Annotated in this window: 54 protein-coding genes (2 of these 54 only partly in view); 36 read left to right on the top strand and 18 right to left on the bottom strand. The window is 33.5% G+C overall.

The window, feature by feature from the left end; all coding sequences use genetic code 11:
• The 4 genes from IL45_RS13475 to IL45_RS13460 all read left to right on the top strand — a co-directional run.
• Nucleotides 1-265: the 3' portion of an alpha/beta hydrolase gene (locus IL45_RS13475; protein ID WP_036584847.1), read on the top strand. 380 nt of this gene lie to the left of the window's left edge; only the last 265 of its 645 coding nucleotides appear in the window; its start codon lies off the left edge, out of view; its stop codon occupies nucleotides 263-265.
• A gap of 2 nt (nucleotides 266-267) precedes the next feature.
• Complete coding sequence (locus IL45_RS13470; protein ID WP_036584845.1) at nucleotides 268-837, top strand: non-canonical purine NTP diphosphatase; 570 nt, start codon at nucleotides 268-270, stop codon at nucleotides 835-837.
• Between the two features lie 63 nt (nucleotides 838-900).
• Complete coding sequence (locus IL45_RS13465; protein ID WP_036584843.1) at nucleotides 901-1,695, top strand: carboxypeptidase-like regulatory domain-containing protein; 795 nt, start codon at nucleotides 901-903, stop codon at nucleotides 1,693-1,695.
• A gap of 27 nt (nucleotides 1,696-1,722) precedes the next feature.
• Nucleotides 1,723-2,766, top strand: coding sequence for a M28 family metallopeptidase (locus IL45_RS13460; RefSeq protein ID WP_409365912.1), 1,044 nt, complete (start codon nucleotides 1,723-1,725; stop codon nucleotides 2,764-2,766).
• A gap of 98 nt (nucleotides 2,767-2,864) precedes the next feature.
• Here the strand turns inward: IL45_RS13460 and IL45_RS13455 are convergent, their stop codons facing one another.
• Entirely contained in the window at nucleotides 2,865-4,379 is a 1,515-nt protein-coding gene (locus IL45_RS13455; RefSeq protein ID WP_036584841.1) for a DEAD/DEAH box helicase, read from the bottom strand.
• 158 nt (nucleotides 4,380-4,537) lie between these two features.
• Between IL45_RS13455 and IL45_RS13450 the strand changes: the two genes are divergently transcribed.
• Nucleotides 4,538-5,158: a YqaA family protein gene (locus tag IL45_RS13450; RefSeq protein ID WP_036584839.1), complete on the top strand. Its 621-nt coding sequence runs from the start codon at nucleotides 4,538-4,540 to the stop codon at nucleotides 5,156-5,158.
• 162 nt (nucleotides 5,159-5,320) lie between these two features.
• Here the strand turns inward: IL45_RS13450 and IL45_RS13445 are convergent, their stop codons facing one another.
• The 3 genes from IL45_RS13445 to IL45_RS13435 all read right to left on the bottom strand — a co-directional run bounded on the left by IL45_RS13445 (nucleotide 5,321) and on the right by IL45_RS13435 (nucleotide 7,715).
• Nucleotides 5,321-6,190 carry an OmpA family protein gene (locus IL45_RS13445; protein WP_036584837.1) on the bottom strand — a complete coding sequence of 290 codons (870 nt, stop codon included), beginning with the start codon at nucleotides 6,188-6,190 and terminating at the stop codon, nucleotides 5,321-5,323.
• Between the two features lie 77 nt (nucleotides 6,191-6,267).
• Nucleotides 6,268-7,275: a glycosyltransferase family 2 protein gene (locus IL45_RS13440; RefSeq protein ID WP_036584835.1), complete on the bottom strand. Its 1,008-nt coding sequence runs from the start codon at nucleotides 7,273-7,275 to the stop codon at nucleotides 6,268-6,270.
• Nucleotides 7,272-7,715, bottom strand: coding sequence for a type I restriction enzyme HsdR N-terminal domain-containing protein (locus IL45_RS13435; RefSeq protein ID WP_036584833.1), 444 nt, complete (start codon nucleotides 7,713-7,715; stop codon nucleotides 7,272-7,274). The genes IL45_RS13440 and IL45_RS13435 overlap by 4 nt, the downstream gene beginning before the upstream one ends.
• 33 nt (nucleotides 7,716-7,748) lie before the next feature.
• Here IL45_RS13435 and holA point away from each other — a divergent pair, with 33 nt between their 5' ends.
• The 14 genes from holA (at nucleotide 7,749) to IL45_RS13365 (ending at nucleotide 20,041) form a co-directional block, all read left to right on the top strand.
• On the top strand, nucleotides 7,749-8,756 hold the full coding sequence (gene holA, locus IL45_RS13430; RefSeq protein WP_006795436.1) for a DNA polymerase III subunit delta: 1,008 nt from the start codon (nucleotides 7,749-7,751) through the stop codon (nucleotides 8,754-8,756).
• Nucleotides 8,756-9,772: a 1,4-dihydroxy-2-naphthoate octaprenyltransferase gene (gene menA / locus IL45_RS13425; protein ID WP_036584831.1), complete on the top strand. Its 1,017-nt coding sequence runs from the start codon at nucleotides 8,756-8,758 to the stop codon at nucleotides 9,770-9,772. Before holA ends, menA begins: the two co-directional genes overlap by 1 nt.
• Nucleotides 9,773-9,961: 189 nt before the next feature.
• The gene (locus IL45_RS13420) at nucleotides 9,962-10,159 is read left to right on the top strand and encodes a hypothetical protein (protein ID WP_036584829.1); all 198 of its coding nucleotides are present in this window, start codon (nucleotides 9,962-9,964) and stop codon (nucleotides 10,157-10,159) included.
• Nucleotides 10,160-10,354: 195 nt separating this feature from the next.
• Nucleotides 10,355-11,596, top strand: a complete 1,242-nt coding sequence (locus tag IL45_RS13415) for a Swt1 family HEPN domain-containing protein (RefSeq protein WP_036584827.1) — start codon at nucleotides 10,355-10,357, stop codon at nucleotides 11,594-11,596.
• A gap of 226 nt (nucleotides 11,597-11,822) precedes the next feature.
• Nucleotides 11,823-12,134 (top strand): hypothetical protein, encoded by a 312-nt coding sequence (locus tag IL45_RS14850; RefSeq protein WP_051788738.1) that lies wholly within the window; start codon nucleotides 11,823-11,825, stop codon nucleotides 12,132-12,134.
• Nucleotides 12,131-12,628: a hypothetical protein gene (locus IL45_RS13405; protein ID WP_036584825.1), complete on the top strand. Its 498-nt coding sequence runs from the start codon at nucleotides 12,131-12,133 to the stop codon at nucleotides 12,626-12,628. The genes IL45_RS14850 and IL45_RS13405 overlap by 4 nt, the downstream gene beginning before the upstream one ends.
• Nucleotides 12,629-12,700: 72 nt before the next feature.
• Nucleotides 12,701-13,363 carry a hypothetical protein gene (locus IL45_RS13400; protein WP_036584822.1) on the top strand — a complete coding sequence of 221 codons (663 nt, stop codon included), beginning with the start codon at nucleotides 12,701-12,703 and terminating at the stop codon, nucleotides 13,361-13,363.
• A 207-nt stretch (nucleotides 13,364-13,570) separates the two neighbouring features.
• Nucleotides 13,571-14,179: a hypothetical protein gene (locus tag IL45_RS13395; RefSeq protein WP_036584820.1), complete on the top strand. Its 609-nt coding sequence runs from the start codon at nucleotides 13,571-13,573 to the stop codon at nucleotides 14,177-14,179.
• Nucleotides 14,180-14,287: 108 nt separating this feature from the next.
• Nucleotides 14,288-14,680, top strand: a complete 393-nt coding sequence (locus IL45_RS13390; protein ID WP_036584818.1) for a hypothetical protein — start codon at nucleotides 14,288-14,290, stop codon at nucleotides 14,678-14,680.
• A gap of 26 nt (nucleotides 14,681-14,706) precedes the next feature.
• Nucleotides 14,707-15,306, top strand: coding sequence for a DUF6624 domain-containing protein (locus IL45_RS13385; RefSeq protein ID WP_036584816.1), 600 nt, complete (start codon nucleotides 14,707-14,709; stop codon nucleotides 15,304-15,306).
• A gap of 135 nt (nucleotides 15,307-15,441) precedes the next feature.
• A complete protein-coding gene (locus IL45_RS13380; RefSeq protein ID WP_036584814.1) occupies nucleotides 15,442-17,574 on the top strand; it encodes a tetratricopeptide repeat-containing hybrid sensor histidine kinase/response regulator in 2,133 nt (710 codons plus the stop codon).
• A gap of 145 nt (nucleotides 17,575-17,719) precedes the next feature.
• Entirely contained in the window at nucleotides 17,720-18,442 is a 723-nt protein-coding gene (locus IL45_RS13375) for a tRNA-uridine aminocarboxypropyltransferase (protein ID WP_081866620.1), read from the top strand.
• Nucleotides 18,443-18,563: 121 nt separating this feature from the next.
• On the top strand, nucleotides 18,564-18,989 hold the full coding sequence (locus IL45_RS13370) for a S1 RNA-binding domain-containing protein (protein WP_036584813.1): 426 nt from the start codon (nucleotides 18,564-18,566) through the stop codon (nucleotides 18,987-18,989).
• A 230-nt stretch (nucleotides 18,990-19,219) separates the two neighbouring features.
• On the top strand, nucleotides 19,220-20,041 hold the full coding sequence (locus tag IL45_RS13365) for a PLP-dependent aminotransferase family protein (protein ID WP_036584811.1): 822 nt from the start codon (nucleotides 19,220-19,222) through the stop codon (nucleotides 20,039-20,041).
• Nucleotides 20,042-20,147: 106 nt separating this feature from the next.
• Here the strand turns inward: IL45_RS13365 and IL45_RS13360 are convergent, their stop codons facing one another.
• Nucleotides 20,148-21,086 carry a LysR substrate-binding domain-containing protein gene (locus tag IL45_RS13360; RefSeq protein WP_036584809.1) on the bottom strand — a complete coding sequence of 313 codons (939 nt, stop codon included), beginning with the start codon at nucleotides 21,084-21,086 and terminating at the stop codon, nucleotides 20,148-20,150.
• Nucleotides 21,087-21,289: 203 nt separating this feature from the next.
• Between IL45_RS13360 and IL45_RS13355 the strand changes: the two genes are divergently transcribed.
• The 17 genes from IL45_RS13355 (at nucleotide 21,290) to IL45_RS13275 (ending at nucleotide 37,836) form a co-directional block, all read left to right on the top strand.
• Nucleotides 21,290-21,739, top strand: a complete 450-nt coding sequence (locus IL45_RS13355; RefSeq protein WP_235183356.1) for a c-type cytochrome — start codon at nucleotides 21,290-21,292, stop codon at nucleotides 21,737-21,739.
• The gene (locus IL45_RS13350; RefSeq protein ID WP_036584807.1) at nucleotides 21,739-22,398 is read left to right on the top strand and encodes a hypothetical protein; all 660 of its coding nucleotides are present in this window, start codon (nucleotides 21,739-21,741) and stop codon (nucleotides 22,396-22,398) included. The genes IL45_RS13355 and IL45_RS13350 overlap by 1 nt, the downstream gene beginning before the upstream one ends.
• 102 nt (nucleotides 22,399-22,500) lie before the next feature.
• Nucleotides 22,501-23,040: an NADPH-dependent FMN reductase gene (locus IL45_RS13345; RefSeq protein WP_036584805.1), complete on the top strand. Its 540-nt coding sequence runs from the start codon at nucleotides 22,501-22,503 to the stop codon at nucleotides 23,038-23,040.
• A 4-nt stretch (nucleotides 23,041-23,044) separates the two neighbouring features.
• Nucleotides 23,045-23,545, top strand: coding sequence for a thiol peroxidase (gene tpx, locus IL45_RS13340; protein WP_036584803.1), 501 nt, complete (start codon nucleotides 23,045-23,047; stop codon nucleotides 23,543-23,545).
• Nucleotides 23,546-23,926 carry a diacylglycerol kinase gene (locus IL45_RS13335; RefSeq protein ID WP_036584801.1) on the top strand — a complete coding sequence of 127 codons (381 nt, stop codon included), beginning with the start codon at nucleotides 23,546-23,548 and terminating at the stop codon, nucleotides 23,924-23,926.
• Nucleotides 23,927-24,060: 134 nt separating this feature from the next.
• Nucleotides 24,061-26,490: an FtsK/SpoIIIE family DNA translocase gene (locus tag IL45_RS13330; protein ID WP_036584800.1), complete on the top strand. Its 2,430-nt coding sequence runs from the start codon at nucleotides 24,061-24,063 to the stop codon at nucleotides 26,488-26,490.
• Nucleotides 26,491-26,494: 4 nt separating this feature from the next.
• A complete protein-coding gene (locus IL45_RS13325; protein ID WP_036584798.1) occupies nucleotides 26,495-27,133 on the top strand; it encodes a LolA family protein in 639 nt (212 codons plus the stop codon).
• A gap of 1 nt (nucleotide 27,134) precedes the next feature.
• Entirely contained in the window at nucleotides 27,135-28,580 is a 1,446-nt protein-coding gene (locus IL45_RS13320) for an LptF/LptG family permease (protein WP_051788736.1), read from the top strand.
• Nucleotides 28,581-28,610: 30 nt separating this feature from the next.
• Nucleotides 28,611-29,765 carry a 3,4-dihydroxy-2-butanone-4-phosphate synthase gene (gene ribB / locus IL45_RS13315; protein ID WP_036584793.1) on the top strand — a complete coding sequence of 385 codons (1,155 nt, stop codon included), beginning with the start codon at nucleotides 28,611-28,613 and terminating at the stop codon, nucleotides 29,763-29,765.
• Nucleotides 29,766-29,768: 3 nt separating this feature from the next.
• A complete protein-coding gene (gene murQ, locus IL45_RS13310; RefSeq protein WP_036584791.1) occupies nucleotides 29,769-30,581 on the top strand; it encodes an N-acetylmuramic acid 6-phosphate etherase in 813 nt (270 codons plus the stop codon).
• Entirely contained in the window at nucleotides 30,581-30,820 is a 240-nt protein-coding gene (locus IL45_RS13305; RefSeq protein ID WP_036584789.1) for a DUF6095 family protein, read from the top strand. The genes murQ and IL45_RS13305 overlap by 1 nt, the downstream gene beginning before the upstream one ends.
• A gap of 75 nt (nucleotides 30,821-30,895) precedes the next feature.
• Complete coding sequence (locus IL45_RS13300; RefSeq protein ID WP_036584787.1) at nucleotides 30,896-31,660, top strand: hypothetical protein; 765 nt, start codon at nucleotides 30,896-30,898, stop codon at nucleotides 31,658-31,660.
• Between the two features lie 186 nt (nucleotides 31,661-31,846).
• Nucleotides 31,847-32,569 carry a hypothetical protein gene (locus IL45_RS13295; protein WP_036584785.1) on the top strand — a complete coding sequence of 241 codons (723 nt, stop codon included), beginning with the start codon at nucleotides 31,847-31,849 and terminating at the stop codon, nucleotides 32,567-32,569.
• Nucleotides 32,570-32,708: 139 nt separating this feature from the next.
• Nucleotides 32,709-34,421: an OstA-like protein gene (locus IL45_RS13290; protein WP_235183355.1), complete on the top strand. Its 1,713-nt coding sequence runs from the start codon at nucleotides 32,709-32,711 to the stop codon at nucleotides 34,419-34,421.
• Nucleotides 34,422-34,423: 2 nt separating this feature from the next.
• The gene (locus tag IL45_RS13285) at nucleotides 34,424-35,605 is read left to right on the top strand and encodes an aspartate aminotransferase family protein (protein WP_036584783.1); all 1,182 of its coding nucleotides are present in this window, start codon (nucleotides 34,424-34,426) and stop codon (nucleotides 35,603-35,605) included.
• Between the two features lie 110 nt (nucleotides 35,606-35,715).
• Nucleotides 35,716-37,095 (top strand): tetratricopeptide repeat protein, encoded by a 1,380-nt coding sequence (locus IL45_RS13280; RefSeq protein WP_036584781.1) that lies wholly within the window; start codon nucleotides 35,716-35,718, stop codon nucleotides 37,093-37,095.
• A gap of 9 nt (nucleotides 37,096-37,104) precedes the next feature.
• Nucleotides 37,105-37,836, top strand: a complete 732-nt coding sequence (locus IL45_RS13275) for a tyrosine-protein phosphatase (protein ID WP_036584780.1) — start codon at nucleotides 37,105-37,107, stop codon at nucleotides 37,834-37,836.
• Between the two features lie 3 nt (nucleotides 37,837-37,839).
• Here IL45_RS13275 and IL45_RS13270 read toward each other — a convergent pair whose 3' ends face one another.
• The 13 genes from IL45_RS13270 to IL45_RS13210 all read right to left on the bottom strand — a co-directional run.
• A complete protein-coding gene (locus IL45_RS13270; protein ID WP_036584779.1) occupies nucleotides 37,840-40,215 on the bottom strand; it encodes a GumC family protein in 2,376 nt (791 codons plus the stop codon).
• 3 nt (nucleotides 40,216-40,218) lie between these two features.
• Nucleotides 40,219-41,010: a polysaccharide biosynthesis/export family protein gene (locus tag IL45_RS13265; RefSeq protein ID WP_036584778.1), complete on the bottom strand. Its 792-nt coding sequence runs from the start codon at nucleotides 41,008-41,010 to the stop codon at nucleotides 40,219-40,221.
• Between the two features lie 17 nt (nucleotides 41,011-41,027).
• Nucleotides 41,028-43,025: a polysaccharide biosynthesis protein gene (locus IL45_RS13260; protein WP_235183354.1), complete on the bottom strand. Its 1,998-nt coding sequence runs from the start codon at nucleotides 43,023-43,025 to the stop codon at nucleotides 41,028-41,030.
• A 79-nt stretch (nucleotides 43,026-43,104) separates the two neighbouring features.
• Nucleotides 43,105-47,073 carry a T9SS type A sorting domain-containing protein gene (locus IL45_RS13255; protein ID WP_036584776.1) on the bottom strand — a complete coding sequence of 1,323 codons (3,969 nt, stop codon included), beginning with the start codon at nucleotides 47,071-47,073 and terminating at the stop codon, nucleotides 43,105-43,107.
• Nucleotides 47,074-47,385: 312 nt separating this feature from the next.
• Entirely contained in the window at nucleotides 47,386-48,507 is a 1,122-nt protein-coding gene (locus tag IL45_RS15030) for a hypothetical protein (RefSeq protein ID WP_106200891.1), read from the bottom strand.
• 4 nt (nucleotides 48,508-48,511) lie between these two features.
• Entirely contained in the window at nucleotides 48,512-49,477 is a 966-nt protein-coding gene (locus IL45_RS13245) for an MraY family glycosyltransferase (protein WP_036585386.1), read from the bottom strand.
• Between the two features lie 21 nt (nucleotides 49,478-49,498).
• The gene (locus tag IL45_RS13240) at nucleotides 49,499-50,260 is read right to left on the bottom strand and encodes a glycosyltransferase family 2 protein (RefSeq protein ID WP_036584772.1); all 762 of its coding nucleotides are present in this window, start codon (nucleotides 50,258-50,260) and stop codon (nucleotides 49,499-49,501) included.
• Nucleotides 50,244-51,401, bottom strand: coding sequence for a hypothetical protein (locus IL45_RS13235; protein WP_036584770.1), 1,158 nt, complete (start codon nucleotides 51,399-51,401; stop codon nucleotides 50,244-50,246). Before IL45_RS13235 ends, IL45_RS13240 begins: the two co-directional genes overlap by 17 nt.
• A gap of 165 nt (nucleotides 51,402-51,566) precedes the next feature.
• Nucleotides 51,567-53,390, bottom strand: a complete 1,824-nt coding sequence (locus IL45_RS13230) for an HAD-IIIC family phosphatase (RefSeq protein ID WP_051788734.1) — start codon at nucleotides 53,388-53,390, stop codon at nucleotides 51,567-51,569.
• A gap of 54 nt (nucleotides 53,391-53,444) precedes the next feature.
• On the bottom strand, nucleotides 53,445-54,665 hold the full coding sequence (locus IL45_RS13225) for a lipopolysaccharide biosynthesis protein (protein ID WP_036584768.1): 1,221 nt from the start codon (nucleotides 54,663-54,665) through the stop codon (nucleotides 53,445-53,447).
• A gap of 58 nt (nucleotides 54,666-54,723) precedes the next feature.
• Nucleotides 54,724-56,091 carry a hypothetical protein gene (locus IL45_RS13220; RefSeq protein ID WP_036584766.1) on the bottom strand — a complete coding sequence of 456 codons (1,368 nt, stop codon included), beginning with the start codon at nucleotides 56,089-56,091 and terminating at the stop codon, nucleotides 54,724-54,726.
• Nucleotides 56,088-57,377 (bottom strand): BNR-4 repeat-containing protein, encoded by a 1,290-nt coding sequence (locus IL45_RS13215; protein WP_036584764.1) that lies wholly within the window; start codon nucleotides 57,375-57,377, stop codon nucleotides 56,088-56,090. The genes IL45_RS13220 and IL45_RS13215 overlap by 4 nt, the downstream gene beginning before the upstream one ends.
• A gap of 94 nt (nucleotides 57,378-57,471) precedes the next feature.
• Nucleotides 57,472-57,671, bottom strand: the 3' portion of a protein-coding gene (locus IL45_RS13210; protein ID WP_036584762.1) for an oxidoreductase. Its footprint extends 562 nt past the window's final position; 200 of the gene's 762 nt are visible here — the last part of the coding sequence; the start codon falls outside the window, past its right edge; its stop codon occupies nucleotides 57,472-57,474.

The following is a 57,671-nucleotide window of genomic DNA, read 5'->3' as shown; positions in this document are numbered from 1 at the left end:
CAATTCACCAGTTAAAGCTTTAGTAATGCACAGTGGCTCTATACCTAACGAATTCAACGAATTAGATAGTGTAAAATTCAAATCGTTATCCACTAGAAACATTCATATATCTGGAACCAAAGATGAATATGTCACTGCTGATTTAATACAACGAGAAAATAAAAAAATCCAGATGCTTTTCGGCACGGAATGTGAATTACACAGACCAGATATAAAACATGAAGTTGACACTCAATTACTAGTCGACATCTCAAACACACTTTAAAAATGGAAATCATATTTGCTACTCATAATAAGAATAAGCTCAAAGAAGTTCAAATCATGATGCCAGAAAACATCAAACTATTAAGTCTTGATGATATAGGAATGCACGAAGATATTCCAGAGACCTCAACAACTATTTCTGGTAACGCAGCACAAAAAGTTCAATTTATCAGACAGCGTTATGACCTACCTGTTTTTGCTGATGATACAGGATTAGAAGTCTTTGCCCTTAATAATGAACCTGGCGTTTATAGTGCTAGATATGCTGGAGAGCATAAAAGTAGTGAAGACAACATGGAACTTTTACTCAAAAACCTAGAAGACAAACGAGATCGTAGTGCCCGATTTGTAACTGTATTTGCACTAGATATGGATCGATGTCAGACGCTTTTTGAAGGTGTTTGTGATGGTGTAATAACTAAGTCCTATCATGGCGATAAAGGTTTTGGGTACGACCCTATTTTTATGCCTAATGGTTATGAAAAAACCTTTGCTCAAATGAGTTTAGTCGAGAAAGGTGAAATAAGTCATCGTGGTATTGCGTTGAAAAAGCTAATTGCTTATTTAACTTAAGGTAGTTAATTAATTAATAAACCTCATTAAAACCCAACTCGTTACATTATTTTAGCTCACAGAATGAAAGCATTACAACAACTTACCCTACTATTAATTCTCTTGATTACAAGCATAGGTCTTGCACAGGAGAATACGACTAGCACTGAAACATCTAAAAGCACGTCTGTTTTTGGTAAAATACTCAATGCCAAAAATGATAGCATCATCAGCAATGTGAATATCGTTAACCTTAATCAAGTAAAAGGTACGATCTCTACAGAATCTGGAGCTTTTAAAATTCCAGCTCGTGTTAACGATACGCTATTCTTCTCATATATAGGCTTTGAGACCATCACAGTTAAAGTAACAGAAGACTGGCTCAAATTTGGAGATGTCACTATTTCTATGACCGAAAAAGGAATCGCATTAGAAGAAATCGATATTAAAGTGGTGGCGCTTACAGGATTTTTAGAGATCGATGCGCGCAAAGCTCCTATCTATAATAATAGACGCTACAGCATTAGCGGTTTACCTAAAGCTTATGAAGCTGGTAATGATGAACCAGGCGCTGTAACTAAGGTACTGGGCTCTATATTTAATCCAGCAGATTTCCTCTATAATGTATTTGGTAAGAAAGGTACTTCCATGCGCAAATTAAGGCAGATTAAAGAACAAGATGAGATACGTAACTTACTACAAAGTAAGTATGACCGAGAGACCTTAATGAACTTACTTCAAATGGATAAAGTAAGTATTGATGCTATCTTACGCAATTGCCAGTACTCTAAATCCTTTATTGATACCGCAAATGATCTTCAAATACTAGACGCTATAAGCGAGTGTTATGAAGAATACAAGGTTCTTAAACGCAATTAAATTAAACCAACACTAAACTATATTATCTTGAATTTTAAACACACCATACTAGCCATAAGCGCTGTTGCCCTTATCGCTTCTTGTTCTAGCAAGAAAAAATCCAACGAAGAAAAGGATAAAAAAGAAATGGTATCTACAAACGCATATGCAGATGTAGACGCTATGAAGTATGCTAATACAATTACTTTAGACGAACTTAGAGACCAACTATATTACTATGCTAGTGATGAAATGGAAGGTCGCTACACAGGATCTCCAGGACAGAAAAAAGCGGTAGAGTATCTTCAGTCCTTATATGAGAAAATGGGCGTCGCTGGTGGAAATCTGGACGGAAGCTATTTTCAAACGGTTCCTGGTAGTTACTTCAACAAACCAGACCTTACCTCAGAAAATGTTCTAGGATTCATTAAAGGAACTGAAAAGCCTGAAGAAGTACTGGTAATATCTGCTCACCTAGACCATATCGGTACTAAGAACGGTGTCGTATTTAATGGTGCAGATGATGATGGTAGTGGTACGATTGCACTTATCGAGATTGCCGAAGCTTTTAAGAAAGCCGCAGAAGATGGATACGGACCTAAACGCTCTATCCTATTCTTACACGTTACTGGTGAAGAGATCGGACTTTATGGTAGTAAGTACTATTCTGAGAATCCTGTATATGCTATGGAAAACACGATTGCAAATCTTAACATAGACATGATCGGTCGTATCGACCCTAAAAGAGAAGCAAAAACAGACTACATCTACTTAATAGGTAGTGATATGTTAAGTCAGGACTTACATGATCTTTCTGAAATGGCCAATGAAAAATACATGAAGTTAGATCTAGATTACACTTATAATGGTAAAGATGATCCTAACCGTTTTTACTATCGCTCTGACCACTATAATTTTGCAAAGAATGATGTACCAGTGATTTTCTATTTCAATGGTACACATGAGGATTATCACCGTGCAGGCGATACACCTGATAAAATTGAGTACGAGCTTTATCAAAAAAGAGCTCAACTCGTATTTGTAACTGCTTGGGAACTTGCAAACAGCCAAAGCAGACCTACTTTAAAATAGAGTTCTTACCTTAATAAAAAAAAGCAGCTTTCTAAATTAGAAAGCTGCTTTTTTTATGCAGTTATTTTTGATATATCGCTTTCGCGAAAGCGAACTAATTAAGCATCTACACCAGCAAACTCTTGTTGAATTGCAAGGCGTAATCTACGGTAGTAGTCCTCTTCTAACCAATCCTTATAGTTGTTTGTATTATTGATGATGCAATAAGAGTAACGACGGATTCTATCTTTAATATCTTCCTTAAGTAGTTTTGCAAGAATACGTGCATCAAAAACGTCTTCACTATTCTCCACACACCATTGTACGTGTTGTGCGATAGATTCATCCAATACCTCTTTGGACTTACGATTTTCTTTAGTGATACGTTTATAAGCACCTTTTACATCAAAAGTAAAATCAGTGGTGTTAGGAAACTCTGCTTTTACATCGACAGGCATTCTGTAAACAAAATTGCGTTCAATCTCTTCATCAGATACGATGTTCTCTACATAGAAATCTGGAGATCTGAATACTTGTTGCCAGTCCACAGGCTCATTCCATAAACCAAAACGAGCCACATTATTTCCTAGATCGACAATATGGAATTCTTTTTTATCTTTAAGGATACGAGAACCACGACCGATCATTTGATAATACAACGTCAGTGATTTTGTCGCTCTGTTAAGTATAATACACTCTACACTAGGCTCATCAAAACCTGTTGTTAAGATACTTACCGACGTAAGAACAGCATCTGGTTTATTTTTAAACCACTTAAGAATCTCTTTACGCTCTTCTTTAGTATTGGTATTATCTAAGTGTCTTACTTCTATTCCTGCTCTTTTAAAAGTCTCTTCTACCTCTATTGAAGTACGGATACCGTTGTTAAAGATTAAGGTCTTCTTCCCTTTACACACATCGTTATAGGATTGCAGCAGCTTATCTTGCATTGATGAGTCGATGTAAAGCTTCTCACTAGACTTAACAGTATAATCACCGTTCATACCTATGGTAAGTCCACTAAGTCCTACATCATAGGTGTGTGTAACAGCTTGTGCTAAGAATCCTTGATTTACAAGAGATGATATACTATCTCCTACGATAAGTTCTCTATAGTTATCCTTCATAGGTAACTTAAAGTTAGAACTTAAAGGTGTTGCTGTAACTCCTAAAATAAAACAGTGCTCAAAGTACTTGAATAATTTTCTGAAACTATTGTAGTGAGCTTCATCAATAATCACAAGACCGATATCCTCTAACTCAAGTTTATCATCTTGTAATCTATTGTTCAATGTCTCCACCATCGCCACAAAACATTCATACTCATTTTGATCATCGAGCTCTTTTACCTTAGAGTTGATCACTTTATTCTTCACATTAAAGCCATTAAGCATTTTAGAGGTTTGCTTACATAACTCGATACGGTGCGTGAGAATAACTACTTTTTTCTGCTTCTCTTTAAGATACTTTCTTACAATTTCTGAGAATATAACCGTTTTACCACCACCTGTAGGTAGTTGATATAGAAGGTTATAATCGTCTGATTTATTATCGATACGGTCAAAAATCTCTGCAAGATCACGTTTCTGGTAATCATACAACGACTTTACTTTAGTATCAGGATTAGTGGTCATCAATGGCTTTCTTTAGATTTTGAGATTTGCAAAAATAGCGCTTTTAAATACTTTATACAGCCCATTTTCCTAGGTTTAACTAATAATTTTTTCTTCCCATTATATTAACAATGAACACCGCCTAAAATCATTATTTTTGTAGACTTATTCAATTCACAGTGTCAGATACAGCTAAAAGACATAAAAGCAAATTTAAATTCAATAGAGCGCACCGCTATTATAAGCTTACTGGGTTCTATTCTTTTGTAGTAGAGAGCATTAAAAAATCAATGCCGCCAGTACTTGTTGTAGTAGGTATTCTTGCTGCCATTCACTTCTGGGTGATGGATATTCCTTCTATGCTAGAACTAGCCGTAGAGAAATTACCAGATTATGGGGTTTTAGCTTTTTTCTATCTATCAGAAACGATTCTAGGATTGATTCCGCCAGAGTTATTTATTGCCTGGGCAGGAAAAACTGCTACACCTATTTTAAACTTATCTTTAATCGCACTATTCTCCTATTTAGGCGGAATGACCGCTTATTTCTTAGGACGTCGTGCTCTTAAAATACCTAGCATACATTATTACCTTGAAGTAAGAATGGCAAAACAATTAGTAATGGCCAGAAAATGGGGTGGTATTCTTATCGCTGTAGGCGCTTTACTTCCACTGCCTTTTTCTATTTCTAGTCTTGTGGCAGGTATGTTGAAGTATGATTTTAAATGGTGGCTTATCATCGGTCTATTGCGTTTTGTACGCTTTGCTATTTATGGGGCTGCTATTTTTCAGGTAGTGTAATTTTTAATGTTTAGTAGTTAGACGATTCAGGTGTTACACACCTACTTTTCCATCATTTGCAGATGCTGAAATGAATTCAGCATGACAGGTTTTAAATGGTACATAAAAAAAACGCTTCAATTTCTTGAAGCGTTTTTTCTAATTCTAAGTATTTAAAACTACTTACTGCTTTTTAGCATCTATTTTTGCTTGTTCCATACCAGACTCGATCATATCAAAGAATTGATCTAGTTTAGGAAGGATGATGATTCTAGTTCTACGGTTCTTTGCTCTACCTTCTGCAGTGTCGTTACTAGCAATAGGCACATAGTAAGAACGTCCAGCTGCCGTCATTCTAGCAGGATCGATTTGTTCTTTCTCTTGTAAATAACGGGTAATCGATGCCGCACGCGCAGTACTTAAATCCCAGTTATCTTTAAACTTTCCTGATGCAATAGGTTGACTGTCTGTGTGACCTTCAATCATTACTTCCATGTTGGACTTATCTTTAAGTATCGTACCTACTTTACCTAACACATTATAAGCGTTACTGTTGATCTGATCACTACCGCTAGAGAATAATAGTTTATCACTAATAGAGATAAATACCACACCTTTCTCAACGTTTACATTAATATCTTCATCATTAACGTTACCTAGTGAGCTCTTAATACTTGTTACTAAAGCAATCGTTACACTATCCTTTTTAGTAAGCGCATCATTTAAAGAACGGATTTGTAAATCTTTCTCTTTGATACGTTCTAACGAAGTTTCTAAAATCTCTGCATCTTTTTTAGAAAGAGTCGCTAGATCACCTACATTATTTAGTAAGGACGCATTACTTTCTCTCAGGTTTTGGATTTCGCTCTGTAAAGCACTTAGTCTTGCTTGTGCAGCTTTCTCATCAGATAGGCAGGCGTTAAGTTTAACGGTTGCGGTATCTAAAAGTTCTTGAGTAGATTGCTGTTTAGCAAGTGCTGCTTCCAGGTCTTTTTTTGATGCACAAGAAAATAGTGTTCCTGCACACAAAATCGCTATGATTATTTTTTTCATTGTTATTGTTTAATTTGAATTCAAAAATAAGAAAATGACAATTCTTATGTTAATACTTAACAGACATTTATCAATTATTATTTTACAGATTGATAATTTGAACGGTTTTTAACAAAAAACTGATAAACTATAGAGAATACCTCAGGCTTAGTTGATGTTTTCTTAGCATATCGTTTTACTTCTTGTCTTTTTTGAAGCATGGTTCTTAATCCACCATAAAACGATGCGTGCGCTTTTAATATTGCCATAAAGTGCGCTGGTTTTGCTTTAAAGAGAAATTGCAAACCAGCAAGTCCATCCAGTACCATGCGCAAGAATAAGATTCCTAACCAGTTAGCACTATGATCGTTCTTTACAATATTATAAAGACTGTTTCTAAAATTGTAAAAAGTCTTACGTGGATTGAGTGCCGCTAGCGTTCCACCACCTAGATGGTATACGGTAGCATCTGTGGCGATTGCTATTTTATAACCAGCATGACGCAATCGCCAGCACAGGTCGATCTCTTCTTGATGGGCAAAATAAGCCTCATCCAGTGCGCCTACTTCTAGAAACGCTTTCTTCTTGACAAATAATGCGGCACCACTAGCCCAATCCAGATTTGTACTATCGTTATACTGTTGATGGTTCTCTTCTACCTGGTCAAAAATGCGACCTCTACAATAAGGATATGCGAGTCTATCCAGATAGCCACCTGCCGCACCTGCATATTCAAAATGGGTACGTCGTTTATCATCGAGCAGCAATGGTTGTGCTGCTGCTATGGTGACATCAGACCTAAAAAGTGTGGTGATAGGTGCTAGCCAGTTCTCAGTAACCTCTATATCATTATTTAATAAACATATGATTTCTTCATCGACAGATCGTAGGGCGACATTATAGCCACCAGCATAACCGCGATTTTCATCCATCTCTATAATCTTTACAGACGGATACTGCTCTTTTACCCATGATAGCGATGCGTCTGTTGAGGCATTATCTGCCACATAAACGGTATGCTCTTGACTATGTAAAACGACGCTGGGTAAATAGCGTTGCAATAGCGCTAGACCATTCCAGTTTAAGATAACGATTCCTATTTTCATGTATAATCTGGTAAATCTGGGATAAATTGATAACGTTGCGCCTCATAATCCATGGTGCAAAAGTAATGTTCCATTCCATTAGTGACCATTAAATACTCAGATTCTAGTGCGAGATTGTATCGCGCGATCTGGTCAAACACGGATTGATCTATTTTTATTTGCGGCGCTTTACACTCAATCACCGCATATATAGAACCATCTTTATTAAAAACGAGGATGTCATATCGCTTCTTTGTCCCTGCGACATTGAGCTGTTTTTCTACGTTAATAAGACTGTGTGGTATACGCTTTCGCGAAAGCAGCCAAAACACCACATGCTGCCTCACCCATTCCTCTGGTGTGAGATGGACAAATTTTTTACGTATCTGGTCAAAAATCAACCGACCTTTTTCAGTACTTTTAACCCTGAAATTTCCTGCCGGTAGTCGTAATGGCGTCATACCGCAATATTACAAAAACCACCACGGCTCTTTATGAGTGATACCAAAAAAATTATAGAAGATATAAAGAATAGGAAACTTGCTCCTATTTACTTTTTATATGGTAATGAACCTTATTTTATTGATGAGATAAGCGATTACATTGCTGCAAATGTACTGGACGAAGGCGAGAAAGGCTTTAACCAGATGGTGCTGTATGGTCGTGATATAGACATGGGCGAGCTGGTTGAAAATGCAAAGCGTTTCCCGATGATGGCAGACTATCAGGTGATCATCGTTAAAGAGGCACAAGATCTAGCACGTCACTGGGATAAGTTTGAATCTTATGCAAAACAGCCTCAACCTACCACGATTCTAGTCTTTAACTATAAATACAAAACACCAGACAAGCGCAAAAAGGTGTTTAAAGAAATGGCAAAAAATGCCGTTTTCTTTGAAAGTAAACCGCTGTATGAGAATAAAGTCCTGCCATGGATCAACAGCCATTTAAAGAGTAATGGCTATAACATTGAGCCCAAAGCTGGACAGATGCTGATTGAGTTTCTGGGAACTGAGATTGCCAAAATCAAAAACGAACTGGACAAATTGATGATTATCGTCCCTGCGGGAACAATGATCACACCACAGCTGATTGAAGAAAATATAGGAATCTCAAAAGATTATAACAACTTTGAACTGCGCAAGGCGCTGGGATCTCGAGATACAGTAAAGGTGAATCGCATTATCAACTATTTTGCTGAGAATCCTAAGGATAATCCACTGGTCGTGACCATAGGACAACTGCACAGTTTCTTTGTACAGTTATTAAAACTGCACGCGATGACCGACCGCAATCCACAAACGGTCGCAAGACAGATAGGTGTAAGTCCATTTTTTGTACAAGAATATTTTACTGCGGCCAAACATTATTCTATGAAGCATTGCAGTCATGCGATCAAGATCATACGCGATATAGACATGAAGTCTAAAGGTGTAGGAACTAATAAACCACAACAACACGATTTACTACAAGAGTTGATCGTTAATATCATGTACCCATAATGTCTACCAAATTTAAAGCCTGGATCAGTGCCGCACGATTAAGAACCTTGCCATTAAGTATCAGCGGAATTCTAGTGGGAAGTGCTTATGCCTATTTAAGAGTTAGTCATCTTGAATATTTAAAAACATCAAATGTGCTAGGCGTTTTTAGTTTTGCAATTGAGGATTTTGTAAGTGATTTTAATTTCCTCATCCCTATTCTAGCACTCATCACCACATTAGGTTTTCAAGTGCTGTCTAATTTTGCAAACGATTATGGCGATGGCGTTAAAGGAACTGATAATGATGATCGTGTAGGACCTATGCGTGCGCTGCAAAGCGGTATCATTCTCGCACACGAGATGAAACGTGCGATGATTATCACTGCTGTGTTGACCTTAATAAGTGCAATAGCATTGATTTATGTGAGTCTAGGTATAGAGCAATTATTGATTTCGCTCTTCTTTTTGGTATTGGGAATTGCCGCTATTTGGGCAGCGATCAAGTATACCGTAGGTGATAATGCTTATGGCTATCGCGGTCTGGGCGATGTGTTTGTTTTTATCTTCTTTGGTCCGGTAAGTGTGATGGGTATTTTTTACCTGATTACAAAAGCTGTGGACTGGAATATGATCTTGCCATCCATCACCATAGGATTGCTAAGTGTTGCCGTATTGAATCTCAATAACATGCGCGATATCGAGAGCGATAAAAAAGCTGGTAAAAACACCATCGTGGTAAAAATGGGTTCCATGAAAGCCAAGCTGTTTCATCATACCTTAATTACCATAGCACTAGTAACCGCATCCTTATTCTTTATCACCTTATATTATACAGAAGTAATGGATGATAACATGACACAACCATCGTTGTTCATGTTCTTACCACTACTCGCTTTTCTACCGCTATTTTTACATTTAAAAGTGGTAGAATTAAACAAAGAACCAGCCCTACTCGATCCAGAATTAAAAAAGGTCGCGCTATCGACTTTTGCCTTTGCAGTATTATCTGTGCTATCGGTATGGATCGTTAGTTAATCATCTTATCAACAGATTAACGTTTTGTTTTTCAGTTGATTAATGGGAAACGGACAAATAATAACTTTTGCTTAACACTCTGTTTTAACAAATGTTAACCATGGATTTGGGATTATGTTCTAAATTAGAGCTGAATTTAAAACGCAGAGAATCTGAATATACTTTACTTTAACTAAATCCTGAATTGTTATGGCTAGAGCTATGTTTGAGTACACTAAAACGGTACTAGAAAAGGTTAGTTTTAATCCTACACTCTTTTGCAAAGAATTACATAAGGCTGTAGAACGTTTATTACCATTTGAAATCGAAGAATTGATGATATGGATGAAACCTATGTTGTTGCAGCATCCAGAGCTAGCAACCTGCGTACCGTTACTACCCAAATAGAAATTTGACATTTTAAGAAAGAAATCCCATTGAAGTAGATCTTTAATGGGATTTTTTTGTTACCCATCATTTTGAAGGAATTATCCTTAGTTAATGTTTATAAAGTGTTTATTTTTATTCTTTTGGGACATGATGGATGAGTAAGAATTTGCGTAGGTTTGGATATATAATTGTTGCCAATAATAAGACCACCAAATGAAAACTAACTACACATTTGAAATTTTGACTCTTGATTCCAAGGGACAAACAACTATTAAGTCAGATAAGAATTTAGCTTTTTCATTGATGTCAAATGGTGGTATATGGAGTAATCCAAAAATACGAGTTAACAAAATTCACGATGATGTACTGAAAATAAATTTAGGGATAAGTCAAATAAGTCAAGAAGAAGAACAAGATTTTAATATTAAGAACACATTCATTCTCAAATTAGAAGGAGACTTTGAAGTTGTCGAACATTTAAGAATTCTAATCCTACAACATTTGGAATCTGTTGGTTTAGACCAAACCTATGTACTTTTGGATGAAGTATCTTCCGAAATATCATTTAAAATATATCCACAAATCAATAAAGTAGAAAATTTATTACGAAAATACGTAATGAAATTTTTTGTAACGAAGCTAGGTCCAAGTTGGTGGAACGTTACTGCTGACAGCGAAATGAAGAAGAAAGTTAATGCTAGAAAAAATAACGAATCACTTTTTTCAAAACACATTGATAATAGAGCTTACTTGATAGACTTTGGAGAATTAGGAAAAGTAGTTCATTCACAATCATCAGGATTTATCAGCAGAGAAGATATTGTTTCTAAAGTCCTAGATTTAGATGAAACAGAGGAGGCAATCAAAACTTTAAAAACAGAATTAGAAAGTAATTATACTAAGTTCTTTAAAGACACATTTAAATCTAATAATTTTCAGCAAAAATGGGAAGAACTAGAGAAAATCAGACACAAAGTTGCTCACAATAATCTTTTTTCTAAAAACGATTTACATAGAGCATCAGACCTTTGTAAAGAACTGACAGATATTATTTCTACTGCAAACGATTCGATAGAAACAATTCAATTTAATCTTGAGGAAAAAGACACCCTTAAAGAAAATATCACATATGGCTTAGAGACATATGACGTTATAACTAAAGATGAACTACTAAGAAAGCTAACTGAAAGCGTTAAGTGGGCTCAAAAAACAAGAGATAATTTTGTTGGCCTTAAACATTTTGTAACCAATTATTTAGGTTCAATAGGATATGACTATCAATCTAGTTACGATTTGATTAATCAATTAGAGTCAGAAGGTATCATTGAGTTATGGGATTATCAAGGTGCGAATAACTTGTATCCTGTAAAAGCAATACGATTTCCAGAAAAAATAAACGGAACGTTAGCTGGAAACGAGGCTCTTTTGAAAGCAAAATCTGAATTGAAAAAATAACTACTGGCAACAACGTATATAAAAAATAGCACGAGCAGTTACTAACACAAAGGTTCGGGCACTTTTTCGGGATCGTAAAATTTTTAAATTTGGCTATTTGGGAAAAGAATAATAAATAGAAAAATTTAAAAATTCGGCTAGTGCTTAACTGAAAAGTAATTACTAATCCACACGCTACGAATCACATAAACGGCTGGTGTACTTAATTTAAAACAAACAAAAAATAATGAGATTATTTGTCAGAAATAGACAAGGAAAAAAAGTTATTATAGACATTACTGCTAAGTCAAAAAAAGAACTTGCCAGAAAAATTGGATATAACTTTTATGTAGAAAATCAACATTATTCAATCAAAGATGTTGAAGCTGAATCAAGCAGTAATGATACAGCAGGAGGAGCAGTGATAGGAGGACTTTTAGGTTTGCTAGGTGGTGGAATTGGTGTCGTAATTGGAGGAATAGCTGGAGGTTTAATTGGAGGAGTTAGAGATGAGGATGAAAATAAAATGATTCGTAACTTCAATAATAGTAGAATATGAAAAAGGTAGACTACAAAGTTGTGGGTGTTGCAATATTTTTATTGATAATTTCAATATATTCTTTCACTAATTGGAATTTAGTAGCCAAATTTCTTATGACCTTTTTAGAAAGCAAAATTCTAACTTTTGGAATTTGGATTTTATTAACAATCACGTCAATAATCCATTATAATAAAAATTATGATGAGGATGAGAATATGATTAGCGATAAAGAAGGTTTAGACAAACCTATTGATTATTTATTATTCGTCTTAACTTATGGAGCTATTGGCACTAGTGTTCAAGTTCTTGCGAAAGAAACTTTTGCTAATTATAATTTCAAAGAATTATCAAAATTTGCTGAATTCAGTGGTTTTGATAACGCAAGCTTTTTTATAGTAATAATAGTTTTAATATTTTACAGTTATGGAAAAATAAAACCTATCCTTCAAGAAACATATATAGTCAAAAGTAAAATTAGATTAGAAGAAACAGAGGAAGAATTAAAAAACTAAGAACAACAAAGAACTAAAGTAAAAACCAACACCTCACACCACTCAAACTAAATAACCTAAAACCAACATCCCATGAACATCCTTTTTAAACTATCTGTTTTGTGTTTGTTGATGGTGTTGGTTGGTCAGGCGCAACAACGTGTGCCTTCTGATTTTATACCAGAAAACTATAAGGAATTTGAAACCATTTATGGAGATCTCAATAAAGATGGTCTAGAGGATTGTGTATTGATTATTAAAAAGGTAGATACTACTCAAATTGTGGTCAATCAATATGATAAAAAAGTAGATCGTAATAGACGTGGTATCATCGTGCTGTTTAAAAACAAGAACGGTTATCAGCTCGCAGATCAAAACCTAGATTGCTTCTCTTCAGAAAATGAAGATGGCGGCGTTTACTTTCCGCCAGATTTATGGATCAACATTAAAGACCACAAATTGCATGTCCATTACGGTCATGGTCGTTATGGTTATTGGGATTATACGTTCCGTTTTCAAAACGCCAACTTTGAATTAATAGGTTATGACTCTAGCAGTAATCGTGGACCGGTGACTTTAAGAGAAACCAGTATCAACTTCTTAACTAAAAAGAAGCTCGTCAAAGTAAATATCAATGAAGATTCTGAAGACGGCGATGAAAACTTTGAAGAAACCTGGAGTGATATTGAAATCGATCACCTCATCCAGTTATCACAGATCAAAGACTTTGATGCATTAGAGATGTTTCAGTTTTAGAAACTGATATACTGCTTTAACAGATGGCTTCTTCTCTCCTATTTTGATAGAATCTGTTTATTGATTCTGTAGTTTTTTTTCCATTTCATTGGCAATACAATTATAGAAAAAAGGTAAAATTCAGTAGGTTAATGTTTATTTTACGAAACATTTCAAACACATAACCATTTGCAATCATAAGATGCACTTAAAATCTAGAATTTAAATATGAATTTGCAACCCTTAAGAATTGAAGCTGGTTGGCAAGTGACTAACAACCAATTTTATGAAGTGGATCCCATACCAGGTCAAGAATCGTATTTTGAAGGTTCAAGTTTATTAATGTTGCGTAATAATGGGCGATTAAAATTAATAGACCTACAATGGCGACCAGAACTAGATCTGAATGGTGAATATCAATTACAAGTTTTAAATTTTGTAGAGAATTTTAACCCAATCACTAACGAGTTCGATACAGAACCTAATTGGGAACATCCTGTTTTAAATTTTGCTACAAAATCAAGGTTAGTACTTGTTGAAAAACTAGAAGACTTATTGCGAACACTACCCGTTTTTGAGGACCCTAGAATGATAGAAAGAAGAGGTGTGATCGATAACCTTTCAGAATCATACCGTTTGAGAATAGTAGAAAACGGTATCTCTACCGATTACATCAATGATATACTAGAAAACGGCAGCGCTCAACTCCAAGTTTATATCTTAAGTCATAAAGATCTCACACGAGAAATACTATTAAAGTTCGCAGAAAATGGACTCACCAAAAAGGTGAAAAACCAAGCAAAACAAAAATTAACGAGTAAAGGTTTTAGAGCGTAAAATCTAATGAAAGAAACTCTTTTCTTATCTTCATAAGTTAGGCAGCACATTATTGATGGATACACCTTACTTATCCGGCTACATAACTTAGTCTATTATTTTAAAAAAATGAAAAATAAAACTTTCGGATATACAGAAGATTGGAAAACGAGTCCCATGGCATATTGGGTTCATATCGAGGCAGATGATAAGCCTTGGTATATATCTGAAAAATTTGATCCTCCAGCACCAGTTCGTCACGGCAGTTTAGGCTATCCTTACTTGACTATTGAATTAGATGGATTTAGATTTTCGTTTACTAGTGAAGCTCAATTTGAAGAATTTAAAACGATAATGGCTAGAAAACTACTTCCTACGACTATGGAGCTTTCCAGTAAAAGACTAGGAAGTAAAGGACCCAATAGTCACTGGTTAAGTCGTTTACCAGCCAAAACAAAACCATGGAAATACCGAGAAAAGTTGATGAAATACTGTAACCAAATAGATTTTAAAGAGAACTAAACAACTCACAAAAGCAAAGCTTAAACATGAACTATCCAGAAATAGCTCATAAAATTATTCAACTTAAAGACGCAGATCTAGCCTTGCGTGATGAGCTTATTCAAAAAGGCCAACTCGGTAACGGTTATAATACAGATATGGAGCAGTTACATATCAAAAATGCTGACCAATTAGATGAAATCATCAACCTCATCGGTTATCCTACTATTGTAAAAGTAGGTCAAGAAGCTAGTGAAGCGGCCTGGCTTATCATACAACATGCGATTAGCAAACCAGACTTTATGAAAAAGTGTGTACAGCTATTACAACATACAGATCATAACGATACCGTAAAATTAAACTTAGTTTACTTGACAGATCGCATTGCCGTATTTGAAGAAAGACAGCAGTTGTATGGAACTCAGTTTGATTGGGATGCAAACGGAGAATTATCACCACAGGCATATGACGACCTCAACAAAGTAAATGAAAGAAGAAAAGCATTAGATCTTCCTACTTTAGAAGAGCAAACACAAATGATAAGACAACGCGCTAAAGAGGAAAAACAATCGACACCAACTGATTTTGAAAAACGAAAGAAAGAAATAAGAGCGTGGAAAAAAAAGGTAGGTTGGATATGGATATAAAAGATTAATTATGGGCAAATGAGGTAAAAGAATTTGGAATTATTTTTTAATACATGCACTTTATCGTAAAAAAATAAAAATCTCTAGTTATTAAAATATTCTTGTATATCTTATAACTTCATTAAAGTATTTATTTTGACGAATAAGCTACTCCTTATCTTACTAATATTTTGCTATAGTGCTTCTACTTTTTCTCAAAACAGTACAAGTAAGGTTGCAGATAGTGTGAACGTTTTAATTTCCTTATCTAAGAATAAAAATATAAGTGGTAACTATAAAGACGGATTGAAGTTTGCAACTTCAGCAGTGCAACATGCAAATAAAACTACGGATAAAATACTGCAAGCACGGGCTTATGTGAGTCTTGCCAATAACTATCAGGCCATTAATGATAGTGATAATGCTAGAGAATATTACAACATAGCATTAGATAAGAAAACAGATGACTATTTTGTAAACGTAGCCTCACTTAATGGGTTAGGTAATATATACTCAACAAATAAGAGTACAGCCGATAAAGCTGCAGGTTATTTTGAAAGATCTATATCATATACCCTAGAAGCAGGAAAAAATGAACACTCATTTTACACCTACTATAACATAGCTGGTATGTATTTAAATTTTAAAAATCCAGACAAAGCATATCCTTTTATTCTTAAAGCTAATGAGCTACTACCTAGAATTGAAAAAGAAAATCCTGTGCATCCGTTATTGCAAAATTTAAACTTTGCTATTTATCACAACCAGAAAGAAGATCATAGCCTTGCACTTATATATATTAATAAAGCGCTTAAAATAGCAGAAGACCATGCGCTTAATAAAGAACTCATAGATATATATGATTTCAAAAGCGAAATACATGAAGCGTTAGGAGCTTATGACTTAGCCTTAGCTAGTCTTAAGAAAATGCATTATTATAAAGATCTAGACTTTAATACAGAAAAAAGTCTTCAGGTAGAAAAAGTGACTGCAGGTTTTAAGGTTAATGAGTTTAAAGAAAAAGCTGAAGCTTCTCAATTAAAGTCAAATTTTATTATCCTAGCTGGAATTGTTACGTTACTATTTCTAAGTACTTCATTTCTTATTTTTTACAACTATAAGAAGCAATTGTCTTATCTAAAACTTGAAAAAAAGAATAAAGCACTTGTACGAGCTAAGAATGAAGCTGAACATGCTAATAAATTAACATCAGACCTATTAATAAATATAAGCCACGATTTAAGAACACCGTTGTATGGAATTATGGGTATTACCGGAATGCTTATTGAAAACCCATCAATTATAAATACAAAAAAAGGGCTTTTAAATTCTCTAAAATATTCTGGGGACCATTTAAAATCTGTTATAAATAATATTCTTAAAATTAAGGAGGTAGAATCTAATAAAATCAATTTAAAAGTAGCTAAAACCAATTTACACGATTTATTAAAAAACATAGTAAATTCATTAAAATATCTAGCCGATCAACAAGAAACTCAATTAAAGCTTGATATTTCAGATGACATATTAGAACACTATATTATAGATGGTAACAGTCTATCAGAAGTAATCACTAAGCTCATTGATAACGCTATAAAGTATACTAGAAATGGTGTTGTTACTTTTTCTACAAAATTGGTACATAAAGAGGCTACAAACCATACTATTGAATTTACAGTTTCCGATACAGGATCAGGCATTTCAACAGAGGATTTATCTATTATTTTTGATAATTTTAATCAAGGTAATCTAGAAGAAAATACTTCATATGGAATAGGTTTAGGACTACCCATTGTGAAGTCTCTAATAGAGATGATGGGCAGCAAATTATCTGTTAAAAGTGATGTAGGTATAGGATCTGAATTTTCGTTTATTCTAGAATGTGAAGTTCCAAATGGAGAAACTGCACGAGATACTAGTAAAGAACATAAAAGTCTACAAATATTAGTTGTAGAGGATAATAAAATCAATCAACTAGTAACTCAAAAACTAATAAGTTTGCTAGGACATGACTGTACCATTGCAATAAACGGACAGGAAGCTCTAAAAGAATTTAACAGTAACTATTTTGACTTAATACTGATGGATCTCAACATGCCTATTATGAATGGGTTTGAAGCCTCAAAAGCGATAACTGCACAAAACAAAAACATTCCAATAATAGCATTAACAGCATTACAAATCAGTGAAGTAAAAGAGCGATGCCTTAATGTTGGAATACTGGATATTATCAATAAACCTATAGATAAAGAAACTTTAAAAGCTATTATAGAAAGTATTTACACTTAAAATACCTAAACGATAACTATTAAATTGCAAAAAATTATAAATTAATACTCGTTGGATCAATAGCTTCATTTATTCTTGCTATAATTCTATAGTCATTGATTCAAACTCTTAAATTTACAGCCTGATAGCAAACGATAAAAAAACCTTGCAAGAAGAATTAAAACAGCATAGAAATCAGTGTTACACTTGCATGAGGCCTGTAAGCACTTGCGTTTGTAAACATATCAAACCGTTGCAAACAAACACTAGGTTTGTAATTTTAATGCATCCTAAAGAGTATAAGAAACAAAAAAATGGTACCGGTCACATGACCAACCTACAACTAGATAATGCAGAGATTATCGTAGGTGTAGATTTTAATAAGCATCAACGCGTTAATGAAATTCTGGCAGATCAAAATAACGCTTCTTTCCTACTCTATCCTGGTAAACAAAGTTTCAACTTATCTACCAGTAATGATACAGAAATGAATGATTTTATGGGACAGCGTCCCTATCTATTTATACTAGATGGTACCTGGCCATGTGCTCGTAAAATGCTTAAACTAAGTACAAACTTGCAACAGCTTAAAAGAGTAAGCTTTGACAATACTATTAAATCAAAGTTTATCATCAAGCAACAACCAGAATCTCTATGTTTAAGTACCATAGAATCTGTTTATACCGTATTGAACTTACTTAAAACTGGTGGTTTAGAAAATTGCGATACAGGTAAGTTTCTAGTTCCATTTGAAAAAATGATCGAATATCAACTGGATTATATGTTGAATCCAGATAGCAAGAACTATTCAAAAACAGCAAGCAAAGAAATCGCTCCAAAGTTTCAATACAAGAAAAAGACACAAAGAAGCACCATTCTAGAATCATAGATTCACTTCTTAATGAGAATTGCTCTATACTGCCACTTCCCTATCCTTTATAACAATTACTTAAAACGACCGAAAAGTCATCAATTTTAGATAATTTCACAGCCTCAAAAAACGCATAGCAATGGATTTTAATGTAGGAGATCAAGTAGACCTCATCATAGTAAATGAAACGCCTCTAGGTTACACGGTAATGATTAATGGTGTCCATGAAGGATTACTATATAGAAACGAGGTTTATGTAGAGTTAGAAGATAATTCTAAGCATACAGGCTATATCAAAAATATAAGAGAAGATGGCAAGATAGATGTTTCTCTAAGACCGCAAGGCTTCCTTAACGTGATTGATAGTGATGTAGACAAGGTGATGTCCTTGCTTAATGAAAGTCCTTATGGATACTTACTCTTAACAGATAAAAGTCCGCCAGACCATATACGCTATCACCTTAACATGAGTAAAAAGGCTTATAAAAAAGCCCTAGGTCATCTCTACAAGCAGAAACTGATTACTATTTCTGATGAAAAAGTAGCGCTGGTAGATAAGAAATAAAACTACCTCTACCATATCAATACCTATATCAAACCCTACTGGCTATCACTGGTAGGGTTTTATTTTATGTAATCCGCCATACTTTGTGAATAGGTAAAGTTGTTTTTATTACGCTTTCGCGAAAGCGATAACCAACTGTCATACAACTAATTGAACTATACAACTCTTTTCTAATACTTTAGGAACTGTGATAAGTTGTACCTTTTTTAAAATTTAAAAATGGTTGTACGATGAAAAGAAATTTATTCTCACTTTTATTACTAGGATCTTTAATATTCACCTCTTGTGGCTCAGAGATTCCGATAGAATATTTAGACGTCAGTCCAGATCAAAACACGTACACAGAAACCATTTTAGAGAATGAAATAAAAGGTATTCATGTAAAGCACATTGCTCTTACAGGAGAACACCATCTAGAAGATCAATCACAGGATGGATTTAAATACATCTATTTATTTGTAAAAGGAAACGGAACTGTAAATGCTGCAAATAAAGATTATGACATCGTACCAGAAACCATTTTACTGCCTAATGCGGTGTCATCTATTACTGTAAATACGACTGTAAGTGACACATTACATTATCTTAAAATATCTAGTAAGCTAACAGATCAAGATCTTATGGATCTAAAAGAGTTTCCTGTAGAAAACACGCAACAGGTATACTATGCAAAATTTACCGATTGTAAATCCTATACCGAACCTATCAAGAGTCCTAACACGGTAAGTCGTACTATATTGCCTAATCAATATATTCCTAGAATTGCAATGGGTACCGTACAAACGACTGGACCAGATCGAGTAGGTGCGCACGAACATCCTATGTTAGAACAGCTATTTTTAGGCCTATCAGATAACAACTGTACCGTTTATGCAGATGATGGCCAGGTTGATTTCCCTGAGTATTCTGTACTACACATTCCGTTAGGTTCTAGTCATTCTGTATCTGTAGAACAAGATGAATTGATGTATTATGTATGGATGGATTTTTTCAGAGATAAAAAAGGTGAAGAATGGCTTAAAACTCATAATCAAGATGAGGATGAAGAATAAGTAAGTCTGCTGCTTATCAAATAGAAATAGCTCCATGCATCTGTAAATAGATCATCGGAGCTATTGAAGTATTATATGATTTTAAATTAATCTAGGAGCAACTAAATTACTTTTTTGAAATAGGACTTACAATCTGCACGTTAGAAAAAGCGATAGCGCCTTTAATAACACCTGCAATAACATTTTGCAACGCATCTATAATCTGTAATTTTAATTCACTTTGATGGTAAATTAAACTTACCTCACGTGCTGGTGATGGATCTTCAAAAAATCGTAAATTTTCCTTTTTACGATCACTTAAATCCATCGTGTTTAAATAGGGTAATAAAGTCATACCTAGACCTTCATCTGCTAGTTTAATAAGCGTTTCAAAACTTCCACTTTCTAGCATGAAATGTTCATCCTCAGTATCTCTAGTGTTACGACATAGGTTCAATACACTGTCCTTAAAACAATGTCCATCTTCTAATAATAGTAGCTCGTCTGCGTTTAGGTCCTCTACCTTAATTTTAGATTTCTGTTGACCTGCATATCTAGGATCATATACTACAAAAGGCTCGTAGTATAAGATGCGCTCTTTAATCATTTCATTATTAAGAGGTGTTGCTGCGATAGCAGCATCGATACTACCATCTTGTAAAGCATCAATAATACTATCTGTAGTCAGCTCTTCAATACGCAGTTTAACCTTAGGATATTTATTGACAAAATTGCGTAAAAACATAGGTAACAATGTAGGCATTACCGTCGGTATCACACCTATTTTAAACTCTCCTCCTATGTAACCTTTCTCTTGATCTACTATATCTTGTATACGATCACTTTCATTGACGATATTACGCGCCTGATTCACGATTTTCTTTCCTGTTTCAGTAAGTTCAATAGGCTTTTTAGAACGGTCAAATATCTGGATATCTAGCTCGTCTTCCAGTTTTTGAATTTGCATACTTAAGGTAGGTTGCGTTACAAAAACCTTCTCTGCTGCCTTAGTAAAATTTTGATATTGTGCTACAGCAAGAACGTACTTCAGTTGGGTGATAGTCATTATAGGTATTTTAAACAAAAATAGATGATAGTATGTGATTTATCTATTGTAAAAACTTCCTTTTTTCTGGTCTATTTAACGTTTGGGACGTATTTTTAATAAGCTTTTTAATTTCGCTTTTGCGAAAGCGTGATAAACCTCACATATTAAGAGATTTAAAGCTGATAAATCGCAGAAACATTATCGATTATAAAAATAAAAAAATGCTGGAACCTTTAACTAAAATTATCGCTTACACTTTTACTTTTATGATCCTTGCTGTAGGAATATGTGCAGGAGTTGTACTTTATATAGATCATAATGCGCCATCCAATCACAGCAAACTGGCGATACAAACTGGTCCTGATTTACCACTTAAACCTCAGTTCAATGAGCAACAACTGCTAGGTCAAAATTTATTTAAAGCAAATTGTGCTTCATGTCACAAACCTAACAAACGTGCGGTAGGACCTGCACTAGCTGGCGTGTCCAGTAAATACGACCGAGACTGGATTTATTCTTGGATAGAAGATCCGCAGGCAAAAATAGCTAGTGGTGACGCAGACGCGATTAAAATCTATAATGAGTATAACCAAACTAATATGAATGCTTTTCCGCAATTGTCTCATGATGAAATAGATGCTATACTTGCATATGCAGATTACTATCTATAATGAAACATGGAATAACAGCCTGTGAATGGTGCCTTACTGAGTGTGATAACGACCATTTACAATGTAAGAAATGTGGTGGACCTATTGCAGTTTTAGAACCTTGGGTTTTACAGTGTGGCTGGGGCAGTTCTTCTAACCGACGAGATTTAACCACAAATTGTAACAGTTGTGGTGGTGAGTTACCTCACATACCTGGCACACCTAGATTACCAGAACCACCAGTGGCACCTCGATATCTTGCACCAGGCTATGAGAAAAAAATCAAATATTGGAAAAACCCATCTTTTTTAGTCGGTGCTATTTTTTGTATTTTTCTTTTTCCAGGATTGTGTTTTTGGCCCATGTTGATTATTCCTTTAATAGGCTTTTTTATCTTGCGATGGAGTTTAAAAAATTCCAATCATAAATTAAATGCTCTCAAATCTGGTGTGCCTACACGTGGTATCATCTTAGATGTTTTTATCGATATGAATCAACATATCAATAACAGAAATCCTGTGCGTATCGATTATGAATTTGACACTCCAGATGGTAAACATACCGATTTTGTAAACGTATGGGATGAAACCAACTTACGCAGACCACCGGGAGAACACCTATGGATTGTCTTTAACCCTAAAAATCCGGCCGAGAATAATATCTGGCCACCATTAAGTTAATAACAGGCTATAATTAGTTACTTACACCAATAGATAAATTAACATTTTGTCAACTCATTATTGCTGTAGGTACATCTACTTTTATACAATCATTACATTTATATGAAGATCACAGCATTTGCCGGTAGTAACAGTAAAACATCAATCAACAAAAGATTAGTTACCTATACCGCATCATTATTTAATCAACCAGACACCACAGTTCTAGATCTTAATGATTATGATATGCCTTTATATGGTATGGATCTAGAATTAGAGAATGGGATTCCCAATGATATTTTCAAAATCTCAACTATTCTTAAAGAATCTGATTTGTTAATCATCTCTCTAGCCGAACATAACGGTGCTTATGCAACTGTTTTTAAAAACCTATTCGACTGGTTATCTCGTGTAGATGGTACTAAAGGTTTTCATAACAAACCTATATTTTTAATGGCTAGTTCACCTGGTGGTCGTGGTGGTGCAAGTGTTTTAGAAATTGCAAAAGCGAGATTACCTTTTAATGATGGTGAAGTTATAGACACCTACAGTCTCCCTAATTTCTCATCAAATTTTAATGATAAGGATGGTATAACAGATCCAGAATTAAAATCGATACTATTCGATAAAATAGAAAACATAAAATCACAACTTAAATTTTAATATTATGGCAACGATAACTATAGGAGGCAATGAAATCTCTACCAGTGGCACACTACCAGATGTAGGAAGTCAGGCACCAGACTTCAAATTGAAAAAAGCAGATTTATCTGAAGCTTCTCTTAACGATTATAAGGGCAAAAGAGTCATTCTTAACATCTTCCCTAGTGTTGATACTGATGTATGTGCAACATCTGTAAAGAACTTTAATAAAAGAGCTACTGAGCTGGATAATACCGCTGTACTTTGTATTTCTAGAGATACACCATTTGCTCAAAAACGATTTGCAAGTGATGAAGGATTAGAAAATGTTGTGAATTTAAGCGATGTCATCGATGGGTCTTTTGGTAAAGATTATGGACTAACTATGACGTCTGGACCGCTAGCAGGTTTCCATTCTAGAGCTGTGGTAGTTCTTAATGAAGAAGGAAAAGTTATTTATAACGAGCAAGTTCCTGAAATTGCAGATGAACCTAACTATCTTGCAGCCCTAAAGACATTATTATAATTGGCACTAGGTACATTTTTATATAAAAGATTAAAAGGTTGCGGCTATGCTTTTAAAGGCGCCGTAACCTTATTAAAAACAGAAGCTAGTATACAAGTACAAGCTTTTATTGCAGTAGTGATGACCATTGCTGGGTTCTATTTTGATATCACTAATACAGAGTGGATGATTCAAATTATATCAATAGGTCTCATTATGAGTCTAGAAGGCATGAACACTGCAGCAGAAGCTATTGCAGATTTTATTCATCCAGATTTTCATATTAAAATAGGACATATAAAAGATATTGCAGCTGGTGCCGTTTTTATAACTGCTATAACAGCAGTAATCATAGGGCTGATCATTTATGTACCGTACATCAAAGCAGTTTTATTTTCTTAACTAAATGAAAATTAGTGGTATAAATTAATTTTATTACTGTTTTTCAATCTATTAATATCTTCGTTGATTATTAACTGATAACTATCTATTGATAAGAGTACAATATTGTTATTTTTGTACGTTCACCTTATTATATGGCCAAAAAGAAAACCACCAAACCAAAATCACCTAAAAAACCACTGATACCTAGCTTTACATTAAGCAGAGTACAAGAGGTCATAATAGGTTTGTTGTTGATGGGTCTTGGTGTCATCCTTCTATTTTCATTTATCTCTTTCTTCTTTACATGGCGTGAAGATCAAAGTATATTAGGCAATATATCTGACCGCGAGATTGTAGCACAAAACTGGCTTAGTAAAATAGGAGCTGGATTAAGTAACTTTTTTATTTATGATGGTTTTGGAATCGCTGCGCTATCGATTCCGGTATTGATCATCATTACTGGTATATTTCTATTTGCTGCAAAGAAAGATGTGTTTACGCTTTCGCGAAAGCGTATCCTCAATCTATGGTTTTGGGGATTATTATTAATGTTATGGCTGTCCATGACTATGGGCTTTTTTCATGCTTCTAATCCATTACTAGGTGGTAAGGTAGGAATGGAATTAAATGACTTTTTACAAGATTATATTGGACTGCTAGGTACTATAGTGGTAATGATCATACTAGCTATTATTTACATGGTGTTGCGATTAAATATCACACCTGAAAAAGTAAGTGCTTATTTTGCTAAAAAAGCTACTGAGGTTAAAGACAGTTTTGAGCCAGATTTAATTCCGTCTGATGAAGAGCAAGACTGGGAAAAATCAACTATTGAAGGACAGACAGTCGTTGAAGAGGTTGCTACTCCTACTCCACCAGAATCCGATAAAATGGAAGTTACCATTTCAGAACCTGAGATTATTCCAGAACCAGAAGTAATTCCAGAGCCTGTTCTTAAAACAATTCCTAAACAAGACGATGGTGATGTTGATGTAGAAATCAACGCCGTAATCGACGAAGATGAGGATATTAATAGTAAGGCAGAAAAGATTGTAGAAGACTTTGGCGAGTTCGACCCAACTCTTGAGTTGAGCAATTTTAAATTTCCTCCTCTAGAGTTACTTAAAGATTATTCTCAAGGTAAAACCATTACTATTAATGAAGAGGAATTACAAGCAAACAAATTAAAAATTGTTGAAACCCTAAACAATTATAAAATAGGTATTGCTAAAATTACTGCGACTATAGGTCCAACGGTAACTTTATATGAAATCGTCCCTGAAGCTGGAGTACGTATCTCAAAAATTAAAAACCTGGAAGATGATATTGCCTTATCTCTAGCAGCATTAGGTATACGTATCATTGCACCTATACCTGGGAAAGGAACCATAGGTATTGAAGTACCTAACCAAAACCCTTCTATCGTATCCATGCGATCTGTGATTGCATCACCTAAGTTTCAAAAAGCCGAAATGGAGTTACCTATCGCTTTTGGAAAAACAATTAGTAATGAAACGTTTGTGGTGGATCTTGCAAAGATGCCTCACTTACTTATGGCTGGTGCGACTGGTCAAGGTAAATCTGTAGGTCTTAATGCCGTATTGACTTCCCTACTTTACTCAAAGCATCCTGCAGAGGTGAAATTTGTATTAGTAGATCCTAAAAAAGTAGAATTAACTTTATTCAATAAAATTGAACGTCATTATCTCGCAAAGTTACCAGATAGCGGCGAGGCAATTATTACCGATAATTCGTTAGTAATTAATACACTTAATAGTTTGTGTATTGAGATGGATCAACGTTATGACATCCTTAAAGAAGCGATGTGTCGTAATATTAAAGAGTACAATGCTAAATTTAAAGCGAGGAAATTGAATCCTGCAAATGGTCATAAATTTCTTCCATATATCGTATTGGTAGTTGACGAGTTTGCAGATCTTATAATGACTGCTGGTAAAGAAGTAGAAACTCCTATAGCCAGACTAGCACAGCTGGCACGTGCAATTGGAATTCATTTAATTATCGCGACACAACGACCATCTGTAAATGTAATTACAGGTATGATTAAAGCAAATTTCCCTGCTCGTGTATCTTTTCGAGTACAACAAAAAGTGGATTCTAGAACGATCTTGGATAGCGGTGGTGCAGATCAATTAATAGGTCGTGGAGATATGCTTTATACTTCTGGTAATGAAATTATAAGAATACAATGTGCCTTTGTCGATACTCCAGAAGTTGAAAAAATCACCGACTTTATAGGTTCTCAAAAAGCTTATCCAGATGCTTACCTACTACCAGAATACGTAGGTGAAGAAGGTGGCACAAGTCTTGATATAAGCATAGACGAAAGAGATAGTAAATTCAGAGAAGCTGCAGAAGTGCTCGTTATTGCACAACAAGGTAGTGCCTCACTATTGCAACGTAAATTAAAATTAGGTTACAATAGAGCTGGTCGTATTATTGATCAACTAGAAGCAGCCGGAATAGTAGGTGGTTTTGAAGGTAGCAAGGCGAGACAGGTTTTAATACCGGACCTTGCATCTCTAGAAGTATTTTTAAACGAAGAAAAAAACAAAGGTTAAGACCATGAAAAAGATTTTCATTTTATTACTATTATCTGTTGCTTTTATAAGTAACGCACAATCATCAAAAGCAGAACAACTGCTTAAAGAAGTAGCGACTAAGTTTAAGAGCTATGAAAATGTAGTATTTACTTATAAAGGTAATCTTCAAAATTCAAGGTCACAATTGAATATGGATGTTCAAGGTGAAGCCACTTTAAGTGGTGACAACTATAATGTGGAGTTCTTAGGAAGCACCTATGTTTTTAACGGTGATAAACTATATGTCATTAATCGTGAAGATGAACAGGTAACCATTTCTACGCAAACAGATAATGAGGACGGACTGATCTCACCTACTAACATATTAACGTTCTATGAAAAAGGATATCGTGCAGAATGGGATATAGAACAAAATGTTAGAGGTCGTAAGATTCAATACATTAAGTTAACACCTATTAAATCAGACTCTGAGTACAAACAAGTATTGCTAGGAATAGATATCAATACAAAACATATCTATAACGCCATTGTAACAGAAGTAAGCGGTACTAAAGCTACTTTTACCCTATTATCACTTAAGACTAATCAGCCTTTATCAAAGAAATGTTTCTACTTTGATCCTAAAGATTATGATGGTTGGGATATTGAGAACCTAGACTAAGTTGAAAATACTGGATAGATACATATTGACTTCATTTATAAAGACGTTTTTAAGCGTCTTTATTGTCATTATGTTTATTCTTATCCTACAGGCCATATGGCTTTACATTAAGGATCTTGCAGGAAAGGATTTAGATATGATTACCATAGCTAAATTTATGATGTACACTATTCCTGTTATTGTACCTCTAGCGCTACCTTTAAGTATCATTCTAGCATCTATAATGGTTTTCGGTAATATGGCCGAAAATTATGAATTTGCAGCCATGAAATCTAATGGTATATCCTTACAACGTGCCATGCGATCGTTAATCATTGTTGTCGGAACATTAGGTGTCACTTCATTTTTCTTTGCAAATACGGTGATTCCTTGGGGACATTTCAAGCAAGGAAATCTACGGCGAAATATTGTAAATAGTAAACCTGCAATGGCCATAGGAGTTGGTAATTTCAACCAATTAGGTGACATCAATATTAAAGTAGATCAAAAAACAGGTGATCGCGGTCAATTTTTAGACAACGTTCTCATCCATAAAAAAAACCCGAAGCGCAATGGGAATTATACGGTCATAAAAAGTAGAAAAGGTGAATTAAAAAGCTCCTTAAAGTCTAATATCATTCAGCTAGTTCTGACGGATGGTAATTACTATGACGACCTTTTTCCTGAAAATGCACAAAAAAGAAGAAGTTCTCCTTTTGTACGCAGTTACTTTGATACTTATACGCTTAATGTTGACGTATCAGGATTAAATAATGTGGACCTTAATAAAGCAGATGTTACCGATAATCATCGCATGCTTAAAATTCATGAGCTACAAACCAGTATAGATTCATTTACTACAAAGTTTAATGATAATTTATCCTTCTATCATGAAGCACAGCACAGAAAATGGGCACCAGAACTGATGAAGTCAAGAATTACTGATACCATAAAGGCTGGTGAAATCACAGATAATTTTATTAGTGAATTAAAAATATATGATCAGCGACGTACTATTGAGAATACCATTAATAAATTAAAGCAACAACGATCATCTTTAAAAAACAGGCTATTTCAACTTAGTGAAGAATCTAAACGTATCGCAAAGCACGAGATTGAAATACAGAAGAAATTTGTTCTAGGAGCTGCATGTATTATACTATTTTTTATTGGAGCACCACTAGGAGCTATTATTAGAAAAGGTGGAATGGGATTACCATTAGTAATTGCTACCTTATTTTTCTTAACCTATCACTTCATCAATATTTTTGCAGAGAAAGCTGCCGTTGAAGGTGCATTCCCTACTTGGATAGGTGCCTGGATGGGAACATTAATCATTTTTCCATTAGGCATATTACTTACCTATCGAGCTACTACAGATCAAGGATTTTTTGATTTAGGAGGTGCTGTTGAATCCTTATTTTCTAAGTTTAAAAAAAAGCCAAAGAATCCTACTAGAGCCGTCTAATTCTTATCTTTGTGCAAAAGATGAAGCCCTATGACCGCTAGTACTGCAATTCAAAAAAATACTTCCTTTAAACTAGACTCTATTGAAGATGCTATTGAGGACATCAAAAAAGGTAAGGTTATCATTGTTGTAGATGATGAAAATAGGGAAAACGAAGGTGACTTTCTGGCTTCCGCACAATCTGTAACACCAGAAATGATCAACTTTATGGCCACTCATGGTCGTGGATTGATATGCATGCCTATTACAGAGTCGCGCTGTAAAGAATTAGAACTGGATATGATGGTTACTAATAATTCTGACCCTATGGAAACTGCTTTTACGGTTTCTGTAGATCTAAGAGGTCATGGAGTAACCACTGGTATTAGTGCCAGCGATAGATCAAAGACCATCCAAGCGATGATTCATGAAGATACTAGAGGTCATGATTTAAGTAAACCAGGTCACATTTTCCCTTTAAGAGCACGAGATGGTGGCGTTTTAAGAAGAACTGGGCATACTGAAGCTGCTATTGATTTTGCAAGATTAGCCGGACATGAACCTGCAGGTGTGATTGTAGAAATCATGAATGAAGATGGAACGATGGCTCGCTTACCTCAATTGATTGAAGTTGCAAAAAAGTTTGATGTAAAATTAGTTTCTATAGAAGATTTAGTGGCTTATCGTATGAAAAACGATAGCCTCATCGAGAAAAAAGAAGACTTTAATTTACGCACTCGTTTTGGTGAATATAGATTAAGAGCTTATCAACAAACCACAAATCAACAAATACACCTAGCATTAACCTTAGGTGATTGGAATGAAGATGAGGAAGTACTAACACGTATGAACTCTACTCAGGTTAATAATGACCTTTTCAGTACGCTTACATCTGAGGCTGACAGAAAAATAGACGCTATGTTTGAACGTCTTAATAAGGAAGGAAAAGGAGCAATTGTTTTCATAAATCAGCAGTTTCAACCAGAAAATATGTTGAGTAGATTAGAACAATTAAAAGAATTACAACAAAATGGCGAGGTAAAAGCGCCACGCAAAAACCTAGATAATAGAGATTACGGTATAGGTGCTCAAATACTGCACGACTTAAAAATCTCAAAATTAAAGCTGTTAACTAACAGTGAGCAAAGTAAGCGTATAGGTATGATAGGTTATGGTCTAGAGATCACAGAAACCATAACTTATTAATTCATGTTTACTAAAACCACAGAGCAAGACTCTTTATATGATGGACTAGAAAATATGTCCACCATAGAACTTCTTAATAACATCAATCGCGAAGATCAGAAAGTAGCTATTGCTGTACAACAGGTCATTCCACAAATTGAATCATTTGTAGATAGTATCGTTCAAAAGATGAAGTCTGGTGGTCGACTTTTTTATATAGGAGCAGGAACTAGTGGTCGATTAGGAATTTTAGACGCTAGTGAATGTCCACCAACTTTTGGTGTATCTCCAGATAAAATCATAGGCCTTATCGCTGGTGGTGACACAGCTATAAGACATGCTGTAGAAAATGCCGAAGATGATACCAAACAAGCAATTAAAGATTTACAAGCCTATTCTATTAATGAAAATGATACCGTGATAGGTATTGCAGCCAGTGGAACCACTCCATATGTTTTAGGAGGTTTAAAAAGTTGCAATCGTTTAAATATCTCTACAGGTTCTATTACTTGTAATGCAAATAGTCCCATTGCGTTAGAATCAAACTACCCTATCACTCCTATTGTAGGTCCAGAATTTGTGACTGGCAGTAGTCGCATGAAAGCTGGTACTGCTCAGAAAATGGTTCTCAATATGATCAGTACTACAGTGATGATTAAATTAGGACATATAAAAGGTAATAAAATGGTTGACATGCAATTGAGTAATGATAAATTAGTAGACCGTGGTACTAGAATGATTATGGAACAGACCGGTATTAATTATGAAAACGCTCAAAACGCATTAAAAGAATACGGTAGTGTACGATCTGCTATCAACCATATAGACAACTGTTAATGGAACAGCAACAGCCATCAACAGATAAAGAAGTATTAGGAAAAGGCATCACAAGACTCATGACTGCCATTCCATTTTTAATTGCTGGACCTATCTTAATTTATTTGGGCGCTGGAAGTGATCATCCCATCATATTCTTAATGCCAGGTATTGCTTTCTGCATACTTGCGGTTGTATTTATTTTTCAAGGAATCAATACTATATTAGATTCCATGTTTAAATCAGATAAAAAAAGGTAATATAAACCTTCTATTCTACGTTAAATAGAAATATTTTGAATCACGCTTTCGCGAAAGCGTAAAAACTAAAGTTCTATGATTAGATATTGTTACACAGCCCTATTAATTACCGTACTACTCGTATTTAATTCCTGTAAAGAAAAAGTAGAAAATTTAAAGGAATCTAATTATATAGTAACAGGCGATGTTATTGATTATGATGGAGATGTTGCACAATTGAACATCATGGGATTTTTTGTAGATCCATTATTTAAAGGAAGTGTGGATGAAAATGGAACATTGGAAATTGAATTACCAAATGAGTTCAATGAAACCTCTCAAAAAGCATTTGATGATTACAATTCCTTAGGCGATGCGGCATATGAATTGAGCGCAATAGGTATAGAAGATGTTTTTAGTCCACTAGAAAACCTTACGATATCAAATCCGAATGCCCAGATTGCACTGGCTGGTAAATATTACGGATTTGAAACCTATCAAGACGGCATTAGAACAGGACGAATATTCCCTGGATCTTCAAGAGAATTTATAACATATAATATAAATCCAGAGAAACACGAACCTATTGAAGGTCATTTTTATATGTGGCTATATAGTGACAGCGATACGAGTATTAAAGGTTCTAATGGTTCACCTACAGAAGTAGATGAATCGGGAAATGTCATTAAAAAATCGATTAGAAATTATGATGTTACCCTATCTAAAGGTTGGAATGTTGTTAGATACGCGGTTATCGAACTAGGAACAGATTCTGAAGGCGATTTACAAGTCATGAAATCAGCGTTTAATACCGAAGGAAATTATGAAAAAGAAATAGATTGGTATTATTTCCCTTTATAACAAAGACTCTACTCGACGAGTGGTTATTTAATCAGTTGAATAGATTTATTAAAAGACTGATTTACAAACCTATAATCTTAGAAGTGTTTGTTAACGATTATTAAAGCCTAGATAGCGAAAACTTAACAGAATTTTACAAAGTCGTGTTAAATAGAAGTAGTTTTGTCTACCCAATTTAATAGGACCATGAAAAAAATATTTACAATTTTTGTTTTAGGAATTATTGCTGCAGCTTGTTCCTCAGAAGAAGCAAACGTAGATCAATATGAAGCTCAAAACATCGATAAGATGACTGAAGCTGATTTTGTTGATTTTATGCAGACAATCGCAATCAGTCGTGACGTTTTACCTCGTGAGTTAAATCCAGAGGAATCTGTTTACCCATTACCTATCGAATCTATCACCACTACTGGTGAAGAGAAGTTTCTTATTGAAGATCCAGATTTTGGTGCTTGTTTAGTTCAAGATATCAATTTACCAGGTACTGGTGCTGTAGGTAACCTTAAGGTTACAAAATTCAACGATAACGATGGTAACGGTAACGGTAATACTAAATTTGACTTTAAATATACTGCTGCACCAGGATGGTACATCTCTTCTGTATCTATGAATATAGTAGGTGACTGTAACCTTACTCCATTAGTTAATGGTATTCCAGATGTATGTGCTTTCAATGTAAGAAACTGTTTTTCTGGAAGACGTACAGGTGTTACTTATAGATTTAGAGATAACTGTTTACCTGACTGTACTTGTCTTGCTGCTTATGTAGTAATGTATACCTTAAAGGATAACGGTTGTGTTGATCAATGTGTAGGTGTATGGGTTGATGGTGAGCAATTAGGCTTAAGTGATACTGCAAAATCTAACACTTTCTGTCAAGACGAATGTGGAGAAGTTCAAGATAACTAGAACATACTTTTTATATTAAAGCGCTCCTTATGGAGCGCTTTTTTTTTGCCCTAATTTTAAAAATAAAAAAACAAGATTGTACGTTACTTAAACAATCATGGCATCGTTTTAGTAACTTTGTATGTTAAAATCAATTCTCTTGAAAATCACAATTAGTACTCTATTATTTTTCATAACCTTCCTTTGCTATGGACAGGTGCAACAAATTGAAAATAATGATATCTCCTCTACTGAGAATGATTCCATCATTAATGTAATTTCTGAATATCAATTCATTGATGAAGAAAATTATCCAGATGCTATTATTTATGCAAAATCTGATGCTCAACAAGTATATGTAGTTCATCAAGGCATTAAAATGTGGTGTGACCAAGCTGTTTTTTATAAAAAAGACAATTTCTTAAGAGCACTAGGCTCTGTACGTATGAATCAAGGTGACAGCGTTCTCATGAATTCAAAATATGCAGAATATAATGGAAATACTCAATTAGCATTTGCTGCTGGTAAAGTGAATATGCGCAGTCCAGAGACTACTTTATCTACAGACACCTTATACTTTGATCGCAATAAACAACAAGCTTATTATAGAAGTGGTGGAACAGTTAAGGATACAGCTAGTACACTTACTAGTCGTGTGGGCAGATTTTTTATGCAAGAAAAAAAATATCAATTCATTGATGATGTGGTTATAGTTAATCCTGACTATACCATTAACTCAAGTCAAGTTAATTTTTATACTGAAACGGGACATGCTTATTTATATGGTCCATCGACCATAAAAGGTAAAGCGAGTACAGTCTATTGTGAACGTGGTTTTTATGATACACGTAATGACTACGGACATTTTGTAAAAAAATCTCGCATTGATTATAATAATAGAACCGTTACCGGTGATAGTCTCTACTTTAATCGTGTTACTAATTTTGCTAGCGCGACAAATAATATAGTCGTAACAGACACCATAAATAATTCTATTATTAAAGGCCATTATGCCGAAGTCTTTAGAGACAAAGATTCTGTTTTTATAACTAAAAGAGCGGTAGCTATATCGTTGCAAGAGGCAGATTCTGTATACATACATGCAGATACTCTAATGGTAACAGGTCCAGAAGATAATCGCATTGTACGAGGTTTTAGAGATGTAAGACTTTTTAAAAGTGATTTAAGCGGTCGATGTGATTCTATTCACACTAGGCAATCAACTGGACTTACTAAAATGATTAAGAAACCTGTCCTATGGAGTGGTAAAAGTCAAATAACAGGAGATTCTATTCATCTACAAAGCAATGTAGAAACAGAAAAACTAGATTCTTTAAGAGTGTTTTACAATGCCTTTATAGTAGATAAGGATACCATTCATGATGGTTATAATCAGATAAAAGGAAAAGAGCTCATAGGGTTATTTAAAGATAATGAGCTAAATAAAGTGAAAATTGATAAAAACGTTGAAAACTTACTTTATGTTTCTAATGAATCTGATGAGCTAGTTGGGATCAACAAGGGAACCAGTAGTAAGTTAGAAATCACCTTTAATAATGGTGATATTGCCATTATAAAACCTATAGGTAATCCTAAGGATGAAACCATTCCGCCAGATGAATTACCTGAGAATGCAAGAAGACTAAGAGGCTTTAACTGGCGAGGTGAAGAACAACTCAACTCTGTAGATGATCTATTTATGGGGAAACCTAAACCTGTACTTATTAAAATCCAAGGGCTACCACTGCCTTTACAGGAAGAAGATTTCTTTGATGAGAACAACTCTTCTCAAATTAACGAAAACTCACGTTTAAAGGATAAGAAGTTAATTGATAAAAAAGAAGATCAACAATTAATAGGTAAAAAGAAATAGCCTTGAAGCAAGACTTTTTTCAATTTCAAGCTCCTACTACCCCATTTGCTCCAGCTCTTGAGGTATCACATGCGCGTGGAAATTACATTTATGATGTCCACGGCAATGAATACTTAGATTGTGTGGCAGGAGTCAGTGCACTACCACTAGGACATTGTCATCCAGCAGTCACTACCGCTATTAAAAAACAAGTAGACTTATACATGCACGTGATGGTCTATGGAGAATATGCTCAAGAACCAGCAGTCGAGCTATGTAAAAAAATAGCACAACACATGCCTGAGCCTCTTCAAATGACCTATCTAGTCAACAGTGGTACAGAAGCTATGGAAGCTGCTATAAAACTGGCACGTAGAGTAACCGGTAGAAGTGAATTGATCTCTATGCAAAAAGCTTATCACGGCAATACTATGGGATCCTTAAGTTTAATGGACTATGAAGAACGTAAAGCACCTTTCAGACCTTTATTACCACAAGTAAAACATATCAAGTTTAATTGTATGTCTCAATTAAACTTAATTACTTCCCTAACTGCCGCAGTAATCATAGAATCGATTCAAGGTGGCGCAGGTTTTATCATCCCACATGCATCATGGTTAAAGGCGCTAAAGACAAAATGTGAACAGACTGGCGCATTACTGATTATAGATGAAATACAACCAGGAATGGGCCGTACAGGATCCATGTTCTATTTTACACAACATGACATCATACCAGACATGGTGATTACAGGTAAAGGCCTGGCCGGTGGACTGCCCATAGGAGCATTAACTGCTAGTGTAGAACACCTTAATATGTTTAAAGAAGCTCCTATGCTGGGACATATTACCACATTTGGCGGTAACCCAGTTATAGCTTCTGCCGCACTTGCCACTATGACTGAACTTGAAAAAGGAGATCTCATTAAGGATGTAAGGATTAAAGAATTACGCTTTCGCGAAAGCTTAAAAAACAAAAACATTAAAGAAATAAGAGGCACAGGATTAATGCTAGCAGCCATACTGTCAGACGATCAATATACAGCCGCGATTGTAGATGAGTGCCGTAATCGTGGTGTAATTTTCTTTCTACTTCTATTTGAAAAAAAAGCTGTAAGAATCACGCCACCACTTACCATAACTCAAGATGAGATAACAAAATCATGTGCTATATTAAATGAAGTCATCAACGAATTTTATGATTAAAACCTCTAGTAAAGGCTGTTTATAAAATGTTTATAACAGATTTTGAACTCTAATGGAAAGAATGGCAAATATTTTGAACTTAGTAAGAGTACAATTCTTAAAAACCAAATATGCATTTTGAACTTAATAGTGATGGCTTCATGAGCGTTAAAAAGTTTGAATTAATGCTTAAATCCAACGAGGTTGGGTTTTTTGATAGTGAAGAATTTCAACAGATTGTAGAACATTATCTAGAAGCTGGTAAAATGATTATGGCCCGTAAAGCCGTACAACTAGGTCTATCACAACATCCCAGTTCTGTTGAAATTAAATTGTTACAAGCAGAAATTCTTGTGTTTGACAATGAATTTGAACGAGCACATGACCTATTGAATAATTTGTATGAAATTCAGCCTCATAATTCAGAGATTTATATTCAAAAAGCAAATATTTTTTCAAAAACTGATGATCACGAAAAGGCAATTGACCTACTGCAACAAGCTCTGGAGCTAACAGAAGATCAAGCAGATGTTTATAATCTGATAGGCATGGAAAATCTTTTTATAGAAGATTATAAACTTGCCAAAGTAAATTTCATCAAATGTCTTGAATTAGATGAGACAGATTATTCTGCATTATATAATATCATCTACTGTTTTGATTTCTTAAAAGAAAATACAGAGGCTATTGAATTTTTAAATAATTTTTTAAATAGCAATCCATATAGCGAGGTAGCCTGGCATCAAGTAGGTAAACAGTATTTTGATCTTAAAATGTATGAGAAAGCATTAGCCGCTTTTGATTTTGCAATTATTTCAGATGAATTATTTGTTGGTGCTTATTTAGAAAAAGGTAAAGTTCTTGAGAAGCTAGGAAAATATAATCAAGCGATAGAAAATTATCAAATTACGCTTGAGTTAGACGATCCTACCTCATTTGCCTATTTAAGATTAGGAAAATGCTATCAAAAATTAGGAGCCTATGATCTAGCCGTTAAGTTTTATAAAAAGACAGTAAAGGAAGATCCTTTGTTAGATAAAGGATGGATTGCGCTAGTCGATTTCTATTCTAAGCAATTGAATTATCAAAAAGCATTGAGCTATATTGAAAAAGCTACAGAAATAGACAGTGAAAATGCTCTTTACTGGATTAGATATGCAAAATTAAATAAGAAATTAAACTTTTTTGAAGAAGCAGAATACGGCTATCGTAAAGCGGTCGATTTAGGTAATTATGAATTAGAAACTTGGTTACAACGTTCTGATATTCTTTTACAACTAGGAGAATTAGATGGACTTATTTCTAATCTAGAACATGGTCTAGAGTTTTACCCAGATGATGCTGAGCTTGAATATAGACTCGCTGGTGCTTACTTTAAATTACAAGACATCACAAAAGGGAGATTTCATTTGCAAAATGCCTTTAAAAACGATCCAGAGTTCTTTATTATTATTGAAGAACTATATCCAGAAATTGTAGGAATGGATGAAGTTAAACTTATCATCACATAAACTAAAATCATGCTGTTTTTCTCAAAGAAAAGTTTCCTTGTAGATCATCTAGAAGGACTAGTAGATATACACAATCATATATTACCAGGAATTGATGATGGTTCACCAGATTTGAGTACAACTATCGAGATGATTCGTTTGTTTAAAGAAATCGGATATAAAGGTTGTATAGCAACGCCTCATACGATGGAAGATTATTATGGTAATGATACTGAAACGATCACTTTAAACTATAAGGATACTATTGACCAACTTCATGCGTCCGAGAATCATTCATTTATTGTAAAGGCATCATCAGAGTATATGATGGATAGTGGATTTGAAGAGTTAATAGAATCAGAGAAGATACTTTTTCTTAAAGATCGAATTTTACTTACTGAGTTTTCTTATTTTCAAAAACCAGAGTACGTAAATGAGGTCGTTTTTGATATGTTACAAAAGGACATCACTCCTATCCTAGCCCACCCAGAAAGATATCGATATATAAAGGGAATTGAAGAATTTAAGGATTTAAAAAATAGAGGTTTTCTATTTCAACTAAATCTACTTTCTATACAAGGGCATTATGGTAAAGACGCTCAGAAAAAGGCAATGTTGTTATTAGAACATAACTTATACGATCTGGTAGGAACAGATGCTCATAAACCAGAACATTTAAGCAAAATAAAGGAAATACAAATTAAGTCTAATATAATTAAGAGTATTCAACCTGTTATAGAAAATAGTAAGCTAAACTTTTAATACTTAAAAGTTTAGCTTAGCCTTTAATTTCTCCATAAAAGTTTTCTTATCTGCCGAGTAAGAATACCCATATTTATTACCGTATCCAAAGTTAGTCAACTTAACACTATTGATGACTGCCGCTACATTAGTTAATTTACCATCTTTTATGGTATCTGAGATAAATTCTAAAAGACCACGATCTGTATGATTTGCTCTAGTAACATACACGGTTACATCAGCAAATTTATTGATTAAGAACGTATCTGTAACAACAATGGTTGGTGCAGAATCAATAATTACTAAATCAAACATTCCTTTTGCTTCCTCGATCATATCTTTAGTCCTACTCTGCATCCACAACTCTGCAGGATTAGGAGGAATAGAACCAGATAATAGCATATGTAGATTACTATTATCATCTACAGGAACCACAAGATCTTCTAACTTTAAATCTGAATTTACCAAGTACTCTGTAACTCCTTTTTTACGTTTTAAACTAGCGTCAAAGAATCTATGAAGTTGTGGATTACGGATATCACCACCAATAAGTAGTACTTTTTTGCCACTATAAGCAAAAGTACTGGCTAAATTAAATGCTGTTGTGGTTTTACCTTCACCTTTTACTGTAGAGGTTACCAAAACAACTTTGGTATCATCGTGATTTAAGGCTCCTAATTTATATTGTAGGTTTGTTCTAATGATTCTAAACGATTCAGCGAGAACACTACGATCGTTAGGAATAATACGATCCTTTGCATCACTTTCTAACTTTGGTACCTCACCTAAAATAGATACCTGAGGTAAGTTTCTTTCTAAATCTTTTCTAGATTCAATCTTGTTGTAAAAAATTTGTTTTAAATAAACCAGTCCTAACGGAATTAAAACACCTAGAACTAAAGCAGCGAGTAAAATAATCTTTGGCTTAGGAGAAACAGGTGTATCTGGTGCATAACCCGAATCGACAATTTTTGCTTTAGGGGCAGTAACCGCCAGCGATATAGCCGTAGTTTCTTGTTTTTCTCTAAGTAGTAAATAAATAGCCTCAACCACTTCACGATTTCGTTCTACACTACGACTCGTTTTCTCATTATTAGGAACTTGAGATATGTTAGCATTGATTTGATTAGACTTTCTTAATAGGTTATTTTGTTCCACTTTCAAACCATTGATATAGCTATCTAAAGAACTAAAAATACCTCGCTTTAAAGAACTTAACTCGTTTGATAATCTTAGCATCACTGGACTCTCTTGAGTAGATGTTTGTCCAATTCTTTGATAAGTGGTCAACACTTCGTTGTAATTATTAATAAGCGCAATTAATTGAGGCTCATTTAATCCTAAACCAGAAGTCGTAACGCTCTTCTCAATATCCGTTATCATAAATTCTTTTAATGATCTCCCTATGGATAATTGTGTCTCAACTTTTAATAATTCAGATTCAATTTCATTCACTTTTTGTAAATCCAGTGAAGTTTCTACGCCAATATCAGTAAGTCCTTTATTGGTCTTGAAAGATTCAATTCCAGTCTCTACACTATCTAAATCCTTAGTGATATCATTAAGACGCTCCTCTATAAACTCGGCAGTATTAAGTGCTACGATATTCTTATCATTTATAGCATCCTTGTTATATTCTTCAATGAGCTGATTCAATACATCTTCAGCACGTTCACCTACAACATCTGTAATAGATAAATTGACGACACTACCTCTTTTACCCGAAGTGTTTACATTTAATCTTGAGTGATAACTTTGTACTACTAATTCTTTAGGGTTTATAACAATTTTTAAATCAGAAAGTTCCTGAGCATCATCTTGACTTACATGAAATGAAAGAGGTGAAAATATCAGCGATAAATCTTCTATATTGATGATTTCTCCATATTCTTTAGTCAACCACTTTGAATCAGAATTTAACCTTAAACCAAATAACGAATCACTAACTTCCTTCACATAAAATGTAATCGGTTTTGTAAATTGAATTAAAGAATCCTTTTTTAGGATATTGACATCCAAAAAGCGATTGTTATATACATCACTTTCCTTTACATTACCTTTTCTAGAATAGGTTGTTGTCAAGTTAAATTGATCTATAACATTTGATAATAACCTCTTCGACTTCAATATTTCGATTTCATTCTCGACACTATTAAAATTACTACCGAATAACCCCATGTCACCCAATACTCCAGTCTCAGACAAACCACCACCCATTTGAGTGTCTTTAATAATTATCGATGCTGTCGCTTGATACTTTTTGGTGGCATATCTCAAATATAATTGAGAGGCCACAACACAAAACAAAACGGATAGTATAATCCATGGCCAAGCTTTTATAAACGGCTTCAGCTGATCCCTTAAAGATTGTTCGCTTGTCTTATTATCTTGATTATTCATTAATTATTTATTCAAATTTGAAAATACCACCACTGTTGTCAATAATAATGAGGCTATTGATACATAAACGGAAATATTTCTGTTAAAACCAGAGGCCTGAATCTGAGCTCCATTTGGCTCAACAATTATGGTATCATTCTGATTTAGATAATAAAATGGTGAGTAAATAAAATCGGCACTCGTTAAATTTACTCTAGTAGAAGTTTGAATTCCATTCATGTCTCTAATTACAACAATATTATCTCTTCTTCCATAAACGGTCAAATCACCAGCGAGACCGATGGCTTGCAATAATGTTATTCTATTATCATCAACGCTATAAGTACCTGGTCTATTCACTTCTCCTAAAAGTGTAATCTTATAATTAATTATACGAACATCAACAACCGCATCCTTAACATATTTGAGCATTTCATTTTTTAAATGATCTTGAAGTTCAATTCGAGTATATCCACTTGCTTTAACTTTTCCTAATAACGGATAATTAATAAATCCTTCGTCATCCACCAAATAACTTTGCAACGTTTCTTGTGATCTAATAGAAAGTTCTTGATTCACAACAGGACTTACCACTTTATTAAATGGTTGAACACTTTCCATATTTTCGCTCGTGACAATTATTTTTAAAATATCGTCATTTGTAATAACAGCATCATATTTTGAAGATTGGGATTCAGATAATGCCGTATCAATATCTTGAACGTATATAATGTCTTTTTTAGAAACACAAGAAGATGTAAATATTACTGTCGCTAAAACAATAAAACTGAATTTTAATAGTGTGATTTTTCCCATTTTGCAAATATAAGATTTTAGGTTCTTATTTTGACATCTTTATCGAGCTCTTCATAAATACTATTCTGACTTAGAAACTCTGGTATTAATTCCTTTAATCTTTTTACTACTAAAGTGTTATTCTGTTGTTCTGCAGCAGCAGCTATATCAATAATAAAATTATTAACCTCTTCCATACAAAGAACTTGATCTTTTGCCCTCATAATTTTCTTATGATGCGTCTGCAGTGTTTTCGCTTTATCATTTAATAATTCTTCAAACAACTTTTCACCAGGTCTTAAACCTATGACTTTAATATCAATTTGTTCATAAGGTACAAATCCTGAGAGTTTAATCATTTTCTCAGCAAGATCCATGATTCGAACAGGTTTCCCCATATCAAAAACAAAAACTTCTCCACCTTGCCCCATAGTTCCAGCCTGTAACACTAACTGACATGCCTCTGGTATCGTCATAAAATATCTTATAATATCTTGATGAGTGACAGTTACCGGACCACCAGCTGCAATCTGCTTTTTAAAGTGAGGTATTACAGAACCATTAGAACCTAGAACGTTTCCAAATCGAGTTGTAATAAAACATGTTTTTGATTCTTTAGCTTGTAATGCTTGAACGTAGATTTCAGCAGCACGCTTTGAAGCACCCATGACATTAGTAGGGTTTACTGCTTTATCTGTTGAAACCATTACAAATCGGTCCACACCAAATTGAGAACTAAGGTTGGCAAGATGCATTGTTCCAATAATATTGACAAATACAGCTTCTGAAGGATTGTTTTCAATAAGAGGCACATGTTTATAAGCTGCAGCATGAAAAACAACCGAGATGTCCTCTTTATTAAATAGATTAGTCAATCTCTTTAAATTACCTACATCTGCTAATACAAATTCGAAAGCAACGTCCGTAAACATTGACCTCAATTCTAGTTCAAGCTCATGTAAAGGAGATTCGGCTTGATCTAGAACTATAAGTTTTTTAGGATTGAACTGAGATACTTGTCTCACAATTTCACTACCTATAGAACCGGCACCACCAGTGACTAATATAATTCTGTTATTAAGATATTCATTAATTAACGAATCATCTAGTACAATTGGATTACGTTCTAATAAATCCTCAATTTGGATTTCTTTTATATTACCTTGAACACTCTCAGAATCATTCCATTCTTTAATAACTGGAGCATTATAAATTTGAATACTATAATTAAGACATTCATCAACAATATTGTTTTTTTGTTTATTAGAAATCGTATTTCCTACGATAACAATACCGTCAATATCATAAGGTTGTAAATTTTCATATAAATCACTGCTATACTTAAAAATAGGCTTTCCTAAAATCTTAATCTTTGAATGAGATTTAGTAAAAGATACAAAGCCCGCTAAATCGAAATCTTGATTTCTAGATATAGTCATAGCTTCTCCTACTGAAATAGTATCATCATTAACCCCTAATAGTAACACTCTTTTTTTCTCTTTAGTATTAAGATTAGTAAAAAGTTGATACACAGATTTTACTACAACTCTAAACAATAACATCAAGCCAAAAGTTATCGTGGCAAAAATCGCGAGAAAAGGAACTAAGAAAAGTTTTTTATCAAAAAGTAAATGATAACCATAACTAATCATCATTAAAGCTAACGCAGCTGAAATAGCAGCTAAAGCTATTTTCAATATATCAACAGTGGTACTATGCCTTATTAAGCCTGCATAAGTGCTAAAAACGAAAAAGAATGAAAACTGAACCAAACAAACTACAAAGCCTTGCTGCAATATGGTCAAAGACGGATAAAATGAAACCGATAAATTTTCAACTAATAAATAGCTTATCAAAAATGATAGAATGACAATGAATGAATCTATTGCTACCACAGCCCAGCGTGGCAGATACGATATATTTCTAAACTTTAAATCGTTATCTCCGTTGAGTAGAACATGCGACAATCTTTTTTTAAAATAATCCCAAGTCATTGTATTAATATTAATTGGTTTAAAAAAGGGTAATGTAACCATTACCCTTTTAAATTCTTCTATATGAATATAAAACTACAATCTAATCTATCATATAGATACCTGATTATTAAGTTGCGCTTTATTTGATAACAATCCTTTCAACAAAGCGATTATTGCCCTGCTGTATAGTTAACAAATATACACCCATATTTAAATTATCCAAATTAGTCAGGATGACTTGACCGTTGTGCGCTTCAAAATCTCGACGAAGTAACAATTGTCCCGATAAATTGTGAATCTGAACCGATGATTCAGTATCGTTACTCAAACCATTAATTTGTAATGACCCATCTATTACCGGATTTGGATACATTGTAATAGAATCAGTTCTAACGACATCTAACTCACTTAAAGTAACATTTGAGAAGTAAATAGAAAATCTATCTAATGCCACTGTGGAAGGAACTGTGCTGTCAAAATTTAATGATATAGTGGTCATTACGTCTGCAGCTATGAGATGATACTGATTAGTATGAGCATCATATAAATAGGTGTTCAAATTATTTACACCAGATAACCTAGTTTTGAAATCATAGTTCCCATCGTTAAATCGCTTGATTTCTAAAGGAATTATGGTTCCGTCAGTAGGATTAGAACGACTCTCTATGGCAAGTCTATTAGAATTGTTGATAATCGAAATATTTTCATCTAAATTTTCAATCTTCAATAGATCAAACGAATCTACAATGTCTAGCCCATTCAAATCAAAATTGATTTTAAGACCATCCAATGCTGTAGCGTTTGAATTGTAAACATCTAAAGTTAAAAATCCTTGTGGTACACTAAACGTAGATGTTAAGTTAGAACCAGATACTTTATAGCTTTCTTTAAAAGTTACACTTGGCACATCTGTATCTGCATCATTTAATATTTGTAAAAACATCGATTGACCAGGTTGTAACTCACCAGCTACTTCTCCATCTGTCGGTGTACTAGTGGAATCTCGAAAATCATAAGCTCTATAAGCACCTCTTGTACCAGCTTGTGGATTCCATACGTACATAAAGTTAGGATTCATGTCTTCTTGAGTTCTAGTTGCCATGTCAAATATCATCGCTCCTACATCTACTTTGGCCTGATAAGGGTTACCAGCAAATACAAAATCACCTGTAGATAAACTAGCATCAAAAGTTTGAATGGCATCGTTTAGTTTTAGTTCACCTGTAGTGATTAACTTGGTATCATTAGGCGTATCACTAATCGTTAAATCTATGGAACGATCTCCTCTGATGAATAATCGGTAAGGTGTTCCTACGCTTAAAGAAGCATTCATATCATCAGTAGCAGTTGGAGTTTGCCAGGCTTGTGTTCCATCATTACTAAAAGTAAAAGCAGATGGATTATTAGAACCCGAAATATCAAATCCACCAGATGTTCCACCCGTAATTTGTGTTCCTATTCCTGCTTGATATCCTGCATCACCAGGATTTAATCCACCTTGCTGCCAATTATCAAAAATAGTTCCCGTCATATCTACCGGTGAACTTACAAACCTGAAGGCACGTTGTGCTGGGTAAAACTGTTCTACTGTAACATCACCTGTTATAGAACCAGAAATCACCTCTTCAACTACAGCACTTTTACCATCTATGGAATTAAAAGTCAGCTGATCATTAGTTATTAGATTTCCTGAAACTAATTTTAAATGACTATTCAATTCAGTTTCATCTATTAAAGATACTGAACTCAACAAAGTCATCGATTCATAAATACCTTCTGCTTCGATAGTTTCTGAGCTAGGATTAGCCAAAATCTGTATATTATCTAAAGCGATTTCATCAGAAGAATTACTTCCACTATCTGCAGAGGACCATGCTAAAACATAAGTCGCACCGCTAGCTATATTTAAACCTGTCAAATCCAGAGCTATCAAATTACGTTTCCATTCTTCAATCACATCTTGACCTAACATAGATGTAAGAGCAACATCAGTTATTTCATTAAGTGAGTTGATATCTGATCCATGGGAGAATCTGAAATCATTTGCTCTATTTTCATTATCTAATACATAAAAATCATAAGCTATAGATAAATCTGTGATGGTTACTCCGGTATTGTTTGTAAATTGAAAATGGATAGTTCCTGGAGTAAAATCACTTCCAGTAGGCTGCACACCTAGTGCAAAATCACCTGGTGCTACTTCAAAAGCATAAATTCCACCACTATTCACACCTCCATCAGAAGTTCCTTTACCGAAATCATTGCCGGATTGCTCATCTCCAAAAGAGGTGGTTCCATCTTGTAAACCTGTTATTGCAAAAGCATCAGCATCTAATTGTCCTGCAGTAGGTACCGTTGCAAAACCAGAACCATTAAATGCTCCATTATTAACATTAGGTACCGTATTATCAAAATCAATAAGATAGTTGGTATCTACCATATCCACTTGCAATCCTTGAGGTTGCGGATCTGTTACCGTGTAAGATTGTTCGGAACTCGTTGTGGTTTCTGGTGCCGCATTAGCATCTGTGGCAACTATTTGATAGTATACTGTGGTTCCATCTGCTTGAGCATCTATTACCGCAGTATAAGTGTCACCACTTGTTAAACTCATCATTTCTGAAGGCTGATTATAAACACCTGTTGCAAACCCATATTCTAATACCACACTAGCAAGACCATCTGCATCTGTAACATCTGCATTGATAGTTACTGTTTCAGTAGAAGCTGGTACTAATGGACTGTTTGAAATATTAGTTACTGATGGAGCTAGGTTTGTATTAGCAGGTAATGTAGTAATTTCAATTTCTTCTAGTACCCATTCTTCAGCATCTAATCCTGTGTTATCATATAAAAATGCGATATAAGCCTGACCTTGAATAGCAGAAGCGTCAACCACAGTACTAGAGGAAGCCGAATAAGTATTACTAGAAGAAGTATTATTAGGATCAAAAGTCAAATCTGTCCATGTCGCTGTAGTAGGATCTCCTGAACCATCATAATCTGTAGAATACCTTAATAAAAACTCTCCACTTTCATTTATAGCATTTCCATAACGTTCTGATGTGGTCACTTCAATTTGATTAATACTTGCCATCGCAGGAAATGAAACAGGCGCTTCAGTAATTAACCAATCGATATCATCAGTACCTCCAAAACCATTCATAGTATATGAACCTGAACCACAAAGCCATTCATCATCACCAGCCTCATCAAAAGATACCCATGCATTATTTGCACAATCATCAAATGACTCTGTATAAGGCAGTGATATAGGTGCTACATCATCTTCTAAAACGGTTAAGGTAAACTCATTATTTAATCCAGCAGCAGCCATATCGCCACCTTGTATGTTTTGTAATTCAAATACAAAATTCTCATCCATTTCTGCAAGCATATCATCAGTCACAGTAACGGTTACCGTCTGACTGGTTGAAGAACCAGCTGGAAAAGTAAGAGCCTGAGTCATATAGTTCCCGATATTACTTGCCGTACCAGAGGTTAGTACGACATCTGCAGTAGTAGCAGTTGTAGCGGATTCATTAGAAATAGAAACCGTAAGATCAACCGTACCAGCATCTTCATTTACGGTTAACGCATTGGGATCAAATTGAAGAGTTGTAGTTACTGGACCAGCAGACATGTATGTCACATCGAAAGTGTCAACATAAATTCTATTTGAACTAGAACTATCTCGTTGAAAAAATTCAACTTGAGAGGTAGCCGAAATACCGCTTATCACATATGCTGTGCTAGAAGAAAGATTAACAACCGCTCCGCCATCTACGCTATAGCCCGCATTACCAGTTCTTCCAGAAGCGTTTATAGTAATATCAGTTATAATAACACCATTACTAGGATAAATTACAATAGAGCCTCCTTTGGTCGCATTTTGATACAATCTCAATTGACTACTAAAAATTCCAGGATTTGAAGAACCCGAGTTTTTAAAACTACCAAAACCGATATTCGCATCTAATGCCACTCCAGGCGAGCTAACATTGAGTCCTGACTGTGCCCCAGAACTAGAAAAATCATAAGATACAGTTGTTTGTCCATAGGAAACAAATGCAGCACAAAAAGCCACTAATAGTAATATTTTTTTCATTTGTATGATTTTATAGAATCACAAAAATATTGTTATTGCTACAAATTCGTAGTGGATTTACATTAAGCGTAGGTTAAGTTATTAAGTTTTATTTGATAACTGAAAATTCCTTCTGCTGATAATAAACGTCTTGCATGCTTATAGAATCCTTCATGGAATGAATAGGCTTCGTTACCACCTTTTAATACTCGTAACCAATAAAAAAGCCGATAGCACATAAAATAATGGGTATCGACTTTTAAAATTTTGTAATGAACTGTTTAGGGAAAACGCTTTCGCGAAAGCGAAAATATTATCATACTAGTTCATACATTATTTATTATTTGAAATATCTAAAAAAATAATAAATGCAAAAATGAGATCTACATGATAGAATCCCCAAAATATAACATGATTGAAAAGGCAAAGTAATAGAAAAAAGAATATACTTGAAAAATTAAACTTATTTATTTTTCTTAATAAAATTACCCCTAGTACAGCTGAATAGATTAATCCATGAGTCGCCAATAATTGAATAATACTATTGTGTGCATGATATTGTTTTCCAGAGGCTGAAATCCAACGAAAATCTTTTGAGTTATTTCCTAACCATAAATGATCATTAATAAAAATATAAAAATTGTAAAAGATTTTTAAACGTTGAGATGTAAGGTCATTTATGTAGGAAATAGAAGTAAAAAGAATTAAACTACAACCAAATAATAACAAAGTAGATACTATTATAGATGTTACCATAGTAATACTGTATTTTTTCCAAATTAGATATTGATATAAATAAAAGGGTAAGAGAAGGAAAATCATGTATTTACTACCAGACAATACTACTCCTATCGTTCCAACTAAAAGAAAAATTTTAAAAAAATTGTTTTCTTTGAAAAATTGAAAAGATAATATTAGTAAAAGGAAAGAATTTAATCCGAAAACAATCGAGCTATCACTCAACACGTTAATTCCTTCAAGTGGTAGAATAAAATTATAGCTAATTGGATTTTTTAAATTAAACCACAAGGTTTGTAAATCCTTGTTCCCAGAAAAAAATAATATAACCGCTAATATTATTTCGAAAAAGAAAAAATAACAAAACAACTTGATCGTAGATCTTTTTATAAAAGGCGAGATCGCTAAGCTTATACTTAAGAAGAATAAGGCGCTAACGGGCACAAAATCATCAATCCGATTGAGTTGACTAAAATCGAAGCGGAAACTGTAAAATGATATGCACGAAATTAATGTTAGTACTCCTAATCCTAATAACGATTTAATACTCTTCTTAAAATCGAATAACCACCCTATAGAAAGCAGTAAAGTAGGAAGTAATATATAATTGGGAATATGTAAATACGTTGCAAACATAAAGTTTGAAACAACTAAGATGTCAAGCAGATGTTGTCGATTTTGATAAAAAAAGAGACCTGCATCTGTTTGCTTAAACATTTTTTTATCCCTCTTTTTGAATTGACCGCATTAACATTTTATTTAATGTCAAATAAATCCCTGCAAATATGATTAAAGTGATTATCGTTATTACCCATTGTACAGAGAGGTCATAAGAAAAAGTAGTGATAACAACACTGGAAACGATTAATTGTAAAACTAAATATATAACTGAAATCTTTATATGTCCAATTTTTTTTACATCTGTTAATTGTTGATAGATATGATGCCTATGTGGTTCTGACAACTTTTCTTTTAAATAGAAACGTTTTAAAATAGTCATTAGACTATCTGTACCATAGACAATAAATAGCAAGAGAACATACGGAGAGTCGGTAGCAATTAATAGTTGATAAGCCGCAAAAACTAAAATAAAGGCAAGTGTTACACTTCCTATATCACCGGCAAAAAAAATTGCTTTCTTTCTGAAATTGAAATAACCAAAAATAATTATGGAAATAAGCGTATACAACAATAGATCTTTTTCTATATAATCAATGATATAAAAATCTACATAAATTAAACTACACAAGACTCCTATAGAATAAATACCGGTAATCCCATTAATACCATCCATAAAGTTATATGCATTGACAAAGGCAATTGCTGCAATTAACAAAAACAATAGAAATAGTAAATTATAATCATCAATTGATTGATACATTAATAACAAACAAGCTATAACTTGAGCAGAGAACCTAAGTAATGCTGACAATGAAATTAAATCATCTATAAAACTGACAACTGCTAGAATGGTTAATCCAGCAAAAAAAAAGGGATATTGAAGCCCTGTGGTTAAGAAGAAAAACAATGCTCCTATAAAAAAAATAATTCCTCCACCTCTAATGGTAACCTTAGTATGACTGCTTCTATGATTAGGCTTATCAACAATGTTAAATCTTTTTGCTATAGGAATATATAGTAAAGAAGATATTATTAATAATAATGAGACTATTAAATAATTATACATATGCATGGAGTATATCGACCTTTAGAAATAATATTTTTTTAAACCATTAATTCCCCAATGAAATGAATAGTACAAGGATTTGAAAAAAGATAATTTTTCTACTTCCATGAGAAACTTGAGGTGTTTAATAATAAGTTTGAACTTATTATTTGTAGCAGATCCGGATACCTGACGGTACATAGCAAGTTCTTCATCTAGTGGTATAGAATGATGACCATCTTTTAAAATACTTAACCATAAAGCATAGTCCTGTTTACGTCTTAGATCTGGCATAAAGTATTTACCTATCCTTTCTTGATCATACATAGCTGTCAAACAGCTAATTTCAGTCTTTTTAAGTAACATAGAATAAGTAACAGGCACATCGCTAACATGATAAGTTTCTCTTATTACTTCTCCTTGCTCGTTTGTAAAACCGTATGAGGTATGAGAGAAAACTGCATTATGTTCTACCATAAAATCGACGTGCTTCTTCAACTTATCTGGTGACCAAAAATCGTCACTATCTAAAAAAGCGATGTATTTCCCTTGAGCTTCTTGAATTGCCTTATTACGAGCTGGTCCTGAGCCTTGATTTTTATCAAAGAAAAAGATTTTTATGCGATCATCTTTTTTTGCTAGCCTCTCCATAATCTCTCTAGAATTGTCTTTAGATTGATCATCTACAAGAATCCATTCCCATTCTTGTAGTGTTTGCGCTAGAACACAACCAGCCGTTTCTTCAAGAAATCGAGAAGCATTATAAACTGGAGTTATGATTGAAACTTTAAATTCTTTGTTCATTACGTGTAAAGAAATATAAAATAATTAAATTTAAAAATATAAAAGAGAATCTCAATATGTTTGCAACCGAAAGGTCTGAATTAAAAGTTAAGAACATAAAAATAAATATATTCCAAGTAACGAATCCATAAATTCGGTCATTCAAAATATTATCGCATGTTTTTATTAATTCTAATAAAAAAATATTAAAAATCAAAAAAGACAGAAACATTGGCAAGTAACCATATTCAACAAGAATCGATGATACAAAATGGGAAGGATGACTACCTGTACCAAGCGGTGCTTGGTATATTTTTGAAAATACTTGTTGTTTTATACTATAAGTAGAATTTACATCAAAACTATTGTCAAGATGCATTTGTATACGGGCGATAAATCCAACTGGTTGTGTTACAAAAAACCTTCTGAATGGAGATTCTATTGCTAATCCTAAATTATCAGTGTCTGAGAAATCAACACCTTTAGAGAAAAGATAATAAGTAATCAGTACGAATGATCCTAATCCTATTTTCCAAAAATTAAAAATTTTCTTTGAAAAAAAGAATATAAAGAAAATAAAGAAATAGGTCAATATACCTCTATTACCTCCGCTACCAATTGCAAAAACCGTTAGAATAAAAAATATAAGCTTGTAAAATCTATTTTTTTCTTTAGTGTAAAAGAAAAAAAATATAGTTGGAAATAGTATTATAAAAAGAGAACTAAAAGTTATATAAAAAGGAATACTTCCGGAGGTATCTAGTCTTTCTACCAACTCTCCTTCCTCAGCGCTAAAGATGTTTACTACAGTTAATTTATTAAAAAAAAAGATTAAATAAAATAACATTAAACAAGTGCCAAGAACAAAATAGATTCTAATATTAAAACTCTTGAAAAGAGCCTTACTTTTAAGATGTGTAAAAAAATTAAAAAACCAATATCTGTTTGAGTTTAACCGTGTTTTCATCCAAATTATCGTAACCAATGAAAATATAATACCTATTGTACAAAATATATCTAATGCTTGAGCTGTAAATGCATGACTGTAAACAGAAAAACCTAAAAAATAATATAAAGCTGGTGTATAAAAAGAAAGAGTAAAAAAAAGATTATAAAATAATAATAATTTCGAACCCTTGTTCTTAAAAATCAATGACCACATCCAGATCAGACATAGACTTAAGGTGCAAAAGATTATAAAATTTGTATTTTGTATTAACATTTTTTCAATCTAGAAAGGTAATCAAATATTACCGCAAAAAAAGCAACAATGAGAATTAAATCGTGTATTAATAGAAACTTCAATTTCCGGATAATATACAAATTGTTAAACCCCTACTTTTTTAATTTTTCTATATATAATTCTCAAAACTTTATTAGAAATAACTTTGCTTTTAAGAACCGATAAATAATCAATATTTTCATTCACATTTATATCTAGAATTGAATTTAGTAGCTGCAATAAATCACCAGATAAGTTTTGGTAAGCCTCTCTTTTATAATGCCTAATATTATTTGATAATTGATCCGAACTAGTCACAATATTCCTAACATCTAACAGATAAGTATTTTTCGTGTTCTCAATAAATTCATCCAAGGCGGCATTCATAATTTTATGCCGACTTAGCGCATTTTTCTCTATATTATTAGGTGGCTCAACTTCAGCTCCATTGACAAATATTAGCTTGGTATGGTCATCGACAAATTCTCGAATTTTCAATAGGTTACTTTTAAACTCTAAAGGTGAAATTGGACCGTAAAATTCAAATTCTCTTCTAAAATCCAATAACTGCTTTTTCGTTATAGGAATATTCATCTTTTGATAAGTTTGTATTATCTCATTATCATTCTCTTCATCAGTCCAGCGTCTATAATATCCTCCAAATGGTAACTTAGAACCAGTTTTCTTATGAATATATAAGTCATTTGTATAATCCATCAGAACACTATAAACGACGGCACTGTATTTCCGACTAAAAAAATCTGAGTCATAAAACTGACTATCAACAAACGGTATAAAATCACTAGATTGGAAATACAATTTATTTTCTTCTGAGAGTAATTTTGAATCGAGCAAAACTTGTGAATGCTCTTGATGTATCGGAAAATTGTTTGCAGAGACATAATTTGTCTCCTCTACAAAACGAAACCCTTTATTCTTTAAATAAAAAGTCATCTGTCCCAAATCACATCCACCTTTAAAGAAAATCAATTCACTATCTTTTTTATTTTCGATATTTGGCTTTGAATGTTTTTCTACCTCAGAAATCCAATCAGGATGAGAGTTATCTAAAGTAACTGCAACCTCTGGTACAATATTGATTTTAGGAAATCCTAGAGATGCGTAAAGAAATTGATCTACACCAAGATTAAGAATTCTACATGAAAAAGTAAAGTGCCTCAGTTCGTTCTTCTGAAGATTCAAGGACACTATTCCAGCAACTCCATAATCTCCAAATTTATCTGAAACCTTTATCAACATAGTGTGAAAATTATCGTCTTCAATTAAATTTAAAATTTCTTCTTTAGATGAACGAATCTTTGTGAAATTCAGTTGATTTGTTCTTTCTAACAACTCATGAATCCTATCAACATAACTAAATAAATCATTACCAGATATTTTTTCAATAACAATCTTTGAATCCGCTAAAAAATTCAAATTATCATCATAAGATAAACTAGATTCAAATTTTTTCTCTAGTACTTTATATTGACTTAGTCTCGAATGAATCCTATCGTCTTTTCCTTTAAAAGCATTATGGCTAAGAATAGAACTTATACCAGAAGGCTCCATTACATGCAAAGTTTTGCTATAGTATTTTGCTTCTTCTAAATTTCCATGATTGTCATCAATAAAAAGAACATTTGGCGCCCTTAATTGACTCCTATTTATAATATCAACTATTGCTGGCCCTTTAGGTTTCCATCCAATTACTGGAAAAACAAAATAATCCCAAACACCCAACTCAATTAACTTTTCTTTTGCCTGCTCAAAATCATTCTTGGACACAATACTATTCATTATTCCACGATCACATAATTCCTTAATTAAAGAAATATTACTCTCGATAGGTTGGATTCCTTCTTCCGAAAGAGTTCCATTCCAAAAAGTCTCGTCTAAATCCCAAATAACCAATTTAATCTTCTCCATAATAGTCTTTAAAATTCTCTAATTCATACATATTCCCTTGAAGGGTTTGAAATGTTATTTAATCTTTTGAATTTTATAACTTTTCAAGTAATAAACGTAAACTAATGCAAACATAAGAAAGAATGCTATTGTAGTACTTATAGAAGCTCCTAATATTCCAATTCTTGGAACTAATAATATACAAAAAACAATATTACAAACTGCGGCACTAACAGTTATGATAGCTAGACTACTTGTTCTTTTATAGTAGAATAAGTAATTTACTAAAACTTTATACATCCCATTGAATGCATAGCCTAGTAAAACCCAGAATACAATTTGATAGTCCACTTCAAATTTCCCATCAATAAACCATTCATAAATCAATGGCACCATAAGGAAAATACTTAGCGCCAATACAATCATTAATAAAAAATAAAAGTAATTAAATTTAGAAAGCTGCTTTATTTTAGCCAAGTCTCCACCTTTTAGAATTGAAAACACATAAGGTGTCCAGGCTTGATTAAAACTATTATTAACAAAAGACATTATCATACCAACCTGATATGCCACTGCATACAGTCCTACATCCTCAGCGCTCATAAATTCAAGAATTATAAAGCGGTCAGAAAAGCTAATAATATAACCTGCAAGACTATGAAAAATAAGTGGAGTACTGTATTTAAAAGCTATTCTTAAATAATCTTTTTTAATAACAAGTCTAACATTATATGCATGGAATAAGTAGAGTAAAATTAATAATGCAATTAGTAGTCCTACACCGACCGCAGGATAGATTCTTCCTTCCCAACCTAATTTTAAAACAACTACACAATAAATAGATAAAGATAAATCTAAGCCTGTTTTTACAATTCTTACAAACCCATAGTTCAAAGGGCGTTCTGTCGCCCTAAAAATTCCTAGTATTATTTCTATTATCTGACTAGAGAAAGCAAATAACAAGGCTAATAATAGTACACTATTTGGTATTTCTTCATTAATTATATCAACATCTGTAGAATAAATAAATGATGCTACTGCTAGTATAATTATAGTACCACAAATTAACAAAGTTGTAGTTACAGTTGATAAAAATTTATTAAAATCTATATTGTCATCATAGTAAAATCTAAGAACACACGACACTATATTTAACCCTATAATAGGAATGAATATAAATGATAAATTATTGAATATATCCACTATACCATACTCGGCCTCACTTAAATTACTAGTAAGAATAGGTAATAGCAAAAATGGAATCGCACTATTTATAAAATTTACAAGAGTATACATTCCCAGACTCTGGAAGAGTTTACCCTTAATCAAATTAATTAACTTTAATATCATACTATTAATTACTAGTCAAGTGATTATTCAAGTTAGTTAAGTAATTAGAAAGATACTCTTCCTTCATAAGATCACTTAATTCTTCTGGTTTATGGTTTTTAAATTGATCTGTCATTTGTAAAGTAAAATCATCTGGAGAATTGATCATATAAACACCTTTAAAGCTTAAATAATTCTCAAAATGTTTCTCACTTAAACCGTCAATATTCATAAACACATTTACTTTTCCCATAGCAAGAGATTCTAGTGCTGTAGTAGAAAATGCCGTAATATGTGCTGTAGTGGCGTTAATAACCTGATAAATAGGGAATTTGTTTACTACTTTAATATTTGGTTGAGTAAAAAGTGTTTCATAGCTGGTTGTCTTAGTCCTAGGGACATAAATAAAATCGCAATCTTGTCTCAACATGGCTAGTTGATTGATAAAGGGAATGGATTTCTCCTCTATCAAGTCCTGTCCAGAGATGATAAAACTAGGTCTGTCAGCATTTATTACCATTGATAATTCTTCAGGAGATTGAACCTCTCCTTTTCTAAATAAATCAAACAAATAAAAACCAGTAGGTAGAACACATTCTTTATCTATAAAGTTAACATCTGCATTGTTATAGAGTTCGCTTTCGCGAAAGCCAAAAGTCAACAATTTATCAGGTAACAAATGATTGTTTACGGAAACGCTATAGTTATAAGACCTATGACTTTCTGCAATCATTCCATGCTGCAATTCAATAACTTGCACATTTTGATCTTTACAAGCCTTTATATACCCGCAATAATCATAATAACATTCTACAAAAACATATTCTGGTTTATGTATTCTAAGTAACCACTTAAAGGTATAGTATCTTGCTAAAAATTTATAAAATCTAAAATCGATATTTACATTCACTTTATATTCATTAAGAATATCAACAAGAATTGATTTACCTTGAAACTTAGGTTGAATCAATTTAAACCATAATATCAAAAGAGCTTGTAAGGGTAGTATAAGTGTTTCATTAATGAAATTAGTTCCTCTTTCTACATCATCATGGGCAACATTAATATTGCTCTCTATAAAAACAGCTTTCCCATTAAAATGGTCATAAACACCTTGTGAGATACGAGCAAAAGATTGCCCATTTATTGTAATCCTACGATTACTATTAGATAGTATAAAGGCTTCGGTTTTTTTTATTTTTATTATCGATTTTACACTGATTAAAAACTTACTAAAAACACGTTTTAACAGTCCTAAATTTTTACTAGGAGCAACAGAACTATACGTATTAATACTATTATATAGATAGGGTTTGAATAGTGGCCATAAGTGCGCCTTATTCCATGATACTCCAAGAACGTTATGATGTGCCTCTATTTTATCTTTAATCACTTGACTTTATTTATGATAACATTAGTATCATTAGATTCTCTAGCTCCTTGAGTTACCATATACCATATATCACCTTTATACTCATTTGATAATTGCGGTAACCAGCTAGGATTAACAACCATATTATTATCATTCCATTTTACATTTAAAGAAGTTAAATCTAATTCGCCTATGATAATCTTAGATTTTAAAGGCAAATTTGCTGGTGGACGTCCATTTACATAAACATCTTTAGGAATCGCATTCACAGCAAATATTGTTCTTGTTCCTTGCGACGCAGCCACAGGAGCTCTTAAATAGTAATCGTCGTTCAATATCTCTATTTCTTCCCAAAATTTGTACGGAAACGATGAAGATGCAAGATGCAAGGTAGTCTCGATTCCATAATGTTTACTAAAAAAGAGATAAATCTTACCATCCTTATAAAAATGCTGCCCTGCACTGTAGTTGCAATCCACTTTAGAAGGATCATTATTACCGCTTATAATCGAGATATCTTTTAAACTTATGGGCTCTATACTAAAGTCACCATTTTCCTTAGACCACGAGTGTCCAAGATCTTTTGAAAATGTATGTGATACAAAATGAGTACTGGAATTTACTTTATTATTTGCAAAGGTTTTAATCTTCTTCGGAACGTATTCAAAGTAATGAAAGGTAAGATGTAATTCATTTTTATGATTTACAGACAGGTATTTACCAAATCTAGCATATCCATTTGAAACAAACATTGAGCTTTTTCCATAGGCTTTTTTCCATTTCAAATAATCAGAAGTAATTATATCCTTTCCTTTGTCCCATGATTTACTTAGACTAGATTTTTTAAATAATCTGACAGACCAAGAACCTCCTATAATATCATTACGAGCCGCTAGGAACAAATCATCATTTTTATTAATCACTAAACTAGGATACGTTAAGTTACCTGAAATCTCAAGAGGTGTAGACCATGAGTTAACATCATATGCTGATTGAGATTTTTTATAATATAAAGGTGAATTATGCGATCCATAAACAATATGAAGATAACCTTGAGAATCTATAACTAGCGCGCCACCTCCGTGATCATCTTTTGCAACACCCAAAGTAGATGTTTGATCCCATGTCTTGGAAGACTTATTATACCTTCTGACAATTACAAGCTCATCTCCTATTCTATGTTGAAGGTATGTCACAAATAAGTAATCCTTTGTATTAACCATTTTATCACTATCGTGATAAGCAGTGGCTCTAGAAGAGCCTTTAAGCGGAGATTGTATATCGACTGTCCCGCAAGAAGGACTCATAAACAACATAATTGTTAAAACAAAAATTCTACAGATTCTATCATATATTCTAATAAAATAATTTTCAAAACAAATAAATAAGTAATTGAAAAACCTAAAGAGTAAATCCATCATCAATTATTACATTCTGACCATTAATATACTCTGATAATTCAGATAATAAAAACAATAAAGTTCCTGATATATCCTTTGCATCCAGCATCCCTTTATTTAAACAGAACTGTTTATATGAAGTTAAAAATTCAGTAGGTTGCCCATCAACTAAACCACCTAAAGAAATAGAATTGACTCTAA

The sequence above is a fragment of the Nonlabens ulvanivorans genome (genome assembly GCF_000732625.1).
GTDB lineage: Bacteria > Bacteroidota > Bacteroidia > Flavobacteriales > Flavobacteriaceae > Nonlabens > Nonlabens ulvanivorans.
This window is presented reverse-complemented; position numbering and strand designations above follow the sequence as displayed.

Coding starts and splice junctions, on each gene's coding strand:
- IL45_RS13470 (WP_036584845.1), top strand. CDS start 268: ATGGAAATCATATTTGCTACTCATAATAAGAATAAGCTCAAAGAAGTT.
- IL45_RS13465 (WP_036584843.1), top strand. CDS start 901: ATGAAAGCATTACAACAACTTACCCTACTATTAATTCTCTTGATTACA.
- IL45_RS13455 (WP_036584841.1), bottom strand. CDS start 4,379: ATGACCACTAATCCTGATACTAAAGTAAAGTCGTTGTATGATTACCAG.
- IL45_RS13445 (WP_036584837.1), bottom strand. CDS start 6,190: ATGAAAAAAATAATCATAGCGATTTTGTGTGCAGGAACACTATTTTCT.
- IL45_RS13440 (WP_036584835.1), bottom strand. CDS start 7,275: ATGAAAATAGGAATCGTTATCTTAAACTGGAATGGTCTAGCGCTATTG.
- IL45_RS13435 (WP_036584833.1), bottom strand. CDS start 7,715: ATGACGCCATTACGACTACCGGCAGGAAATTTCAGGGTTAAAAGTACT.
- holA (WP_006795436.1), top strand. CDS start 7,749: ATGAGTGATACCAAAAAAATTATAGAAGATATAAAGAATAGGAAACTT.
- menA (WP_036584831.1), top strand. CDS start 8,756: ATGTCTACCAAATTTAAAGCCTGGATCAGTGCCGCACGATTAAGAACC.
- IL45_RS13420 (WP_036584829.1), top strand. CDS start 9,962: ATGGCTAGAGCTATGTTTGAGTACACTAAAACGGTACTAGAAAAGGTT.
- IL45_RS13415 (WP_036584827.1), top strand. CDS start 10,355: ATGAAAACTAACTACACATTTGAAATTTTGACTCTTGATTCCAAGGGA.
- IL45_RS14850 (WP_051788738.1), top strand. CDS start 11,823: ATGAGATTATTTGTCAGAAATAGACAAGGAAAAAAAGTTATTATAGAC.
- IL45_RS13405 (WP_036584825.1), top strand. CDS start 12,131: ATGAAAAAGGTAGACTACAAAGTTGTGGGTGTTGCAATATTTTTATTG.
- IL45_RS13400 (WP_036584822.1), top strand. CDS start 12,701: ATGAACATCCTTTTTAAACTATCTGTTTTGTGTTTGTTGATGGTGTTG.
- IL45_RS13395 (WP_036584820.1), top strand. CDS start 13,571: ATGAATTTGCAACCCTTAAGAATTGAAGCTGGTTGGCAAGTGACTAAC.
- IL45_RS13390 (WP_036584818.1), top strand. CDS start 14,288: ATGAAAAATAAAACTTTCGGATATACAGAAGATTGGAAAACGAGTCCC.
- IL45_RS13385 (WP_036584816.1), top strand. CDS start 14,707: ATGAACTATCCAGAAATAGCTCATAAAATTATTCAACTTAAAGACGCA.
- IL45_RS13370 (WP_036584813.1), top strand. CDS start 18,564: ATGGATTTTAATGTAGGAGATCAAGTAGACCTCATCATAGTAAATGAA.
- IL45_RS13365 (WP_036584811.1), top strand. CDS start 19,220: ATGAAAAGAAATTTATTCTCACTTTTATTACTAGGATCTTTAATATTC.
- IL45_RS13360 (WP_036584809.1), bottom strand. CDS start 21,086: ATGACTATCACCCAACTGAAGTACGTTCTTGCTGTAGCACAATATCAA.
- IL45_RS13355 (WP_235183356.1), top strand. CDS start 21,290: ATGCTGGAACCTTTAACTAAAATTATCGCTTACACTTTTACTTTTATG.
- IL45_RS13350 (WP_036584807.1), top strand. CDS start 21,739: ATGAAACATGGAATAACAGCCTGTGAATGGTGCCTTACTGAGTGTGAT.
- IL45_RS13345 (WP_036584805.1), top strand. CDS start 22,501: ATGAAGATCACAGCATTTGCCGGTAGTAACAGTAAAACATCAATCAAC.
- tpx (WP_036584803.1), top strand. CDS start 23,045: ATGGCAACGATAACTATAGGAGGCAATGAAATCTCTACCAGTGGCACA.
- IL45_RS13330 (WP_036584800.1), top strand. CDS start 24,061: ATGGCCAAAAAGAAAACCACCAAACCAAAATCACCTAAAAAACCACTG.
- IL45_RS13325 (WP_036584798.1), top strand. CDS start 26,495: ATGAAAAAGATTTTCATTTTATTACTATTATCTGTTGCTTTTATAAGT.
- ribB (WP_036584793.1), top strand. CDS start 28,611: ATGACCGCTAGTACTGCAATTCAAAAAAATACTTCCTTTAAACTAGAC.
- murQ (WP_036584791.1), top strand. CDS start 29,769: ATGTTTACTAAAACCACAGAGCAAGACTCTTTATATGATGGACTAGAA.
- IL45_RS13305 (WP_036584789.1), top strand. CDS start 30,581: ATGGAACAGCAACAGCCATCAACAGATAAAGAAGTATTAGGAAAAGGC.
- IL45_RS13300 (WP_036584787.1), top strand. CDS start 30,896: ATGATTAGATATTGTTACACAGCCCTATTAATTACCGTACTACTCGTA.
- IL45_RS13295 (WP_036584785.1), top strand. CDS start 31,847: ATGAAAAAAATATTTACAATTTTTGTTTTAGGAATTATTGCTGCAGCT.
- IL45_RS13280 (WP_036584781.1), top strand. CDS start 35,716: ATGCATTTTGAACTTAATAGTGATGGCTTCATGAGCGTTAAAAAGTTT.
- IL45_RS13275 (WP_036584780.1), top strand. CDS start 37,105: ATGCTGTTTTTCTCAAAGAAAAGTTTCCTTGTAGATCATCTAGAAGGA.
- IL45_RS13270 (WP_036584779.1), bottom strand. CDS start 40,215: ATGAATAATCAAGATAATAAGACAAGCGAACAATCTTTAAGGGATCAG.
- IL45_RS13265 (WP_036584778.1), bottom strand. CDS start 41,010: ATGGGAAAAATCACACTATTAAAATTCAGTTTTATTGTTTTAGCGACA.
- IL45_RS13260 (WP_235183354.1), bottom strand. CDS start 43,025: ATGGTTACATTACCCTTTTTTAAACCAATTAATATTAATACAATGACT.
- IL45_RS13255 (WP_036584776.1), bottom strand. CDS start 47,073: ATGAAAAAAATATTACTATTAGTGGCTTTTTGTGCTGCATTTGTTTCC.
- IL45_RS15030 (WP_106200891.1), bottom strand. CDS start 48,507: ATGTTTAAGCAAACAGATGCAGGTCTCTTTTTTTATCAAAATCGACAA.
- IL45_RS13245 (WP_036585386.1), bottom strand. CDS start 49,477: ATGTATAATTATTTAATAGTCTCATTATTATTAATAATATCTTCTTTA.
- IL45_RS13240 (WP_036584772.1), bottom strand. CDS start 50,260: ATGAACAAAGAATTTAAAGTTTCAATCATAACTCCAGTTTATAATGCT.
- IL45_RS13235 (WP_036584770.1), bottom strand. CDS start 51,401: ATGTGGTCATTGATTTTTAAGAACAAGGGTTCGAAATTATTATTATTT.
- IL45_RS13230 (WP_051788734.1), bottom strand. CDS start 53,390: ATGGAGAAGATTAAATTGGTTATTTGGGATTTAGACGAGACTTTTTGG.
- IL45_RS13225 (WP_036584768.1), bottom strand. CDS start 54,665: ATGTATACTCTTGTAAATTTTATAAATAGTGCGATTCCATTTTTGCTA.
- IL45_RS13215 (WP_036584764.1), bottom strand. CDS start 57,377: ATGAGTCCTTCTTGCGGGACAGTCGATATACAATCTCCGCTTAAAGGC.